General features: G+C 47.5%; 70 protein-coding genes, 2 rRNA genes and 2 other annotated features. Of the genes, 1 reads left to right on the plus strand and 71 read right to left on the minus strand.

What is annotated here, in order from left to right; all coding sequences use genetic code 11:
• The 4 genes from KNQ04_RS14465 to KNQ04_RS14480 all read right to left on the minus strand — a co-directional run.
• Positions 1 to 109 (minus strand): 16S ribosomal RNA (locus KNQ04_RS14465); the annotation flags it as partial.
• Between the two features lie 341 nt (positions 110 to 450).
• Positions 451 to 1,056 carry a KinB-signaling pathway activation protein gene (locus tag KNQ04_RS14470; RefSeq protein ID WP_214851630.1) on the minus strand — a complete coding sequence of 202 codons (606 nt, stop codon included), beginning with the start codon at positions 1,054 to 1,056 and terminating at the stop codon, positions 451 to 453.
• Between the two features lie 3 nt (positions 1,057 to 1,059).
• Positions 1,060 to 2,091: an Mrp/NBP35 family ATP-binding protein gene (locus KNQ04_RS14475; protein ID WP_214851632.1), complete on the minus strand. Its 1,032-nt coding sequence runs from the start codon at positions 2,089 to 2,091 to the stop codon at positions 1,060 to 1,062.
• Between the two features lie 192 nt (positions 2,092 to 2,283).
• A complete protein-coding gene (locus tag KNQ04_RS14480; protein ID WP_214851633.1) occupies positions 2,284 to 2,916 on the minus strand; it encodes a M15 family metallopeptidase in 633 nt (210 codons plus the stop codon).
• A gap of 106 nt (positions 2,917 to 3,022) precedes the next feature.
• On the opposite strand from KNQ04_RS14480, the gene KNQ04_RS14485 reads away from it, so the two are divergent.
• Positions 3,023 to 3,310, plus strand: a complete 288-nt coding sequence (locus tag KNQ04_RS14485) for a hypothetical protein (protein ID WP_214851634.1) — start codon at positions 3,023 to 3,025, stop codon at positions 3,308 to 3,310.
• A gap of 129 nt (positions 3,311 to 3,439) precedes the next feature.
• On the opposite strand, the gene rpsI is transcribed toward KNQ04_RS14485, so the two are convergent.
• The 67 genes from rpsI to rrf form a co-directional block, all read right to left on the minus strand.
• The gene (gene rpsI, locus KNQ04_RS14490; protein ID WP_029332278.1) at positions 3,440 to 3,832 is read right to left on the minus strand and encodes a 30S ribosomal protein S9; all 393 of its coding nucleotides are present in this window, start codon (positions 3,830 to 3,832) and stop codon (positions 3,440 to 3,442) included.
• Positions 3,833 to 3,856: 24 nt separating this feature from the next.
• On the minus strand, positions 3,857 to 4,294 hold the full coding sequence (rplM, locus tag KNQ04_RS14495; protein ID WP_012369041.1) for a 50S ribosomal protein L13: 438 nt from the start codon (positions 4,292 to 4,294) through the stop codon (positions 3,857 to 3,859).
• A gap of 155 nt (positions 4,295 to 4,449) precedes the next feature.
• On the minus strand, positions 4,450 to 5,199 hold the full coding sequence (gene truA / locus KNQ04_RS14500) for a tRNA pseudouridine(38-40) synthase TruA (protein ID WP_214851635.1): 750 nt from the start codon (positions 5,197 to 5,199) through the stop codon (positions 4,450 to 4,452).
• On the minus strand, positions 5,199 to 5,990 hold the full coding sequence (locus KNQ04_RS14505; protein WP_214851636.1) for an energy-coupling factor transporter transmembrane component T family protein: 792 nt from the start codon (positions 5,988 to 5,990) through the stop codon (positions 5,199 to 5,201). Before KNQ04_RS14505 ends, truA begins: the two co-directional genes overlap by 1 nt.
• Positions 5,987 to 6,844 (minus strand): energy-coupling factor transporter ATPase, encoded by an 858-nt coding sequence (locus KNQ04_RS14510; protein ID WP_214851637.1) that lies wholly within the window; start codon positions 6,842 to 6,844, stop codon positions 5,987 to 5,989. Before KNQ04_RS14510 ends, KNQ04_RS14505 begins: the two co-directional genes overlap by 4 nt.
• Positions 6,832 to 7,662, minus strand: coding sequence for an energy-coupling factor ABC transporter ATP-binding protein (locus KNQ04_RS14515; protein ID WP_214851639.1), 831 nt, complete (start codon positions 7,660 to 7,662; stop codon positions 6,832 to 6,834). The genes KNQ04_RS14510 and KNQ04_RS14515 overlap by 13 nt, the downstream gene beginning before the upstream one ends.
• 95 nt (positions 7,663 to 7,757) lie before the next feature.
• On the minus strand, positions 7,758 to 8,129 hold the full coding sequence (rplQ, locus tag KNQ04_RS14520) for a 50S ribosomal protein L17 (protein WP_214851641.1): 372 nt from the start codon (positions 8,127 to 8,129) through the stop codon (positions 7,758 to 7,760).
• A 33-nt stretch (positions 8,130 to 8,162) separates the two neighbouring features.
• Entirely contained in the window at positions 8,163 to 9,107 is a 945-nt protein-coding gene (locus KNQ04_RS14525) for a DNA-directed RNA polymerase subunit alpha (RefSeq protein ID WP_029332273.1), read from the minus strand.
• Positions 9,108 to 9,244: 137 nt separating this feature from the next.
• Positions 9,245 to 9,640: a 30S ribosomal protein S11 gene (rpsK, locus tag KNQ04_RS14530; RefSeq protein WP_029332272.1), complete on the minus strand. Its 396-nt coding sequence runs from the start codon at positions 9,638 to 9,640 to the stop codon at positions 9,245 to 9,247.
• Between the two features lie 16 nt (positions 9,641 to 9,656).
• Positions 9,657 to 10,022 (minus strand): 30S ribosomal protein S13, encoded by a 366-nt coding sequence (gene rpsM, locus KNQ04_RS14535; protein WP_012369033.1) that lies wholly within the window; start codon positions 10,020 to 10,022, stop codon positions 9,657 to 9,659.
• Between the two features lie 20 nt (positions 10,023 to 10,042).
• Positions 10,043 to 10,156: a 50S ribosomal protein L36 gene (gene rpmJ, locus KNQ04_RS14540; RefSeq protein ID WP_003156543.1), complete on the minus strand. Its 114-nt coding sequence runs from the start codon at positions 10,154 to 10,156 to the stop codon at positions 10,043 to 10,045.
• Positions 10,157 to 10,189: 33 nt separating this feature from the next.
• A complete protein-coding gene (infA, locus tag KNQ04_RS14545; protein ID WP_012369032.1) occupies positions 10,190 to 10,408 on the minus strand; it encodes a translation initiation factor IF-1 in 219 nt (72 codons plus the stop codon).
• A 149-nt stretch (positions 10,409 to 10,557) separates the two neighbouring features.
• Positions 10,558 to 11,310 carry a type I methionyl aminopeptidase gene (map, locus tag KNQ04_RS14550; protein ID WP_029332271.1) on the minus strand — a complete coding sequence of 251 codons (753 nt, stop codon included), beginning with the start codon at positions 11,308 to 11,310 and terminating at the stop codon, positions 10,558 to 10,560.
• On the minus strand, positions 11,310 to 11,957 hold the full coding sequence (locus KNQ04_RS14555; protein ID WP_026834297.1) for an adenylate kinase: 648 nt from the start codon (positions 11,955 to 11,957) through the stop codon (positions 11,310 to 11,312). The genes map and KNQ04_RS14555 overlap by 1 nt, the downstream gene beginning before the upstream one ends.
• Positions 11,958 to 12,029: 72 nt before the next feature.
• Positions 12,030 to 13,319 (minus strand): preprotein translocase subunit SecY, encoded by a 1,290-nt coding sequence (gene secY / locus KNQ04_RS14560; RefSeq protein WP_214851643.1) that lies wholly within the window; start codon positions 13,317 to 13,319, stop codon positions 12,030 to 12,032.
• Positions 13,319 to 13,759, minus strand: a complete 441-nt coding sequence (gene rplO, locus KNQ04_RS14565) for a 50S ribosomal protein L15 (RefSeq protein ID WP_029332269.1) — start codon at positions 13,757 to 13,759, stop codon at positions 13,319 to 13,321. The genes secY and rplO overlap by 1 nt, the downstream gene beginning before the upstream one ends.
• Before the next feature lie 35 nt (positions 13,760 to 13,794).
• Entirely contained in the window at positions 13,795 to 13,980 is a 186-nt protein-coding gene (gene rpmD / locus KNQ04_RS14570) for a 50S ribosomal protein L30 (RefSeq protein ID WP_012369027.1), read from the minus strand.
• Between the two features lie 18 nt (positions 13,981 to 13,998).
• Positions 13,999 to 14,499 (minus strand): 30S ribosomal protein S5, encoded by a 501-nt coding sequence (gene rpsE / locus KNQ04_RS14575; protein WP_012369026.1) that lies wholly within the window; start codon positions 14,497 to 14,499, stop codon positions 13,999 to 14,001.
• A 22-nt stretch (positions 14,500 to 14,521) separates the two neighbouring features.
• Positions 14,522 to 14,872 carry a 50S ribosomal protein L18 gene (gene rplR, locus KNQ04_RS14580; RefSeq protein WP_029332268.1) on the minus strand — a complete coding sequence of 117 codons (351 nt, stop codon included), beginning with the start codon at positions 14,870 to 14,872 and terminating at the stop codon, positions 14,522 to 14,524.
• Positions 14,873 to 14,909: 37 nt separating this feature from the next.
• Positions 14,910 to 15,446, minus strand: coding sequence for a 50S ribosomal protein L6 (gene rplF / locus KNQ04_RS14585; RefSeq protein ID WP_029332267.1), 537 nt, complete (start codon positions 15,444 to 15,446; stop codon positions 14,910 to 14,912).
• A 31-nt stretch (positions 15,447 to 15,477) separates the two neighbouring features.
• Entirely contained in the window at positions 15,478 to 15,876 is a 399-nt protein-coding gene (gene rpsH / locus KNQ04_RS14590; protein ID WP_012369023.1) for a 30S ribosomal protein S8, read from the minus strand.
• 31 nt (positions 15,877 to 15,907) lie between these two features.
• Positions 15,908 to 16,177, minus strand: a complete 270-nt coding sequence (rpsN, locus tag KNQ04_RS14595; protein ID WP_012369022.1) for a 30S ribosomal protein S14 — start codon at positions 16,175 to 16,177, stop codon at positions 15,908 to 15,910.
• A gap of 14 nt (positions 16,178 to 16,191) precedes the next feature.
• On the minus strand, positions 16,192 to 16,731 hold the full coding sequence (gene rplE / locus KNQ04_RS14600) for a 50S ribosomal protein L5 (RefSeq protein ID WP_029332266.1): 540 nt from the start codon (positions 16,729 to 16,731) through the stop codon (positions 16,192 to 16,194).
• A 31-nt stretch (positions 16,732 to 16,762) separates the two neighbouring features.
• A complete protein-coding gene (rplX, locus tag KNQ04_RS14605; protein ID WP_029332265.1) occupies positions 16,763 to 17,074 on the minus strand; it encodes a 50S ribosomal protein L24 in 312 nt (103 codons plus the stop codon).
• A gap of 34 nt (positions 17,075 to 17,108) precedes the next feature.
• Positions 17,109 to 17,477, minus strand: coding sequence for a 50S ribosomal protein L14 (gene rplN / locus KNQ04_RS14610; protein WP_012369019.1), 369 nt, complete (start codon positions 17,475 to 17,477; stop codon positions 17,109 to 17,111).
• Between the two features lie 48 nt (positions 17,478 to 17,525).
• Positions 17,526 to 17,789: a 30S ribosomal protein S17 gene (rpsQ, locus tag KNQ04_RS14615; RefSeq protein ID WP_014969155.1), complete on the minus strand. Its 264-nt coding sequence runs from the start codon at positions 17,787 to 17,789 to the stop codon at positions 17,526 to 17,528.
• Positions 17,790 to 17,820: 31 nt separating this feature from the next.
• Positions 17,821 to 18,024 (minus strand): 50S ribosomal protein L29, encoded by a 204-nt coding sequence (gene rpmC, locus KNQ04_RS14620; protein WP_012369017.1) that lies wholly within the window; start codon positions 18,022 to 18,024, stop codon positions 17,821 to 17,823.
• Entirely contained in the window at positions 18,011 to 18,448 is a 438-nt protein-coding gene (rplP, locus tag KNQ04_RS14625) for a 50S ribosomal protein L16 (RefSeq protein ID WP_012369016.1), read from the minus strand. The genes rpmC and rplP overlap by 14 nt, the downstream gene beginning before the upstream one ends.
• A gap of 33 nt (positions 18,449 to 18,481) precedes the next feature.
• Complete coding sequence (rpsC, locus tag KNQ04_RS14630; RefSeq protein WP_026834299.1) at positions 18,482 to 19,138, minus strand: 30S ribosomal protein S3; 657 nt, start codon at positions 19,136 to 19,138, stop codon at positions 18,482 to 18,484.
• 12 nt (positions 19,139 to 19,150) lie between these two features.
• Positions 19,151 to 19,483 carry a 50S ribosomal protein L22 gene (gene rplV, locus KNQ04_RS14635; protein ID WP_029332264.1) on the minus strand — a complete coding sequence of 111 codons (333 nt, stop codon included), beginning with the start codon at positions 19,481 to 19,483 and terminating at the stop codon, positions 19,151 to 19,153.
• Between the two features lie 20 nt (positions 19,484 to 19,503).
• Positions 19,504 to 19,782, minus strand: a complete 279-nt coding sequence (gene rpsS / locus KNQ04_RS14640; protein WP_012369013.1) for a 30S ribosomal protein S19 — start codon at positions 19,780 to 19,782, stop codon at positions 19,504 to 19,506.
• Between the two features lie 63 nt (positions 19,783 to 19,845).
• Positions 19,846 to 20,676, minus strand: coding sequence for a 50S ribosomal protein L2 (rplB, locus tag KNQ04_RS14645; protein WP_214851645.1), 831 nt, complete (start codon positions 20,674 to 20,676; stop codon positions 19,846 to 19,848).
• Positions 20,677 to 20,708: 32 nt separating this feature from the next.
• Entirely contained in the window at positions 20,709 to 20,993 is a 285-nt protein-coding gene (gene rplW, locus KNQ04_RS14650; RefSeq protein WP_029332261.1) for a 50S ribosomal protein L23, read from the minus strand.
• Positions 20,993 to 21,616: a 50S ribosomal protein L4 gene (gene rplD, locus KNQ04_RS14655; RefSeq protein ID WP_012369010.1), complete on the minus strand. Its 624-nt coding sequence runs from the start codon at positions 21,614 to 21,616 to the stop codon at positions 20,993 to 20,995. The genes rplW and rplD overlap by 1 nt, the downstream gene beginning before the upstream one ends.
• A 29-nt stretch (positions 21,617 to 21,645) precedes the next feature.
• A complete protein-coding gene (gene rplC, locus KNQ04_RS14660) occupies positions 21,646 to 22,272 on the minus strand; it encodes a 50S ribosomal protein L3 (RefSeq protein WP_029332259.1) in 627 nt (208 codons plus the stop codon).
• 68 nt (positions 22,273 to 22,340) lie between these two features.
• Positions 22,341 to 22,649 (minus strand): 30S ribosomal protein S10, encoded by a 309-nt coding sequence (gene rpsJ, locus KNQ04_RS14665; protein WP_029332258.1) that lies wholly within the window; start codon positions 22,647 to 22,649, stop codon positions 22,341 to 22,343.
• A gap of 317 nt (positions 22,650 to 22,966) precedes the next feature.
• Complete coding sequence (gene tuf, locus KNQ04_RS14670) at positions 22,967 to 24,154, minus strand: elongation factor Tu (RefSeq protein ID WP_088836007.1); 1,188 nt, start codon at positions 24,152 to 24,154, stop codon at positions 22,967 to 22,969.
• Between the two features lie 117 nt (positions 24,155 to 24,271).
• Entirely contained in the window at positions 24,272 to 26,350 is a 2,079-nt protein-coding gene (gene fusA / locus KNQ04_RS14675; protein ID WP_214851647.1) for an elongation factor G, read from the minus strand.
• 124 nt (positions 26,351 to 26,474) lie between these two features.
• Positions 26,475 to 26,945, minus strand: a complete 471-nt coding sequence (gene rpsG, locus KNQ04_RS14680) for a 30S ribosomal protein S7 (RefSeq protein WP_214851648.1) — start codon at positions 26,943 to 26,945, stop codon at positions 26,475 to 26,477.
• A gap of 49 nt (positions 26,946 to 26,994) precedes the next feature.
• Complete coding sequence (gene rpsL / locus KNQ04_RS14685; protein ID WP_012369004.1) at positions 26,995 to 27,417, minus strand: 30S ribosomal protein S12; 423 nt, start codon at positions 27,415 to 27,417, stop codon at positions 26,995 to 26,997.
• A 125-nt stretch (positions 27,418 to 27,542) separates the two neighbouring features.
• Entirely contained in the window at positions 27,543 to 27,794 is a 252-nt protein-coding gene (locus KNQ04_RS14690) for a ribosomal L7Ae/L30e/S12e/Gadd45 family protein (RefSeq protein WP_012369003.1), read from the minus strand.
• An 80-nt stretch (positions 27,795 to 27,874) separates the two neighbouring features.
• Positions 27,875 to 31,474 carry a DNA-directed RNA polymerase subunit beta' gene (gene rpoC, locus KNQ04_RS14695; RefSeq protein ID WP_285801196.1) on the minus strand — a complete coding sequence of 1,200 codons (3,600 nt, stop codon included), beginning with the start codon at positions 31,472 to 31,474 and terminating at the stop codon, positions 27,875 to 27,877.
• A 20-nt stretch (positions 31,475 to 31,494) separates the two neighbouring features.
• On the minus strand, positions 31,495 to 35,052 hold the full coding sequence (rpoB, locus tag KNQ04_RS14700; RefSeq protein ID WP_214851672.1) for a DNA-directed RNA polymerase subunit beta: 3,558 nt from the start codon (positions 35,050 to 35,052) through the stop codon (positions 31,495 to 31,497).
• Positions 35,053 to 35,283: 231 nt separating this feature from the next.
• Entirely contained in the window at positions 35,284 to 35,880 is a 597-nt protein-coding gene (locus KNQ04_RS14705) for a class I SAM-dependent methyltransferase (protein WP_214851649.1), read from the minus strand.
• 81 nt (positions 35,881 to 35,961) lie between these two features.
• The gene (rplL, locus tag KNQ04_RS14710; protein WP_012368999.1) at positions 35,962 to 36,327 is read right to left on the minus strand and encodes a 50S ribosomal protein L7/L12; all 366 of its coding nucleotides are present in this window, start codon (positions 36,325 to 36,327) and stop codon (positions 35,962 to 35,964) included.
• Between the two features lie 76 nt (positions 36,328 to 36,403).
• Positions 36,404 to 36,910 carry a 50S ribosomal protein L10 gene (gene rplJ / locus KNQ04_RS14715; RefSeq protein ID WP_214851650.1) on the minus strand — a complete coding sequence of 169 codons (507 nt, stop codon included), beginning with the start codon at positions 36,908 to 36,910 and terminating at the stop codon, positions 36,404 to 36,406.
• 50 nt (positions 36,911 to 36,960) lie between these two features.
• Positions 36,961 to 37,115: a sequence feature (ribosomal protein L10 leader region), on the minus strand.
• Between the two features lie 54 nt (positions 37,116 to 37,169).
• Positions 37,170 to 37,856, minus strand: coding sequence for a 50S ribosomal protein L1 (gene rplA, locus KNQ04_RS14720; RefSeq protein WP_029332250.1), 687 nt, complete (start codon positions 37,854 to 37,856; stop codon positions 37,170 to 37,172).
• Positions 37,857 to 37,973: 117 nt separating this feature from the next.
• A complete protein-coding gene (gene rplK / locus KNQ04_RS14725; protein ID WP_012368996.1) occupies positions 37,974 to 38,399 on the minus strand; it encodes a 50S ribosomal protein L11 in 426 nt (141 codons plus the stop codon).
• A gap of 149 nt (positions 38,400 to 38,548) precedes the next feature.
• Positions 38,549 to 39,100 carry a transcription termination/antitermination protein NusG gene (nusG, locus tag KNQ04_RS14730; RefSeq protein WP_214851651.1) on the minus strand — a complete coding sequence of 184 codons (552 nt, stop codon included), beginning with the start codon at positions 39,098 to 39,100 and terminating at the stop codon, positions 38,549 to 38,551.
• A gap of 19 nt (positions 39,101 to 39,119) precedes the next feature.
• Positions 39,120 to 39,290, minus strand: coding sequence for a preprotein translocase subunit SecE (gene secE / locus KNQ04_RS14735; protein ID WP_029332248.1), 171 nt, complete (start codon positions 39,288 to 39,290; stop codon positions 39,120 to 39,122).
• A 44-nt stretch (positions 39,291 to 39,334) separates the two neighbouring features.
• The gene (rpmG, locus tag KNQ04_RS14740) at positions 39,335 to 39,481 is read right to left on the minus strand and encodes a 50S ribosomal protein L33 (RefSeq protein WP_029332247.1); all 147 of its coding nucleotides are present in this window, start codon (positions 39,479 to 39,481) and stop codon (positions 39,335 to 39,337) included.
• A gap of 153 nt (positions 39,482 to 39,634) precedes the next feature.
• A complete protein-coding gene (gene sigH / locus KNQ04_RS14745; protein ID WP_029332246.1) occupies positions 39,635 to 40,279 on the minus strand; it encodes an RNA polymerase sporulation sigma factor SigH in 645 nt (214 codons plus the stop codon).
• A 178-nt stretch (positions 40,280 to 40,457) separates the two neighbouring features.
• Positions 40,458 to 40,988 (minus strand): NYN domain-containing protein, encoded by a 531-nt coding sequence (locus KNQ04_RS14750; RefSeq protein ID WP_088836001.1) that lies wholly within the window; start codon positions 40,986 to 40,988, stop codon positions 40,458 to 40,460.
• Complete coding sequence (gene rlmB / locus KNQ04_RS14755; RefSeq protein ID WP_029332244.1) at positions 40,985 to 41,752, minus strand: 23S rRNA (guanosine(2251)-2'-O)-methyltransferase RlmB; 768 nt, start codon at positions 41,750 to 41,752, stop codon at positions 40,985 to 40,987. Before rlmB ends, KNQ04_RS14750 begins: the two co-directional genes overlap by 4 nt.
• 73 nt (positions 41,753 to 41,825) lie before the next feature.
• A complete protein-coding gene (locus KNQ04_RS14760) occupies positions 41,826 to 42,230 on the minus strand; it encodes a Mini-ribonuclease 3 (protein WP_214851652.1) in 405 nt (134 codons plus the stop codon).
• Positions 42,227 to 43,624 carry a cysteine--tRNA ligase gene (cysS, locus tag KNQ04_RS14765; RefSeq protein ID WP_214851654.1) on the minus strand — a complete coding sequence of 466 codons (1,398 nt, stop codon included), beginning with the start codon at positions 43,622 to 43,624 and terminating at the stop codon, positions 42,227 to 42,229. Before cysS ends, KNQ04_RS14760 begins: the two co-directional genes overlap by 4 nt.
• Positions 43,578 to 44,261, minus strand: a complete 684-nt coding sequence (gene cysE, locus KNQ04_RS14770) for a serine O-acetyltransferase (RefSeq protein WP_214851656.1) — start codon at positions 44,259 to 44,261, stop codon at positions 43,578 to 43,580. Before cysE ends, cysS begins: the two co-directional genes overlap by 47 nt.
• Before the next feature lie 45 nt (positions 44,262 to 44,306).
• Positions 44,307 to 44,524, minus strand: a binding site (T-box leader).
• Positions 44,524 to 45,969, minus strand: a complete 1,446-nt coding sequence (gltX, locus tag KNQ04_RS14775) for a glutamate--tRNA ligase (protein ID WP_214851658.1) — start codon at positions 45,967 to 45,969, stop codon at positions 44,524 to 44,526. (Overlaps the previous feature by 1 nt.)
• Positions 45,970 to 46,013: 44 nt before the next feature.
• A complete protein-coding gene (gene ispF, locus KNQ04_RS14780) occupies positions 46,014 to 46,496 on the minus strand; it encodes a 2-C-methyl-D-erythritol 2,4-cyclodiphosphate synthase (RefSeq protein WP_214851660.1) in 483 nt (160 codons plus the stop codon).
• A gap of 2 nt (positions 46,497 to 46,498) precedes the next feature.
• Complete coding sequence (ispD, locus tag KNQ04_RS14785; protein WP_214851661.1) at positions 46,499 to 47,182, minus strand: 2-C-methyl-D-erythritol 4-phosphate cytidylyltransferase; 684 nt, start codon at positions 47,180 to 47,182, stop codon at positions 46,499 to 46,501.
• Positions 47,183 to 47,587: 405 nt separating this feature from the next.
• Positions 47,588 to 48,679 (minus strand): PIN/TRAM domain-containing protein, encoded by a 1,092-nt coding sequence (locus KNQ04_RS14790; RefSeq protein ID WP_214851662.1) that lies wholly within the window; start codon positions 48,677 to 48,679, stop codon positions 47,588 to 47,590.
• A 130-nt stretch (positions 48,680 to 48,809) separates the two neighbouring features.
• On the minus strand, positions 48,810 to 50,186 hold the full coding sequence (gene radA, locus KNQ04_RS14795; RefSeq protein WP_353049734.1) for a DNA repair protein RadA: 1,377 nt from the start codon (positions 50,184 to 50,186) through the stop codon (positions 48,810 to 48,812).
• 77 nt (positions 50,187 to 50,263) lie between these two features.
• Entirely contained in the window at positions 50,264 to 52,711 is a 2,448-nt protein-coding gene (gene clpC, locus KNQ04_RS14800) for an ATP-dependent protease ATP-binding subunit ClpC (RefSeq protein WP_214851664.1), read from the minus strand.
• Positions 52,711 to 53,784, minus strand: a complete 1,074-nt coding sequence (locus KNQ04_RS14805) for a protein arginine kinase (RefSeq protein WP_214851665.1) — start codon at positions 53,782 to 53,784, stop codon at positions 52,711 to 52,713. Before KNQ04_RS14805 ends, clpC begins: the two co-directional genes overlap by 1 nt.
• Positions 53,777 to 54,205, minus strand: coding sequence for a hypothetical protein (locus KNQ04_RS14810; protein ID WP_214851666.1), 429 nt, complete (start codon positions 54,203 to 54,205; stop codon positions 53,777 to 53,779). The genes KNQ04_RS14805 and KNQ04_RS14810 overlap by 8 nt, the downstream gene beginning before the upstream one ends.
• A gap of 17 nt (positions 54,206 to 54,222) precedes the next feature.
• The gene (locus KNQ04_RS14815; RefSeq protein ID WP_214851668.1) at positions 54,223 to 54,678 is read right to left on the minus strand and encodes a CtsR family transcriptional regulator; all 456 of its coding nucleotides are present in this window, start codon (positions 54,676 to 54,678) and stop codon (positions 54,223 to 54,225) included.
• A 142-nt stretch (positions 54,679 to 54,820) separates the two neighbouring features.
• Positions 54,821 to 54,936: ribosomal RNA gene (gene rrf / locus KNQ04_RS14820) — 5S ribosomal RNA — on the minus strand.
• Positions 54,937 to 54,943 lie beyond the last annotated feature (7 nt).

Below are 54,943 nucleotides of genomic sequence, written 5' to 3' on the forward strand. Positions count from 1 at the left end.
ATTCCACTCGCTTCCCTCCGAAGAGTTCCGCGAGCTTCCTGCGCTCGACTTGCATGTATTAGGCACGCCGCCAGCGTTCGTCCTGAGCCAGGATCAAACTCTCCATAAAGTGTTTGACTTGCTCGTTGTTGTGACTAAAAGTCACGTTGACGAAGCTTGCGCTTCATTCATTGTTTGTATCCGAAGATACGTTTTTGCCTCATCGTTCAGTTTTCAAAGTCCGATATGTCATTTGACGACTTTTAAATCTTACAGTAAAGTATTAACTGATGTCAATTCTTTTTTTATAAGTTTTTTTCGTTGTATGACGCTCGCTTTCGGCGTGTGCCTCAGCGACATGTATTAATATATCAACTCTTGTTTTTTACGTCAACTGTTTTTCTAAAAAAACTTTTAAAAAAGATGGACCCGATGGAATTGGTCATAACAACCATTCCCCGAGTCCTTTTCTTATGCCTGTTTTTGCGACTGTACTTTCGCTGGCGCAGGCTTTTCTTGCAGACGGTGTAACATCAAGATTTGATACGCATTACAAATCAATAGTGTTGCCAGTGCGGCCCACAGCATCCGTTTATCTTGCGTCGCCTGAAGAGCCGGCACCCATTCAATCAACGTGATGACTGTCATTAAGAACAACGTTGGAACAAACGCCGTAAAGTTCGTCTCGCGTGCTTTTGTCCGTGCGACGAGAAACGCAACGATTAGCAAGACGACCATCTCGCCAATATAGAGCGTCGTCTTCTCGAATCCGAACGCAAGGCCACGCAAGTAAACACCGTCAAACAAGGCGAAGGCGATCAAAACGACCTGAACACGATTCCATAGTTTTGCGCCGCGGAATAGATCAAGTCCAACCCGGTGCAAAATCAAATAGGAGAAAAAGCCCATCAGGCTGATCGCCGTCCATGTACTGCTGTATGCCAGGGCCGTGATGTATCCGCTAATCGATTGATTGCGGATATAGCCCGGTTCAGCGACAAGGTTGAACACGAAGCCGGCTAGCGTTCCAATCAGGAGCGTCATCCAGAACAGCTTCAAAAATCCTTTAATCTTCATGTATTATCCCTCTACTTTTTCGATGACACGCGCTGCGAGTTCATTATAGTGTGTTTCAAATGGATGATCATCGCGGTAAATCGATGGTGCAAAGTCCGATTCATTCGCATATGGTTGTCCAAGTGGAATCTTAGCTAGAATATCTGTTTTTAGCGCTTCTGACAACTTCTCTCCGCCACCTGATCCGAAGACATACTCTTTTTCACCTGTTACTTTACTTTCGAAGTAGGCCATGTTTTCGATGATTCCGAGTAAACGGTGGTTCGTCTTGATCGCCATCGCACCTGCACGAGCCGCAACGAATGCTGCTGTCGCATGTGGTGTCGTGACAATCAACTCTTGGCAGCTTGGGAGCATCGAGTGGATATCAAGTGCGACGTCACCCGTCCCTGGTGGTAAATCAAGTAAGAGGTAATCGAGATCGCCCCATTCAACATCCGAGAAGAAGTTATTGAGCATCTTCCCGAGCATCGGTCCACGCCAGATGACGGGTGCATTATCTTCAACGAAGAAGCCCATCGAGATGACTTTTACGCCAAATCGTTCAGGTGGAATGATCCGGTCATTGACGACGGTCGGGCGTGTTTCAATCCCCATCATATCCGGCACACTAAAACCGTAGATATCCGCGTCAATCAATCCCACTTTTTTCCCCGCGCGTGCGAGAGCAACTGCGAGGTTGACGGAAACCGTCGATTTTCCGACGCCACCTTTACCGGAAGCAATCGCGATGAACGTCGTACCTGACTCCGGTTTAAGAATCGACGGTGTCGTCGCTGCTTGAATGCCGTGGTCACCGAGTGCTTCGAAGCGGAGACCGACCGTTTTAAATCCTTTTTCCTTTAACTCTTTGACGATTTGCTGTTGCAACGTCAACTGTTCACCCGAACCCGCTTGTGCAAGCGCGATTTTCAGACTGACGTAATCCCCCTTGATGCGGACATCTCGAATCCCATTCGTATCTGCAAGCGAGCGTTCAATCGTCGGATCGATTAACTGTCCGACTACCTCGCGAATTTCTTGTTCATTCAACATAGTGCCTTCCCCCTGAGAACGTTCGATTTATTCCATTTCAGTATAACAAAAATAAGATAGCGCTTGCACATTTCGGCTCGGAAAGGGGAATATTTCCTGAAGTTTTATTACTTGCCGGCTACCGAATCCTGTTTCCATCGAAAATGACTACTCTTCTTTGCCTTACCCGTACAAAGAACGGTAGCCATTCGCTTAAAACATCCGATTCCAGGTCGCCGGTCCGACGACACCGTCGACCGCAAGCCCTTGCCGTACTTGATAGGCCCTGACTTGCCGCGCCGTCGTCTCGTCGAATACTTTCGTCACGGGTGCCTTCACTGCCCGCTGGATTCGCTCGATGTCACGTTCATTCATTCCGATTGCCCCACGGTACAGTGGACGACCCGGATACGGGACGAGGACGTCCGTTGTCGTCTTCAATAGTTCAAAGTGAGGGTAATCTTGAAACGTCACCCAATCACCGCCCCATGAAAAGCCTTGTTCTTTCATTGCCGCGACAATCTGTTTGAACGGTTCATCCCTTTCAAAGATTGCCTGTGTCCCGTCATCTGTATAACGAAAAAGATCGACGGCAATCCCGCGGTTATGATTCGATTGTCCGCCACGTGCGTTCGTCACGATGGCGCCAGGGGTCGTCCGTCCTTGTGCATATAATGCCTCTTGCTCCCGATAAGAACGAAAACCTTGCGCTACGCCAACGTAAATCCCTTTCCCGTGGAGTTCCCGGATGACATGGCGTGTCTTGCGCGCGACTTCCGGCGAGAGTCCGGCGACGCTCAGTTTTCGGTTCGCTCGTTCGAGTAGCCATTCGATCGTCAATGCCACTTCACATCACACTCCTTCTTCGTTCTTTTCCCAGATTCCCCTTCGTGTATACTTGGGAAAGGTCATGTTTTCGATTACCTTATTCAAAAGGAGGTTTCTTTAGTTCATGAAAAAAGTGCTTTTCCTGTCGATGATACTGACGCTTTTCCTACATATCGGCTACCTTGCCTACTTCTATTTCTTCACAGTACAGCCGGCAACTACCTATCAACCGATACTTGAAGAAGGTGCTGTCCTATTAGAGCAGAGCACGGTGTTCGTCAGTCACGGATCGGATGATAGCGTACGTGCTTTCTTAACAGCACAGTTCATCCGTTCCATTCCCGTGACGTTTTTGATTCTCTTCGGTGCTCTGACTCTAGTCCGTAGGTTCCGTCTGCGACGTACGGTTTAAACTAAGAGGGACTCGACCGTTGCTAAATTTCAAAAGTAAAAGCGTGAGATCATTTCCCTGTTGCGGAGATGATCTTTTTTAGATGGCACAAAAAAACCTCCCACCCGTAAGGATGAGAGGTAAAAACGATTAACGTTTTGAGAACTGAGGCGCACGACGTGCTGCTTTAAGACCGTATTTTTTACGTTCTTTCATACGAGCATCGCGTGTTAAGAAGCCTTTAGCTTTAAGTGTTCCACGGAAATCTGGATCCGCTTGAAGAAGTGCACGTGAGATACCGTGACGGATAGCGCCTGCTTGACCAGTGAAGCCGCCGCCTTTGACCGTTACCATGATATCGTATTTACCTTCTGTTTCTGTGATTACGAGTGGTTCTTTTGCAGTCATGATTAAAGTTTCATAACCGAAGTATTCGCTGATATCGCGCCCGTTAACTGTGACTTTACCGTCTCCAGCAACGAGGAAAACGCGAGCTGCCGCGTGTTTACGGCGACCAGTGCCGTAGTAACGTACATCTGCCATCGTGTAGTTCCTCCTAAATTCGTATTAACCGCGAAGTTCGTAAACTTCTGGTTGTTGTGCTTCTTGCTTATGAGTATCTCCAGCGTAAACGTGGAGTTTGTTGAACATTTGACGACCGAGGCTACCTTTTGGAAGCATCCCTTTGATCGCGAGTTCAAGCATACGCTCAGGTTTGTTAGCGAGTAAGTCGCGTGCGACAGTCTGCTTCAAGCCGCCTGGATGACCAGAGTGACGGTAGTAGACTTTTTTGTCGAGTTTGTTACCAGTTAATACGATTTTCTCAACGTTGATGAGGATAACGTGATCCCCACAGTCAACGTGTGGTGTGAACGTAGGTTTGTGCTTACCGCGGAGAAGTGAAGCCACTTCGCTCGAAAGACGACCGAGTGTTTTGCCTTCTGCGTCGATAAGGAGCCATTTGCGTTCTACATCAGTAGCTTTCGCCATGAAAGTTGTGCGCATGTAAAATACCTCCTAAGGAATTTAAAAGTTTCTTTTTTGATTTTTCATTTATTCACTGTGTGAATCTATCAGAATCTTAGGTGTACGGGGCTAAGATTGTGGTTTCATAATAAATGAAATGCCAATAAACATTGTATGTTTTTTAGCGGCTAATGTCAAATGCCTTTTTTAGACTCTGGGTAGAAAACTTCCCAAAGGTACAACCCGTGCGGTGGTGCCGTCACACCAGCGACGTTTCGATCCTTCGCGGCAAGCATCTTCTTGATGTCCGTAGCGGAAAAACGTCCGCGCCCGACATCAAACAAAGTCCCGACCATGATGCGAATTTGATTATAGAGAAAACCGCTTCCTTTAAAGCGAAAGATCAACTCTTCCCCGTACTCAATCAACTCCGCTTCATAAATCGTCCGGATCCGATTATCCGTTTCCGTCTTCGCGACACAAAACGAACTGAAATCATGGGTGCCGACTAAATCCGTCATCGCTTGACGCATCACGTCGAGATCAAGCGCGTACGGAATCAATACCGATTGATGACGTCGAAACGCATCTTCGGTCCGGCGCACGAAGTACCGGTACTCTTTCCCCACTACATCATACCTTGCTTCGAAGTCAGAAGCGACCTCTTTACAGTCCCGGACACGAATATCGTCCGGTAACAACGTATTTAAGGCCTTGACCATACTGTCCGGAGCAATCGCAAGTTCCGTATCAAAATGGATGACTTGCCCCTGTGCGTGCACACGGGCGTCCGTACGCCCTGACCCGATGACCTTGACCGGGTGCTTGTGCATGCGCGCAAGCGTCTTCTCGACGACCTCCTGGATCGTTACACCATTCGGTTGGACTTGGTAACCGGAGTAACCTGTCCCGTCATATTGAATCGTACATTTAAAACGTCGCATCAGAAACCTCCCCGTAAGTAAACAAGAAGGAGTGCGACGACGACGAGCAGACCCATCAAACCGGTATCACGTGCCGTCCATTTCGATTCCCGGAGACGTGTCCGTCCTTCTCCCCCACGATAGCCGCGTGCTTCCATCGCCGTCGCGAGGTCCTCTGCCCGCTTAAAGGCAGAGATGAACAACGGAATCAAAAGCGGGATGATTGCTCGCAGACGCTCTTTGATCGGTCCTGCCGCTAAATCAACACCACGCGCCTGCTGTGCTTTCATGATCTTCTCCGTCTCTTCCGCCAGTGTCGGCAGGAACCGCAGCGAAATCGAGAGCATCAAGGCAATCTCATGCGTCGGAACGCGGACGATCTTGAATGGCTTCAAAAGCAATTCGATTGCATCTGTCAGCTCAATCGGTGACGTCGTCAAGGTGACGAGTGTCGTAATCGAGACCAGATAGAAGAAGCGGAGTGAGACAATGATCGCGAGACGCAGACCTTCCGAATAAATTTTCAACCATCCGAGTTCAAACAGGACGGTCCCTTCTCGCGTAAAGAACAGTTGCACGATAAACGTAAACAGGATCAAGAACAGAATCGGCCGTAATCCTTTTAAGACATAGCGGAGCGGCAATTTACTACTCGCTAACGCCAAAAACGTAAAAATGAGTAAAAAAATGTTCGTCGCCGCATTGTTCGCGAGGAACACGAGCGGGATGAAACAAAACGCAAAAATAATTTTGGCAAGCGCAGAAGAACGATGAAGATAGGACGTACCCGGAATATGTTGTCCGACGATCATATACGTCCCCCCTGTACCTGTAAAATCCAATCCACGACTTCCGGTTCCGTTCGTAAGTTTGGACGCGAAAGTCCGAGCCGGTCCGCCACCGGCCAAGCGAGTGCTAAGACATGTGGCAAATCAAGATGGAACTGCGTTAGCAATTCAGCCTGTTGGAACAATCCAATCGGCTCGCCGTCATATGCGACGTGTCCATGTTCCATGACGACGACACGATTCGTATACTCGAGCACTTGATCCATATCATGCGTAATCAAAAGTAATGTCAAACCCGTTTCCGCGTGAAGCCGGGCGAAAAGACTCAGCATTTGCTTACGTCCTTGCGGATCGAGTCCAGCGGTCGGTTCGTCGACGATCAACACGTCTGGTTGACTAGCGAGTACGCCTGCGATCGCAACACGCCTCATTTGCCCACCAGACAGGTCAAACGGCGATCGGGACCAGAAGACTTCGTCTAGCCCTACTGTGCGTAATGCCTCTTTTGCGAGCCGTTCTGCCTCTTCCTGCTCATGGCCAAAATTCATCGGACCGAACATGACATCTTTTAAGACCGTTTCTTCAAACAGTTGATACTCCGGATACTGAAAGACGAGACCGACACGTTTTCGTAGTGCCTTTAAATCTTGTTTTCGTTTTGGTTCAATGATGATGTCATCGACTTGGACTTTCCCTCTCGTCGGTTTCAGCAATCCGTTGATGTGCTGGACGAGCGTCGACTTCCCAGACCCAGTGTGTCCTACAAACGCAACAAGCGCCCCTGACGGAATCTCAAGATTCACATCACGCAGCGCGACTCGTTCGAACGGACTATTAAGTTGGTACGTATAGTTCAATTCCTGGATTAGGATTGGCATAAGCGGTTCACCAATTCACTTTCATCTAGTATCGTGTCCCCATACGAGAGACCTCGCGCCCGCAATTGCTCCTGAACTCGAACGATGAAAGGAACATCGAGACCGATTTCTTGGAGAAACGCCGATTTCGCAAAGACTTCTTGAGGTGTACCTTCTAATACGATTTTCCCGGCATCCATCACGATGACACGACTGGCCTGTAAGACCTCGTCTAATTCATGTGTAATGGCGACTACCGCCATCGGATGTCGTTCATATAATTCTTGAACGGTCGACATAACCTCTTCACGTGCAAGTGGATCAAGCATCGATGTAGCTTCATCAAGCACGAGAACATCAGGGCGCATCGCAAGTGCCGAAGCAATTGCGACACGCTGCTTCTGTCCGCCGGATAGTTGATGGGGTTCCCGGTCAACAAAATCCGTAAGGCCAACGCGCGCTAGACTGTCGTCGATACGACGAACCATTTCCTCGCGTGGCACACCCCAATTTTCAAGGGCGAATGCCACGTCGTCGCGCACGGTCGTGCCAACAAATTGATTATCTGGATTTTGAAAGACGATGCCGATTGCCCGGCGCATCTCCCACAGTTGCTCCGGATTCGTACTCGAGAACGTCTCGCCTACGGTCACCGTTCCTGATTCAGGAAGCAACAAGCCATTAAACAATTTAGTCAGCGTTGATTTTCCAGAGCCGTTGTGTCCAACGATGGCGACCCATTCACCAGAATGAATCGTCAGAGAGACATCTTGTAACGCCGCTTGTTCCTGTTCCGGATACCGATACGTAACGTGATCCAGTTCAATTAGCTTCGTCATGTCTACTCCTCCTTCATCAAATCAATTAATTCCATTTGTAACAAAAGGGCAGAAGCGAGTTACGCACTGCCCTTTTATAACGAATCATTTAAAAATTAAACGAGTTCGATGATGACCATTTCTGCGCCGTCACCACGACGTGGTCCCATTTTCATGATGCGTGTGTAACCACCTTGACGCTCAGCAAAACGTGGAGCAACATCAGAGAACAATTTTTGGATTGCATCTTGTGTTTTACCAGCTTCGTTTTGACCAGCAGCTTCGCGACGAACGAACGATGCAACTTGACGACGAGCGTGGAGATCACCGCGTTTACCTAAAGTGATGAGTTTCTCAACGACTGGACGAAGTTCCTTCGCTTTTTGTTCTGTAGTTTGGATACGCTCATTGATGATGAGATCAGTCGCAAGGTCACGCAAAAGTGCCTTACGTTGTGAGCTTGTACGGCCTAATTTCGAGTATGCCATGGATGGATTCCCTCCTTCGTGCAATTAATAGTTTTAGTCTTCTTTACGCAAACCAAGTCCGAGTTCGTCGAGCTTCGCTTGAACTTCTTCGAGTGACTTACGTCCGAGGTTACGAACTTTCATCATCTCGTCTTCGCTCTTATTCGCGAGTTCTTGAACCGTATTGATACCAGCGCGTTTCAAACAGTTGTACGAACGAACTGAAAGATCGAGTTCTTCGATCGTCATTTCGAGTACTTTTTCTTTTTGATCTTCTTCCTTTTCGACCATGATTTCAGCATGGAGCGCTTCGTCCGTAAGACCAACAAAGATGTTTAAGTGTTCTGTCATGATTTTTGCACCGAGTGACACTGCTTCTTCAGGGCGGATTGAACCGTCCGTCCAAACATCAAGCGTCAATTTATCGAAGCTCGCATCTTGACCGACACGTGTTTTTTCAACTTGATAGTTTACACGTTGAATTGGCGTGTAAATCGAATCAATTGGGATTACACCGATTGGCATATCGTCCCGTTTGTTATCTTCAGCCTGAACATACCCACGGCCACGACGAGCTGTCAGACGCATATGAAGTGATGCACCTTCTGCAAGTGTTGCAATGTGAAGTTCTGGGTTGAGGATTTCGACGTCGCTGTCATGCGTAATGTTCGCAGCAGTAACAACGCCAGCGCCTTGAATATCGATCTCAAGTGTTTTCTCTTCTTCCGAGTACACTTTGAGGGCGAGTTTCTTAAGGTTCAAGATGATTTGGGTAACGTCTTCTACAACGCCATCAATCGTCGAGAACTCATGAAGAACGCCATCGATTTGGACTGCAGTGACTGCAGCACCCGGAAGTGAAGATAATAGGATACGACGCAGAGAGTTACCAAGCGTTGTACCGAATCCACGCTCAAGCGGTTCTACTACGAATTTACCAAACGTAGCGTTTTCGCTTAATTCGACCGTTTCAATCTTCGGTTTTTCGATTTCGATCATCTGAACCCCTCCTTGAATATCGTCTTGTTGGCCATCGCGTTCAATCGCCAACCGTCTCGTGTACGTGTCTACTGCTTGGTTTGGTCAAACGATCAACAAAAGTCTACTCGATTTCCCGCTTTGCAGTACAAGACGGGTTACACGCGACGACGTTTTGGAGGGCGGCAACCGTTGTGTGGAACTGGAGTTACGTCACGGATCGCTGTAACTTCGAGACCGATTGCTTGAAGCGCACGGATAGCAGCTTCACGACCTGCACCAGGACCTTTAACGTTGACTTCTACAGTACGCATACCGTTGTCCATTGCAGTTTTTGCAGCTGTTTCAGAAGCAAGTTGTGCTGCGAATGGAGTCGATTTACGTGAGCCTTTGAAGCCCATGTTACCTGCAGTTGCCCAAGAGATTGCATTCCCTTGCACATCAGTGATCGTAACGATTGTGTTGTTGAATGTTGAACGGATATGCACGATACCAGACTCAATATTCTTTTTGACTTTACGTTTACTACGAACGTTCTGTTTACGTTTTGCCATATTAGTTTACCCTCCCTTACTTCTTCTTGTTCGCTACTGTACGGCGTGGGCCTTTACGAGTACGCGAGTTGTTTTTAGTGTTTTGACCACGAACTGGAAGACCACGACGGTGACGAACACCACGGTAGCAACCGATTTCGATCAAACGTTTGATGTTGAGTGAGATTTCACGACGAAGATCACCCTCAACTTTTACTTTATCTAAACCATCACGAAGTTGGTTGAGTTGTTCTTCAGTCAATTCACGAGTACGAGTATCTTCAGAGATACCAGCTTCTTTCAAGACTTTCTGAGCAGTCGTTTTACCAACACCATAGATGTAAGTGAGTGAGATAACGATGCGTTTCTCACGTGGAATATCTACACCAGCAATACGTGCCATGTGTGCACCTCCTTGTTTAATTACCCTTGTTTTTGTTTATGCTTAGGGTTTTCGCAAATAACCATTACTTTGCCTTTACGGCGGATAACTTTACACTTTTCACAGATCGGTTTAACCGAAGGTCTTACTTTCATTGTGAATACCTCCTCCTGAAAAAATCGGAGTTTTTATTTGAAACGGTATGTGATCCGTCCGCGAGTTAAGTCGTATGGTGACAACTCAACTGTTACTTTATCTCCTGGTAAGATCCGAATGAAGTGCATCCGAATTTTTCCTGAGACGTGCGCGAGGACCGTGTGGCCGTTTTCTAACTCCACCTTAAACATCGCATTTGGAAGTGGTTCGATAACCGTACCTTCCACTTCGATTACATCTTGTTTCGCCATCAATTATACCCCTTTCTCTATAAAGTTGATTGGGAGCCCAGACGATTTGTAGCGCTTAGGGGCTTTCTACAGTAGCCGTTGAGAGATCATCGGTCACAAACACGAGTGGATAGCGGCTATAGAAAGGTGACACCAATAACGCGCACAGCTCACTCTGCATCGACCGTTAAGATCTCGTAGCCGTCGTCTGTGATGGCGATGGTGTGCTCAAAGTGGGCGCACATGCTACCGTCCACTGTCACTACCGTCCAATTGTCGGATAGTGTGCGAACATAGCGTTTCCCGACGTTGACCATTGGCTCAATCGCCAGTGTCATGCCGGTTTTCAGGCGCGGCCCTTTCCCCGGTGGTCCATAATGTGGGATTTGCGGATCTTCATGCAAATTTTGTCCCACGCCGTGGCCCACATATTCGCGGACTACAGAAAAATTCGCTGCTTCGACATGTGACTGAATCGCATGCGAAATATCTGTCAGGTGCACACCAGCTTTGGCGCGCTCCAATCCTTTATACAGAGATTCTTCAGTTACGTCAAGTAACTGCTTCGTCTCTTCAGAGATTGTACCGACCGGATATGTCCAGGCTGAATCTCCGTGATATCCATTATACTCCGCCCCGATATCAATCGAGATGATGTCTCCATCGTGGAGTACGCGGTCACCCGGAATACCATGGACAAGTTCTTCATTTACTGATGCGCAGATGCTACCAGTAAACCCATTATAACCTTTAAACGATGGTGTTGCCCCTTGACTTCGAATATAACGTTCAGCGATCGCGTCGAGTTGCCCCGTCGTGATGCCTGGACGAATGTGAGCTTTAAGCTCTTTATGCGTCCGAGCGACGATTTGTCCTGCTTTACGCATGATATCGATTTCACGCGGCGCTTTCGTAATGATCATTACTGACCACCAAGAAGTGCTTGAACATCGGAGTAAACTTCATTAATCGGACGATCACCGTCCAAATTACGAAGATACCCTTTTTCAGCGTAAAAGTCAATCAAAGGTTGCGCTTGCGCGACGTTGACTTCAAGACGACGGCGAACCGTTTCTTCTTGATCATCTTCACGTTGAACAAGTGCTGATCCGTCGATATCACAAACACCTTCCACTTTTGGTGGGTTATAGATGACGTGATACGTTGCTCCACATGTCGGGCAAATCCGGCGGCCTGTCAAACGAGGGACAAGTTTCTCTGGATTCACACCAATGTGAATGACGTGATCGATTTGTTTGTTAAGATCCGCAAGTAATGCTTCAAGAGCATCTGCTTGTTTCACTGTGCGTGGGAAACCGTCAAGAAGAAAACCATTTGCACAGTCTTCTTTGGCGAGACGTTCACGTACGATGCCGATTGTGACTTCATCCGGAACGAGTTCCCCTTTATCCATGTACGATTTCGCTTCCTGCCCGAGCGGTGTTTGATCTTTGATCGCCGCGCGGAACATGTCGCCTGTCGAGATGTGTGGAATGGCGTAGTCTTCGATAATTTTCGCAGCCTGCGTCCCTTTTCCAGCACCCGGCAAGCCCATCAATACAAGATTCATGTCGGTAGCCTCCACTTCTATAGACTCTATAGACACAACAGAAAGGAAAGGGATGGTCCCCTTCCTCCCGCCTTATCGGATAAAGCCTTTGTAGTGTCGTTTAACCAGTTGACTTTCAATCTGTTTCATCGTCTCAAGACCTACACCGATGACAATCAACAAGCTTGTCCCACCAATTTGCACCGAGTTCGGTAAACCAGCGAACTTAATAAAGAACGTTGGCGTTACCGCGATGACAGCAAGGAAGAGCGAACCGAAGAATGTCAGACGGTACAAGATCTTCGTGATGTATTGTTCCGTTTGCTTACCAGGACGAATACCAGGAATGTATCCGCCTTGTTTTTGAAGGTTCTCTGCCATTTGTTCCGGGTTAACCTGAACGAATGTGTAGAAGTACGAGAAGGCGATGATCAACGCAACATAAATCGACATTCCGATTGGACTCGTATAGTCGAAGATGTCACGAATTTTCGTCGCTGTTTCCGGACTCGCAAAGAAACTTGCAACCGTTGGTGGAGTCACCATGAACGACACCGCGAAGATAACTGGGATAACACCAGCAGCATTCAGCTTAATCGGCAAGTGAGTCGATTGGCCGCCTACTGGCGCACGATTCACCGTACGCTTAGCGTACTGAATCGGAATCTTACGTGCAGCTTGCTGCACATAGATGACACCGACGATGACCGCGATGATGATTAAAAGCAACAGTACGATATAAAGCACGTTGACGAACAAAGCATCCCCTGCATTTTGGAGCTTTGTTTCGTAGATCTGGCGGAACGCGTTCGGGAAGCCTGCGACAATCCCAGCGAAGATGATCATTGATATCCCGTTACCAATGCCCTTCTCCGTGATGAGTTCACCGAGGAACATCAAGAATGCTGTACCAGCCGTCAAAACAAGTGCAATCATAACGTACGTCCAGGTGCCGAATTGCTCATCGACAAGACCTGGATAGATACGGTTAAATCCAAGCGCGATTCCAAACGCTTGGACTAAGCCGAGTACGATCGTTCCATAGCGCGTTACCGTTGCTAACTTCTTACGGCCCGCCTCTCCTTGTTTTGCCCATTCGGCAAACTTTGGAACAACGTCCATCTGTAAGAGTTGGACAACGATTGAAGCCGTGATATACGGCATGATTCCCATCGCAAAGAGTGAGAAATTCTTCAAAGCATTCCCACCGAAGGAATTCAAGAAGCCGAGAACACCGTTGTCGTCAATCTTGAATACTTCAGTGTTTACCATCGGCACTGGGATATGCGCTCCGATCCGGAACACGATAATCAATGCGAGAGTAAACAGAATGCGCCGACGAATGTCGGCTACGCGCCACATATTGGAGATCGCTTGAAACATTAGATCACCTCAACCGTACCGCCGGCAGCTTCGATCGCTTGCTTCGCAGCTTCGGAGAACTTGTGAGCTTTTACAGTCAATTTCTTTTCAATCTTGCCGTTTGAAAGGATCTTAACGCCGTCTTTCATACCTTTGACTGCGCGAGTCTCGATAAGAAGTTCAGGAGTTACTTCAGTTCCTTCTTCAAAACGGTTAAGTGTGTCAAGGTTGATAACCGCGAACTCTTTACGAGTCGGGTTGTTGAAGCCGCGTTTTGGTAAACGACGGAAAAGTGGGTTTTGTCCACCTTCGAAACCTGGACGAACACCACCGCCTGAACGAGCTTTTTGACCTTTGTGACCACGGCCAGAAGTCTTACCGTTACCAGAAGACATACCGCGACCTACACGGTTGCGTTCTGAACGTGAACCAGCAGCTGGTTTCAATTCATGGAGTTTCATAGTGGGGCACCTCCTCATAAAATTATATCGTTCTATTACTCTTGAATTTCTTTAACTGTCAATAAGTGTGACACGTGGTTAATCATCCCACGCATAGCAGCGTTGTCAGGTACGACAACAGTTTGGTGCATCTTACGGAGACCAAGCGTACGAGTAGTAACGCGTTGGTTCTCCGGACGACCGATCATGCTGCGTGTGAGGGTAACTGCGAGTTTCGCCATCTGTATTCCCTCCCTTTCTTAACCGCGAAGTTCTTCGACGGTTTTACCGCGGAGTTTCGCAACGTCTTCAGCACGTTTAAGTGAAGTGAGACCTTTAACAGTCGCACGAACCATGTTGATTGGAGTGCTTGATCCAAGTGATTTCGAAAGAATGTCGTTGATTCCCGCTAATTCGAGAACCGCACGAACTGGGCCACCAGCGATGACTCCAGTACCTTCAGAAGCAGGTTTCAAGAAGACGTGACCTGCACCGAAAATTCCGTTGATTTCGTGTGGAATTGTAGTGTTAACGATTGGAACGTTAACCATGTTTTTCTTTGCATCTTCGATTGCTTTACGGATCGCTTCAGGCACTTCCTGAGCTTTACCCGTACCGAAACCTACGTGACCATTCTTGTCACCTACGACGACGAGTGCAGCAAAACGGAAGCGACGGCCACCTTTTACTACTTTCGCGACGCGGTTTACAGTAACAACGCGTTCTTCGAGTTGATCCATGTTAATTTCTAACTGGCGCATGTAGAGGTTCCCTCCTTTTCTATTAGAATTTGAGACCAGCTTCACGAGCTGCTTCAGCTACAGCTTTGATACGTCCATGATAGAGATATCCTCCACGGTCGAAAACGACTGTTTCAATACCTTTTTCAAGAGCGCGTTCAGCTGCGAGCTTACCGACTGCTGTTGCAGCGTCAGCTGTGTTGCCTTTTTCAAGATCGAGTGATGATGCAGATGCGAGTGTTGCATGTGTTGCATCGTCAATGACTTGTACGTAAATGTTCTTGTTCGAACGGAATACGTTCATACGTGGACGTGTTGCAGTCCCGATGATTGTACGACGTACACGACCATGACGCTTTTTACGCGTAGCGTTTTTGTCTGCCTTTGAGATCATTTATGCCACTCCTTTCCGGTCAATTCGTATCAACGAATTACTTACCTGTTTTACCTTCTTTACGACGAACGACTTCATCACTGTAACGAATTCCTTTACCTTTGTACGGCTCAGGTTGACGGTACGAACGAATCAATGCAGCAACGTGTCCAACACGCTCTTTGTTGATACCGCGGATGATGATTTGCGTATTCGTAGGAACTTCGACTTCAATGCCTTGTTCCGGAGTGTACTCGATTGGGTGTGAGTAACCGAGGTTGAGTACGATTTTGTTACCTTGCTTTTGAGCACGGTAACCAACACCTTGGATATCAAGTGTCTTAGCAAAACCGTTGTTTACACCTTCGACCATGTTCGCGATAAGCGCACGAGTCGTTCCGTGAATTGTACGGTTAGCCTTTTCGTCGTTTGGACGAACGACAGTCAATTCATTACCTTCTACGTTGATAGCCATAGTCGGGTTGAACTCACGTGTGAGTTCACCTTTAGGACCTTTTACTGTAACTGTGCTGTTTTCAACTGTTACTGTAACGCCTGCTGGGATAACGACCGGCTTTTTACCAATACGTGACATTTAAGACACCTCCGTTCTTTTTATGCGTGAATTACCAGATGTATGCGATCACTTCGCCGCCGACTTTTTGTTGGCGAGCTTCTTTGTCTGTCATAACACCTTTAGATGTTGAAACGATAGCGATTCCGAGACCACCGAGTACTTTCGGGATTTCATCAGCTTTCGCGTAAACGCGAAGACCTGGTTTCGAGATACGTTTGAGTCCAGTGATGACGCGTTCGTTGCTTGCGCCGTACTTAAGGAATACGCGGAGCGTACCTTGTTTGCTGTCCTCGAGATATTCAACATCGCGGATGAAACCTTCACGTTTGAGGATTTCAGCGACTTCACGTTTGATTGTAGAAGCTGGCATTTCCAACTTCTCATGGCGAACCATGTTTGCATTACGAATGCGTGTAAGCATATCTGCAATCGGATCTGTCATAACCATGCGATGTACCTCCTTTCACAACTTTAATGAATTACCAGCTTGCTTTTTTAACACCAGGGATTTGACCTTTATGAGCAAGATCACGGAACTTAATACGGCTGATACCGAATTTACCAATGTAACCGTGTGGACGGCCAGTGATACTGCAACGGTTGTGTAAACGAACCGCTGAAGAGTTACGTGGGAGTTTGCTCAAGCCGATGTAGTCGCCTTGTGCTTTCAATTCTGCGCGTTGTTCAGCGTAGCGCTCTACGAGTGCTTGGCGTTTTACTTCACGTGCGATCATTGATTTCTTAGCCATGTGTGCGGCCTCCCTTATTTTTGGAATGGCATGCCGAGTGCTGTGAGAAGCTCACGAGACTCTTCATCCGTATTAGCAGTAGTTACGATAACGATGTCCATACCACGGACTTTAGATACGCGATCGTAGTCGATTTCTGGGAAGATCAATTGTTCCTTCACGCCTAGCGTGTAGTTACCACGGCCATCGAATGATTTCTTCGATACACCACGGAAGTCACGTACACGTGGAAGTGACACGTTGATCAACTTGTCGAGGAATTCGAACATGCGCTCTCCGCGAAGTGTAACCTTCGCACCGATTGGCATACCTTCACGAAGTTTGAAACCAGCGATTGATTTCTTAGCTTTCGTGATGAGTGGCTTCTGACCAGTGAGGAGCTGAAGCTCTTCTACTGCCATGTCAAGTGCTTTCGTATTCGTAACAGCGTCACCAACACCCATGTTGATTACGATCTTATCGACTTTCGGCGCTTGCATTACAGAAGTATAGTTGAATTTCTCCATCATTACTTTGACGATTTCGTCTTGGTATTTAGCTTTTAAACGGTTCATCAGAAAGTGGACCTCCTTTCTTTAAATCTTCTTATTTATCTAAAGCTTCGCCCGATTTTTTAGCGATACGTACTTTCTTGCCGTCAACCACAGTGAAACCAACGCGTGTTGGAGTTCCTGTCTTAGGGTCGATGAGCATAACGTTCGATACGTGAATCGGTGCTTCTTTCTCGACAATTCCGCCTTGCGGGTTAAGTTGAGAAGGTTTTGTGTGTTTTTTGATCATGTTAACGCCTTCGACGATAACGCGATCTTTTTTCGGCATAGCAGTAAGAATAACGCCTTGTTTGCCTTTATCTTTACCAGTCATAACCTGAACTTTATCACCTTTTTTGACATGCATCGTTAGAGCACCTCCTTGTAGGAATTCTTTGGAATTAAAGTACTTCCGGTGCCAACGAGACGATCTTCATGAAGTCTTTTTCACGAAGTTCGCGTGCGACTGGTCCGAAGATACGTGTGCCACGTGGGCTTTTATCATCTTTGATGATGACTGCTGCATTTTCGTCAAAACGGATGTACGAACCGTCTTTACGACGAACGCCACGTTTAGTACGAACGACTACTGCGCGTACAACTTCACCTTTTTTGACAACGCCACCTGGTGTTGCTTGTTTAACTGTACAAACAATTACATCACCGATGTTAGCAGTTTTGCGACCAGATCCTCCGAGGACTTTGATCGTCAAGACTTCACGAGCTCCTGAGTTGTCTGCTACTTTCAAGCGAGATTCTTGTTGAATCATACGATTGTACCTCCCTCCGGATGTTTATTCATCCGAACTAATTAGAGTTTAGATGATTACTGCTTTTTCGACGACTTCTACGAGACGGAAACGTTTGTCTTTAGAAAGTGGACGTGTTTCTTGAATGCGTACGACGTCACCGATTTTAGCTGTGTTGCTTTCATCATGCGTTTTATACTTCTTAGAGTAGTTTACGCGTTTGCCGTAGAGCTTATGCTTTACTTTAGTCTCAACTGAAACAACGATCGTTTTATCCATTTTGTCAGATACGACGCGTCCAGTTAACACTTTGCGGTTGTTAGTGCGTTCCATTGAGTGTTCCTCCTCTCAGAATCCGAGTGAATTATGCGTTGTTGATGCCGAGTTCGCGTTCACGAAGAACGGTTTTCGCGCGTGCAATCGACTTGCGCACTTCACGGATACGAGCAGGGTTCTCAAGCTGACCAGTCGCGAGTTGGAAACGAAGGTTGAACAACTCTTCTTTCCACGAACCGACTTTACCGTTGAGCTCTTCTGTAGTTTGCTGACGGAGATCAGTTGCTTTCATTCGTATCACCACCATTTTCTTCACGTTTTACGAACTTACATTTTACTGGAAGTTTGTGTGATGCAAGACGGAGAGCTTCGCGTGCGATCTCTTCCGATACTCCTGCGATTTCGAACATTACTTTCCCCGGTTTAACGACTGCAACCCAGCCCTCCGGAGCACCTTTACCTGAACCCATTCGGACTTCAAGAGGTTTTTTAGTGTATGGTTTGTGTGGGAAAATTTTGATCCACACTTTACCACCACGTTTCATATAACGAGTCATCGCGATACGCGCTGATTCGATTTGACGGCTAGTGATCCAGCTAGCTTCTTGAGCTTGGATACCGAACTCGCCGAAGTGTACTGTAGTACCACGTTTCGCTTTACCACGCATGTTGCCGCGGTGAACACGACGATATTTTACACGTTTTGGTAACAACATGTTGTGTTGCCTCCTTCCCTAGACGGATGTGGATTATTGTTCGTTAGATGCTGCTTTTTTCGTAGGAAGCACTTCACCGTGGTGGAGCCATACTTTTACGCCAATTTTGCCGTAAGTTGTATCAGCTTCAGCAGTACCGTAATCGATGTCTGCACGGAGTGTATGAAGTGGGACTGTTCCTTCTGAATACTTCTCTGAACGAGCGATATCAGCGCCGCCAAGACGACCAGAAACTTCAGTCTTGATTCCTTTGATACCTGAACGCATAGAGCGTTGGATTGATTGCTTCATTGCACGACGGAAAGATACGCGGCCTTCAAGTTGGCGAGCGATGTTTTCAGCGACAAGTTTAGCAACTGCATCCGGGTTTTTCACTTCAACGACGTTAACGTGAACGCGTTTGCCTTTTGCAAGGTTAGTGATGTCTGTACGAAGTGTTTCGATTTCAGAACCGCCTTTACCGATAACCATACCAGGTTTAGCAGTGTGAAGTGAAATGTTCAAGCGGTTTGCAGCGCGCTCGATTTCAATTTTAGAAACACTAGCGTCTTTAAGACGTTTTTCGATATATTCACGAACTACGTAGTCTTCATGAAGGAGATCAGCATAGTCTTTATCTGCGAACCAACGTGATTCCCAGTCTTTGATGATACCTACGCGAAGACCAGTTGGGTTAATCTTCTGACCCACGGTAATCCCTCCTTATTTTTCAGATACCACGATGTGAACGTGGCTCGTACGTTTGTTGATACGGCTTGCGCGACCCATTGCACGTGGGCGGAAACGTTTGAGCGTTGGACCTTCGTTGACGTAAGCCTCTGTTACTACGAGGTTTTCGATGTTCATGTCGAAGTTGTGCTCAGCGTTCGCGATTGCCGATTTCAATGCTTTTTCAACGATTGGCGTTGCTGCCTTGTTCGTGTAAGCAAGAATCGAAAGTGCTTCGCCGATTTGCTTCCCGCGGATTAAGTCTACTACGAGACGTGCCTTACGAGGAGCAATGCGAACCATATTAGCCGATGCTTTTGATTGCATAATGAGTACCTCCCCTCAGATTAACGTTTCGTCTTCTTATCGTTCCCAGCATGTCCTTTGTAAGAACGTGTAGGCGCGAATTCACCAAGTTTGTGACCGACCATATCTTCTGTCACGTAAACCGGTACGTGTTTACGACCATCGTAGACAGCGATCGTGTGACCGATGAACTCTGGGAAGATTGTCGAGCGGCGTGACCAAGTTTTGATAACATGCTTGTCACCAGCTTCGTTGGCTTTGTCAACCTTAGCGAGCAAATGGTGATCTGCAAATGGACCTTTTTTCAAGCTGCGACCCATAGTTGTACCTCCCTTTGGCATGATTCAGGAACGGTTCCTGCGAACCGTTCAGAAATCACGTAATTATTTTTTAGAACGACGGACGATATATTTATCGCTCGCTTTGTTTTTCTTACGAGTTTTGTATCCGAGTGCCGGTTTACCCCAAGGAGTAAGTGGGCCCGAACGACCGATTGGAGCACGTCCTTCACCACCACCGTGTGGGTGATCAACTGGGTTCATGACAGAACCACGAACTGTAGGACGTTTTCCGAGCCAGCGTGAACGACCAGCTTTACCGATATTGACGAGCTCGTGCTCTTCATTACCGACAGCGCCGACTGTTGCACGGCAAGTAGCAAGGATCATACGTGTTTCGCCTGATTGAAGACGAACAATCGCGTATTTACCATCTTTACCGAGAAGCTGAGCAGAAGTACCAGCTGAACGAACGAGCTGACCACCTTTACCTGGCTTAAGTTCGATGTTGTGGATCAATGTACCAACTGGGATGTTTGAAAGAGGAAGAGCGTTACCGACTTTAATGTCAGCGTCGACTCCTGACATGACTTGCATGTCAACTTTCAATCCTTTAGGTGCGAGGATGTAGCGTTTTTCACCATCGATGTAGTGTACAAGCGCGATGTTTGCAGAGCGGTTCGGATCGTACTCGATTGTAGCGATACGGCCAGCGATGCCATCCTTGTTACGTTTGAAGTCGATGATACGGTATTTACGTTTGTGTCCGCCACCTTGGTGACGTACTGTCAAGCGACCTTGGTTGTTACGTCCGCCCTTTTTCGAAAGCTTTTCAGTTAACGATTTTTCAGGACGTGAAGCCGTAATTTCAGCAAAGTCGAGTGCAGTCATGTTACGACGACCGTTAGTGGTCGGTTTAAACTTTTTAATTCCCATCGAGAGTTCCCTCCTTTTCTACAGAGTACCGATTAACCGAGGTAATCGAGTTCTTTGCTATCTGCAGTAAGCGTGACGACCGCTTTTTTGCGGCGTGCTGTGTAACCAGCGTGACGACCTACGCGTTTTGCTTTTGGTTTTGAGATAAGTGTGTTGATTTTTTCAACTTTAACGCCGAAGATCGCTTCAACAGCATCTTTGATTTGAGTCTTAGATGCCTTCACGTCTACTTCGAACGTGTACTTTTTCTCAGCCATTTGGTTCACTGAGCGTTCAGTAATTACAGGACGTTTGATAATGTCGTGTGTATGTGCCATTATGCAAGCACCTCCTCTACTCTCGCAACTGCATCCTTCGTGAAGATGACTTTGTCGTGTGCGACAAGATCAAGGACGTTTACTCCAGCAGCGTCAACGACTGTGACACCAGGAATGTTGCGTGTTGAAAGAACGACTGTCTCGTTGTAATCAGCAGTAACGACAAGAACTTTACGTTCGATTGAAAGAGCAGCGAAGACCGAAATCATATCTTTTGTTTTCGGAGCATCGATTGTCAATCCTTCAAGAACGATGAACTCGTTGTTAGCGACTTTCGAAGAAAGTGCTGAACGTAATGCGAGACGACGAACCTTTTTAGGAAGTTTATAAGCGTACGAACGTGGTGTTGGACCGAAGACTGTTCCACCGCCAACCCATTGTGGCGAACGGATCGAACCTTGGCGTGCACGACCAGTACCTTTTTGTTTCCATGGTTTACGGCCGCCACCGCGAACTTCCGAGCGACCTTTTGTATCATGTGTACCTTGGCGACGTGAAGCTTGTTGCATGACGATTGCATCGTATACGACTGCTTCGTTTGGCTCGATTCCGAAAACGGCATCTGCGAGCTCAATATCTCCAACTTGTGTACCTGTTTGGTTAAGCAAAGCTACTTTAGGCATTCGTTATTCCTCCTTTCCTTGCAAACGGATTAGTTGCCTTTAACCGCAGTTTTGACGACAACTTGGCTCTTACGTGCGCCTGGGATAGCACCCTTGACGAGGAGTAAGCCACGTTCTACATCAACTTTTACGATTTCAAGGTTTTGAACAGTGATTTGTTCTCCACCCATGCGTCCTGGGAGCAATTTCCCTTTGAATACACGGTTTGGAGCGACAGGACCCATTGAACCTGGGCGACGGTGGTAACGCGAACCGTGAGCCATTGGACCACGTGATTGGTTGTGACGCTTGATTGCTCCAGCGAAACCTTTACCTTTCGACGTACCTGTTACATCAACCATTTCGCCTGCAGCGAAAGTATCTGCTTTAATCTCTTGACCGATTTCGAAATCTGTTACAGATGTACGGATTTCTTTAATGAAGCGCTTAGGTGTCGCACTTGCTTTCGCAGCGTGACCTTTTTGCGGTTTGTTTTGACGACCTTCTTTGATATCACCAAAGCCGAGTTGGACTGCTTCGTAACCGTCCACTTCCATTGTCTTCAATTGAAGAACAACGTTACCTTCTACTGAAACGACAGTAACTGGTACTACTTCACCTGACTCGTTGAAGATTTGTGTCATACCGAGTTTAGTTCCTAAGATTCCTTTAGCCATGAGATACACCTCCTAATATTGAATGATTTTGATCTTCTGGCTAGTATCAACTATTTATAGAAGAAAAATTAAAGTTTGATTTCGATGTCAACGCCCGATGGAAGTTCAAGACGCATAAGCGCATCAACTGTTTTCGGTGTTGGGTTAACGATGTCGATCAAACGTTTGTGTGTACGCATTTCGAACTGCTCACGAGCATCTTTGTACTTGTGAACGGCACGAAGTACTGTGTAGATCGCTTTCTCCGTTGGGAGTGGGATCGGTCCAGATACAGTAGCACCAGAACGTTTTGCTGTGTCGACAATTTTCTCAGCCGATTGATCAAGCACGCGGTGATCGTATGCTTTCAAACGGATCCGAATTTTTTCATTTGCCATGTTGTTTCCCTCCTTTTCGCCTATTTCGTAAATAGACATTCTCCGCGGAAATTTCCACACTAGCCATGGCAATGCCGCCTGGTGTGTCATAACCTCCCGCTTCATCGCGTTGTGTTTGTGACCAACATATTCTAGTTTACTTAATTCCAAGCAAGAATGCAAGCAAAATAAATTAGAACTTGTTTTCAAGTCTCTCACCACTCGCACAAACACTTTCCTCAGTATATAAGATGTCTGACCATGTTGCAAGACTGTTTTGAAAGAAACAAGAAAAGGTCTTCCGTCACGGGAGACGGAAGACCTTTTTGTCTTAAAAATTACTCAACGATTTCTGTAACTGATCCAGCGCCTACTGTACGGCCACCTTCACGGATTGAGAAACGAGTTTCTTTTTCAAGAGCGATTGGCGCGATGAGTTCAACAGTCAATTCGATGTTGTCCCCAGGCATTACCATTTCAGTACCTTCAGGAAGTTGGCACATACCAGTTACGTCAGTTGTACGGAAGTAGAACTGTGGACGGTAGTTACCGAAGAATGGCGTGTGACGGCCACCCTCTTCTTTTGAAAGGATATAAACTTGCGCTTTGAAAGTTTTGTGCGGTGTGATTGTGTTTGGTTTCGCGAGAACTTGTCCACGCTCGATGTCGTCACGTGATACACCACGGAGAAGAGCTCCGATGTTGTCGCCAGCTTCAGCATAGTCAAGAAGCTTACGGAACATCTCTACACCAGTACATACTGATTTTTTAGTTTCTTCGTGAAGACCAACGATTTCGATCTCGTCGTTGACTTTAAGAACTCCACGCTCAACGCGGCCAGTAGCTACTGTACCACGACCAGTGATTGAGAATACATCCTCAACTGGCATCATGAAGTCTTTTTCAGTGTCGCGAGTTGGCTCAGGGATGTACTCATCAACAGCTGTCATGAGTTCCATGATTTTTTCTTCCCATTTAGCTTCGCCGTTAAGCGCGCCGAGAGCAGATCCTTGGATGACTGGGAGGTCATCGCCTGGGAAGTCGTACTCAGAAAGAAGTTCGCGGATTTCCATTTCAACGAGTTCAAGAAGCTCTTCGTCGTCAACCATGTCGACTTTGTTCATGAATACTACGATGAAAGGAACACCTACTTGACGTGAAAGCAAGATGTGCTCACGTGTTTGTGGCATTGGACCATCAGTTGCAGAAACAACGAGGATCGCGCCGTCCATTTGTGCAGCACCAGTGATCATGTTTTTAACATAGTCAGCGTGACCTGGGCAGTCAACGTGCGCATAGTGGCGTTTTTCTGTTTCGTACTCGATGTGAGCTGTTGCGATAGTGATACCGCGCTCGCGCTCTTCTGGAGCACCATCGATTTGGTCAAACTTAGTTGCAGCTTTACCTTGTGATTTTGCAAGTACAGCTGAGATAGCTGCTGTCAAAGTTGTTTTACCGTGGTCGACGTGGCCAATTGTACCAACGTTAACGTGCGGTTTAGAACGGTCGAATTTTTCTTTACCCATTCTGAATTCCTCCTCTATGTGTCTAATAATATTTTATAACTAGGAAGGTGAATCGTCGAATAACGTACACCTTCCTTAGCTTACACTAATCAAATAATCGTGACAACCTGTGAAGGATTAGCCGTTTGATTTTTTGATGATTTCTTCAGCAACTGATTTCGGTACTTCTTCGTAGTGATCGAAGTGCATTGAGTACGTACCGCGACCTTGTGTGCGCGAACGAAGCCCTGTTGCATATCCGAACATTTCCGAAAGTGGAATCATCGAGCGAACGACTTGTGCGTTCCCACGAGCTTCCATACCTTCAACGCGTCCACGGCGTGATGTAACATCACCCATGATGTCTCCCATGTATTCGTCTGGGATGACGATTTCAACTTTCATCATTGGCTCAAGGATAACAGCGCCGCTCTTATCTTTAAGTTGTTTGACGGCCATTGAAGCCGCGATTTTAAATGCCATCTCGTTTGAGTCGACATCGTGGTATGAACCGAAAACGAGTGCTGCTTTAACGTCAACTACTGGATAACCAGCAAGGATACCGTTTTGAAGAGCTTCTTCGATTCCGTTTTCAACCGCTGGGATGTATTCACGTGGAACAACACCACCGACGATTTTGTTGTTGAACTCGAAGCCAGCACCTTCTTCGTTTGGCTCGAATTCAACGACGACGTGACCATACTGACCACGACCACCTGATTGACGAGCGAACTTAGAATCGATTTTCGCCGCTTGGCGAATCGTTTCACGGTAAGCTACTTGTGGAGCACCAACGTTTGCTTCGACTTTGAACTCGCGACGCATACGGTCAACGATGATGTCGAGGTGAAGCTCACCCATACCTGAGATGATCGTTTGACCAGTCTCTGGGTTTGTTTCAGTGCGGAACGTTGGATCCTCTTCAGCAAGCTTAGCGAGTGCTTGACCCATTTTATCTTGGTCAGCTTTCGTTTTTGGTTCGATCGCGACCGAGATAACTGGTTCTGGGAATGTCATTGATTCGAGAACGACGTTGTCTTTCTCAGAACAAAGCGTATCACCAGTAGTCGTATCTTTCAAACCTACAGCTGCAGCGATGTCACCAGCGAAGACCATTGGGATCTCCTCACGGCTGTTCGCGTGCATTTGAAGGATACGTCCAAGACGCTCACGTTTACCTTTTGTTGAGTTCTTGACGTAAGATCCTGCCGAAGCTGTACCAGAGTACACACGGAAGAATGTCAATTTACCAACATACGGGTCAGTCATAACTTTGAATGCAAGTGCAGAGAATGGCGCTTCGTCAGTAGACTCACGAACGATCTCTTCATCTGTATCCATGTTAATTCCTGTGATTGCTTTTACGTCGACTGGTGATGGGAGGTAGTCAAGGACTGCGTCAAGCATAAGCTGAACACCTTTGTTCTTGAATGCCGAACCAACGAGTACAGGGTAGAAATCAACTGTAAGAGTCGCTTTACGGATACCCGCTTTTAACTCTTCGATTGAAATTTCCTCGCCCTCGAGGTATTTCATCATCATGTCTTCTTCGTAATCAGCAACTGCTTCGATTAATGATGCACGAAGTTCTTCAGCTTCCTCTTCGAACTCAGCAGGGAAACCATCTGTTACTTCGATATCAGTACCGAGGTCATTACCGTACATGTATGTTTTCTTTTCAACGAGGTCGATGATTCCTTTGAATTCATCTTCCGCGCCGATTGGAATTTGGATTGCGTGTGCGTTCGCTTGAAGGCGATCGCGGAGCGTTCCGACCGAGTACAGGAAGTCTGCACCGATTTTATCCATTTTGTTTACGAAAACGATACGTGGTACGCCGTAAGTTGTTGCTTGGCGCCATACTGTCTCAGTTTGTGGCTCAACACCAGACTGAGCATCAAGTACTGCTACCGCACCATCAAGTACACGGAGTGAACGTTCAACTTCAACAGTGAAGTCTACGTGTCCAGGAGTATCGATGATGTTTACGCGGTTACCTTTCCATTGTGCAGTTGTTGCTGCCGATGTAATCGTGATTCCGCGCTCTTGCTCTTGCTCCATCCAGTCCATTTGTGAAGCACCTTCGTGCGTTTCACCAATTTTGTGGATACGACCCGTGTAATAGAGGATACGCTCAGTCGTTGTTGTTTTACCAGCATCGATGTGGGCCATGATCCCGATATTACGGGTGTTCTTAAGGGAGAATTCTCTTGCCATCTTTAAACATTCTCCTTTCGCATTTTAATTTAGTGTACGTGTGTTGCCACACGTCATGACTATACCCGAAAGCCACCTCATATTTCCATAAAAAATGGCATAGATGAGGTGGTTAATTTCGGAATTACCAGCGGTAGTGAGCAAACGCTTTGTTCGCTTCCGCCATTTTGTGCATATCTTCGCGCTTCTTAACAGAAGCACCAGTGTTGTTTGCAGCGTCCATGATTTCATTAGCAAGACGAGCATCCATTGTTTTTTCGTTACGGAGACGTGAGTAGTTCACGAGGTAACGAAGTGCGAGTGTCGTACGGCGCTCAGGGCGGACTTCGACAGGAACTTGATAGTTAGCTCCACCTACACGGCGTGCTTTTACTTCAAGAACTGGCATGATGTTGTTCATCGCCTCTTCAAAAACTTCCATTGCATCGCGACCTGAACGTTCAGCGATAGCTTCGAAAGCTTTGTATAAGATTTGTTGAGCAGTACCTTTTTTACCATCTAACATAAGACGGTTGATAAGGCGGGTAACGAGTTTAGAGTTGTAGATCGGATCAGCCATTACATCACGACGTTCTGCTTGACCTTTACGTGGCATTCCGAGTCCCTCCTTTCATATAGTGAGGTGATATCTTCAGATATCTAGATTATTTTTTTGCTGCTTTTGGACGTTTAGTACCATATTTCGAGCGACCTTGCATACGGCCGTCAACTCCAGCTGTATCAAGTGCACCACGAACGATGTGGTAACGTACCCCTGGTAAGTCTTTTACGCGGCCTCCGCGAATAAGAACAACACTGTGCTCTTGCAAGTTGTGGCCGATACCTGGGATGTAAGCTGTTACTTCCATTGTGTTCGTCAAACGTACACGTGCGTATTTACGAAGAGCCGAGTTCGGTTTCTTCGGAGTCATTGTACCTACACGAGTACAAACACCACGTTTTTGTGGTGAGCTGATGTCAGTACGAGCTTTAATGAAGCTGTTGTACCCTTTGTTCAGCGCTGGCGAATCTGATTTCACAACTTTTGATTGACGTCCTTTACGGACCAATTGATTGATAGTAGGCATCTTTGAGATCCTCCCTTCCTGAATTCATGACAAGTTTCAAAACCACCGAGCCGGGTGGTTCATCGAAAGTCATAATGAAACGTTTTGCGTGGCTCAGGCATTCCATCGCCACACAAAACGTATTATCAAACTTTCTTAATGGCAACAGCAGTTGCAGCAACGTCGATTCCACAAGCCTTACCAAGCTCAAGCTTAGAAGGAACGTTCACAACTGGAACGTTAGCTTGTTTCGCCGCGTCGAGCAATGCTTGTTTTACGTGTTCATCTGCGTCATCCGCGATGATCACTTCCGACGCCTTGCCAGATCGCAATGCTTTGAGCGTTTGCTTTTGACCGACAAACTTCAAATCTGCGCCGACTACTTTTTTGTAAGACATGAAGATATCCTCCAAAATAACACAGCCGGTTGGCAACACTATATCATAGTAGCACCGCCATACCGGCGTGTCAAGGCGTTTTATTCTACAGGAGAATCTGCTTCTACAGGTGCTTCACCAGCTACTTCGAGTCCGATTTGACGGTAACGTGTCATTCCTGTACCAGCTGGAACTAGTTTACCGATAATAACGTTCTCTTTCAAGCCGCGAAGGTAGTCGCTCTTCCCTTTGATTGCTGCATCCGTAAGGACACGAGTCGTTTCCTGGAACGAAGCCGCTGATAGGAATGAATCTGTCTCAAGCGATGCTTTTGTGATACCAAGGAGAACTGGTTTAGCAGAAGCGAGTGCTTTACCGGCACGGAGCGCTTCTTTACATGCTTCTTTAAAGGTACTGATATCAACGAGTGAACCAGGTAGGAGCGTTGTCTCACCTGACTCGATGACGCGGACGCGACGGATCATCTGACGAACCATGACCTCGACGTGCTTGTCACCGATTTCAACCCCTTGCATCCGGTATACTTTTTGAACTTCCTGAAGAAGGTAGTTCTGAACACCAGATACACCTTTAACGTTCAAGAGTTCTTTCGGATCGATCGATCCTTCTGTGAACACTTGACCGGCAATGACTTCTTCGCCGAGTTGGACACGGAGACGTGATCCGAATGGGATCGTGTACGTACGTGTTTCGCTCAGACCTTGAATCGTCAATTCACGTTTGTCACGCGACTCCGTAAAGTCGATGACTTGTCCGTCGATTTCCGAGATGACCGCTTGACCTTTCGGGTTACGGGCCTCGAACAACTCTTGGATACGTGGAAGACCTTGTGTGATATCATCTCCGGCAACCCCACCTGTGTGGAAGGTACGCATTGTAAGCTGCGTTCCTGGCTCACCGATTGATTGTGCCGCAATGATTCCGACTGCTTCGCCGACTTCAACATCGTTACCCGTCGCAAGGTTACGTCCGTAACATTTCTTACAGACACCATGGCTCGTGTTACATGTGAAGGCTGTACGAATCTCAACGTTGTCGATTCCGGCGTCCGTAATCGTCCGCGCGATATCTTCATCGATGAGTTCGTTGACAGAAACGAGGACTTCTCCTGTTTCCGGGTGAACGACTTTTTCGAATGCCGTACGTCCGACGAGTCGGTCGTAAAGACTTTCGATTTCTTCCGTTCCTTCGCGAAGTGCTTTGACACGGATACCACGATCCGTTCCACAGTCATCTTCACGAATGATGACATCTTGCGCTACATCAACGAGACGACGAGTCAGGTAACCTGAATCGGCAGTCTTCAAGGCTGTATCGGCAAGACCTTTACGCGCACCGTGCGTCGAGATGAAGTATTCCTGAACCGTCAGACCCTCACGGAACGAAGATTTGATCGGGAGCTCGATGATCCGTCCACTCGGAGCGGCCATGAGTCCACGCATCCCTGCAAGCTGCGTAAAGTTTGATGCGTTACCACGGGCACCAGAGTCACTCATCATGAAGATCGGGTTCAGACGGTTGAGGGATTTCATCAGACGAGACTGAATTTCATCCTTCGCGTCGTTCCACGATTTGACGACACGCTCATAGCGCTCGTCTTCCGTGATGAGACCACGGCGGTACGATTTCATAACGCGATCGACGTTATCTTGTGCCTCGACCAGGATTTCCTGTTTGTCCGGAAGTACGATGATATCAGAGATACCAACCGTGATACCGGCACGTGTCGAGTGTTTGAAACCAAGGTTTTTCATGCGGTCGAGCATACGGCTCGTCTCAGTCGTTTCGAAACGCTTGAAGACTTCCGCGATGACATTTCCGAGGAATCCTTTTTTGAATGGCTCGATGATTGGACGGTTTTTCAGCTCAGCTGCGACATCCGTTCCGTTTTCAAGGAAGTACTTCTCAGGCGTTGCTTCCTGTAAGTTACTCATTGTCGGCTCATTCAAGTATGGGAAAGTCGTTGGGAGGATCTCGTTGAAGATCAACTTACCGACAGTCGTAACCAATAATTTCTCGTTTTGTGATTCTGTAAATGTCGGGTTCTTCAGAACGCCGGCTGGAATCGCAACACGTGAATGGAAGTGAACATACCCATTTTGGTAGGCGATGAGTGCTTCATTCACAGTCGAGAAGATTTTACCTTCACCGATCGCGTTTTCACGCTCGAGTGTGAGGTAGTAGTTACCGAGGACCATATCCTGCGATGGTGTAACAACAGGCTTACCGTCTTTCGGGTTCAAGATGTTTTGTGCAGCGAGCATGAGAAGACGTGCTTCTGCTTGTGCTTCTGCAGAAAGTGGTACGTGGACCGCCATTTGGTCACCATCGAAATCGGCGTTGTAAGCCGTACATACGAGTGGGTGAAGGCGAATCGCGCGACCCTCGACAAGTGTTGGTTCGAACGCCTGAATACCGAGACGGTGAAGTGTCGGTGCACGGTTCAAGAGAACCGGATGCTCGCGGATGACTTCTTCAAGTACATCCCAGATTTCAGGTTGAACGCGTTCGATTTTACGTTTCGCACTCTTAATGTTTGGTGCGATACCACGTGAGACGAGTTCTTTCATGACAAACGGTTTGAAGAGTTCAAGCGCCATTTCTTTTGGAAGACCACATTGATACATCTTCAGGTTCGGACCAACGACGATAACCGAACGACCAGAATAGTCGACACGTTTACCGAGTAAGTTTTGACGGAAACGTCCTTGTTTCCCTTTCAACATATGTGAAAGTGATTTTAATGGACGGTTACCTGGTCCAGTGACCGGACGGCCACGACGACCGTTATCAATCAAGGCATCAACTGCTTCTTGTAACATCCGTTTTTCATTCTGAACGATGATGTTCGGAGCGCCAAGGTCAAGAAGACGCTTGAGACGGTTGTTACGGTTGATGACACGACGATATAAATCGTTTAAATCTGATGTCGCGAAACGTCCACCATCAAGTTGGACCATCGGACGAAGTTCTGGTGGGATGACTGGTAATACTTCGAGAACCATCCATTCCGGGTTATTGCCTGAGTTACGGAAAGCATCTAAGACTTCAAGACGTTTAATCGCACGCGTACGACGTTGTCCTTGAATCATACGAAGATCTTCACGTAAACCAGCTACTTCTTTTTCGAGTTCAACGTCACGGAGCAATTTACGAACGGCTTCCGCACCCATCTCAGCTGTGAATGAGCTACCGAATTTCTCACGGTATGCACGGTATTCTTTTTCTGACAGGAGTTGTTTCTTCTCGAGTGTAGACTCGCCTGGATCTGTAACGACGTACGATGCGAAGTAAATGATCTCTTCGAGCGCACGTGGTGACATATCTAAAACGAGACCCATACGGCTTGGGATACCTTTGAAGTACCAGATGTGCGAAACCGGTGCTGCGAGCTCGATGTGACCCATGCGCTCACGACGGACTTTCGACTTCGTGACTTCAACGCCACAGCGGTCACAAATGATTCCTTTATAACGGATTCGTTTGTATTTACCACAGTAACATTCCCAGTCTTTCGTAGGACCAAAAATCCGTTCACAGAACAAACCGTCTTTCTCTGGTTTGAGCGTACGATAGTTGATCGTCTCCGGCTTCTTCACTTCCCCGAAAGACCACGAACGGATCTTTTCAGGGGAAGCGAGGCCGATTTTCATATATTCAAATCTATTAACATCTACCAAGGGGTGGACCTCCCTTTCGCTTATTCCTCTTCAGTAACAACTGGTGCGACAGGCGCTTGAACTTCTTCGAGTGCTGGAGTCGCGTTCGGGATGTTGTCCTCGTCGTCGTCCTTCATTTCGATCTCTTCGTCCTCAGCAGACATCATCTTAACGTCCATACCAAGTGATTGAAGCTCTTTAATGAGAACTCGGAACGATTCCGGTACGCCCGGTTGCGGTACATTTTCACCTTTAACGATCGCTTCATACGCTTTAACACGACCGATCGTATCATCCGATTTGATCGTTAAGATCTCTTGGAGTGTATACGCGGCACCATATGCTTCAAGTGCCCATACTTCCATCTCCCCGAAACGCTGTCCACCGAACTGGGCTTTACCACCGAGCGGCTGTTGCGTAACGAGTGAGTAAGGACCCGTCGAACGTGCGTGAAGTTTATCATCGACCATGTGGGCGAGTTTGATCATATACATGACACCAACTGAGATGCGGTTATCGAATGCTTCACCTGAACGACCATCATAAAGGATAGTCTTCGCGTCGCGATCCATACCAGCTTCTTCAATCGTTGCCCAAACATCTTCCTCACGCGCACCATCGAATACTGGTGATGCGACTTTGATTCCGAGTTGGCGTGCAGCCATACCAAGGTGAAGCTCGAGCAACTGCCCGATGTTCATCCGCGATGGTACACCAAGTGGGTTCAACATGATGTCGATTGGTGTGCCGTCTGGCATGTACGGCATGTCTTCTTCTGGCAAGATACGTGAGATAACACCTTTGTTACCGTGACGACCCGCCATTTTATCTCCTTCGTGAATCTTACGCTTCTGAACGATGTACGCACGGATCAACTGGTTGACACCAGGTGAGAGCTCGTCGCCGTTATCACGATCAAAGATTTTGACGTCAAGGATGATACCGTCGCCGCCGTGTGGTACACGGAGTGATGTATCACGGACTTCACGTGCTTTTTCACCGAAGATTGCATGAAGCAGGCGTTCTTCAGCTGTCAATTCCGTTACGCCCTTAGGTGTAACTTTACCGACTAAGATATCCCCGTCTTTAACTTCAGCACCGACACGGATGATACCGCGGTCGTCGAGGTTTTTCAGGGCGTCGTCACCGACGTTTGGAATATCACGAGTGATTTCTTCCGGTCCGAGTTTTGTATCGCGTGATTCACATTCGTATTCCTCAATGTGGATCGACGTGTAGACGTCATCTTTCACAAGACGTTCGCTCATGATGACGGCATCCTCGTAGTTGTAACCATCCCATGTCATGAAACCGACGAGTACGTTACGACCGAGCGCAAGTTCCCCACCGTCCATTGATGGACCATCAGCAAGAATCTCGCCTTTATCGACAGGATCGCCTACTTTGATGATTGGTTTTTGGTTATAGCACGTTCCTTGGTTAGAACGAATGAATTTCTGGATTTTGTAACGGTCAAGTTCACCCTGTACGATGTTGCCATCGACTTCCGTCGTACGACGGACAAGGATTTCACGCGCCGTTACACGCTCAGCGATACCAGCGTGTTTTGCAACAACGGCAGCTCCTGAGTCTTTCGCAGACACGTACTCCATCCCAGTTCCGACAATCGGAGATTCCGGGTCGAGAAGTGGTACGGCCTGACGTTGCATGTTTGCTCCCATGAGGGCACGGTTCGAGTCATCGTTCTCAAGGAACGGAATACACGCTGTCGCTGCCGAAACAACCTGCTTCGGAGAAACGTCCATGTAGTCGACACGAGCTGGTTCAACAGACAAGTTTTGTCCACGGAAACGTGTTAAGACGTGTGTATCTTGGAACGTCTTCTCTTCCGTCAACAACATGTTTGCCTGCGCAACGACGTAGAGGTCTTCTTCGTCTGCCGTCATGTAGTGAATTTCATCCGTGACAACACCCGTTTCCGGATTGACACGGCGGTATGGCGCTTCAATGAAACCATACTCATTGACTTTCGCGAACGAAGACAGTGAGTTGATCAAACCGATGTTTGGTCCCTCTGGCGTTTCGATTGGACACATACGGGAATAATGCGAGTAGTGAACATCTCGAACTTCAAAGCCAGCACGCTCACGTGTCAAACCACCAGGTCCAAGAGCAGAGAGACGACGTTTGTGCGTCAACTCAGCAAGCGGGTTCGTTTGGTCCATGAACTGCGATAACTGTGAACTACCGAAGAACTCTTTAATTGATGCGATTACGGGACGAATGTTAATCAATGCCTGTGGCGTGATCGCATTTTGATCCTGAATCGACATCCGTTCTTTAACAACACGTTCCATCCGTGAAAGACCGATCCGGAACTGGTTTTGGAGCAATTCACCGACAGAACGGAGACGACGGTTACCGAGGTGGTCGATATCGTCTGTTGTCCCTACTTCATGCAACAAGTTGAAGAAGTAGTTGATAGCAGCAATCATGTCAGCAGGCGTAATGTGCTTGATGTCACGATCGATGTTACCGTTACCGATGATATTGATGATGCGTTCACCTTCAGCATCGTCCGGTGCGAACACCTTGATCGACTGCAAGTTGAAGGCTTCGCCTTGCGTTACACCGCCTGTTGGCGTCGCTTCGATGTAACCGACAGAACCTTCGAGGAATGGTAAGACTTTGTCGAGCATACGACGGTCAAGAACCGTTCCTTCTTCTGCGATTACTTCGCCTGTTTCCGGGTCAACAAGCGTTTCCGCAAGTTTTTGTCCGAAAAGACGGTTTTTTAAATGAAGCTTTTTGTTGATTTTATAGCGACCAACGTTTGCCAAATCGTAACGTTTTGGGTCGAAGAACCGTGACACGAGAAGTGCTTTCGCATTTTCAACTGTCGGTGGCTCACCCGGACGTAGACGCTCATAAATTTCAATGAGGGCTTTTTCCGTTGTTTCTGTATTATCTTTTTCAAGCGAATTCCGGAGGTACTCATCATCTCCAAGGAGATCGATGATTTCCTGATCCGTACCGAAACCAAGAGCACGTAAAAGAACCGTTACAGGAATCTTACGTGTGCGGTCGATTCGGACATATACGATATCTTTCGCATCTGTCTCAAGTTCGAGCCATGCTCCACGGTTCGGGATGACCGTTGCCGAGAATCCACGTTTACCGTTCTTATCTAACTTATTGTTGTAATACACACTTGGCGAACGAACAAGCTGAGAAACGATGACTCGTTCCGCACCATTAATAATGAATGTTCCCGACTCCGTCATAAGCGGGAAGTCACCCATGAAGACTTCTTGTTCCTTCAATTCACCCGTCTCTTTGTTTTGAAGACGGACTTTTACGCGCAGTGGTGCCGAATAGGTCACGTCGCGTTCTTTCGATTCATCAATCGAATACTTCGGCTCACCGAGCGAGTAATCGATGAATTCTAATACGAGATTTCCTGTGAAGTCGGAAATCGGCGAAATGTCATGAAACATCTCACGAAGACCTTCCCGTAGGAACCATTCGTATGAATTCGTTTGAATCTCAATTAGATTTGGAAGTTCTAATACTTCGCTGATACGTGCATAGCTTCTTCTCTGACGGTGACGACCGTACTGAACAAGTTGACCAGTCAACTGATTCACCTCTCAGACCCACTTCTTCTTCTAGAGAAGGACGGGTGTAATATCGAACATTGAAGCCATTTTTTGACCGATAAGCGCAAAAAAGCGACGTCTTGTCTACTCAATCATCTGTAGTCGAGAACGCCAGCTACTTTCAACCTGCTTATCCAAAAATCACTCCAATGGCATTTTATAATACTATCATAGACACAACACGAGGTCAACGACAAATCACTCGATTTGTCAAGACCGAATTGATTTAAATATCGAGTACCCTTTATCTTTGGTGACCGTCTCGCAAGAGCCGAAGACTTCTTCCATCAGTTTCTTCGCTGATGGTCCACCTTGTTTTTTCTGAATGACGACCCAGAGGGCGCCCCCTACTACGAGATGATCATACGCTTCGCGCAAAATCCGATGGACGACGGCTTTCCCAGCCCGAATCGGTGGATTCGTCACGATCGCTGCAAACGTCTCATCGCCTACTCCAACATACCCGTCACTTACACCGGTCGTCACGGAAACACCATTCGCCTGGGCATTTTCAGCCGCTAATTCAAGTGCCCGTTCATTTACATCAACGAGTGTTGCGTCACGTCCGGTCGTTTTCGCCAGTGAAATCCCCATCGGTCCATATCCGCAACCGACATCTAAAATCGCACCCGGTACATCCGGTTCAACGAATGACTCAATCAATAGACGCGAACCGAAGTCGACGCCACCTTTTGAGAACACACCATGATCCGACGTAAAACGGAACGTTTCACCACGAAGAACGAACTCCCATGATTTTGGATCTCGTTTCGAGGAGGGATCATTCGTATAATAATGGTCTGCCATGTTTCCTTCCCCTCTCTTGATTAAAGATGAAAACAAAAGAAGCCCGCAAAGCGAGCTTCTTTTGTCTGCGGAAGAAGAAAATTACTTAACTTCTACGCTTGCGCCAGCTTCTTCAAGCTTAGCTTTGATTGCGTCAGCATCTTCTTTCGAAACGCCTTCTTTAACTGGAGCCGGAGTTCCGTCAACGAGTGCTTTCGCTTCTTTAAGACCGAGGCCTGTCAATTCGCGAACTGCTTTGATGACGTTGATTTTACCAGATCCTGCGCTAGTAAGGATTACGTCGAATTCAGTTTGCTCTTCAGCTGCTGCTGCGCCTGCACCTGCTGCTGCTACTGGAGCTGCTGCTGATACGCCGAATTCTTCTTCGATTGTTTTTACGAGTTCGTTAAGTTCAAGAACAGTCATGCCCTTGAGGTCTTCGATAAATTGCTCTTTGTTGAAAGCCATTATGGTTTTCCTCCTTTGATTTAGCCCACGTTGGGGTTTGAAAAATTGTGTGTTTGCCTATCCCGCTAAGCGGACATTAAGCAGATTGTTCTTCTTTTTGCTCTGCGATTGCGTTCGTTGCCACCGCGAGACCGCGGATTGGCGCTTGAAGCACGCTGAGGAGCATTGAAAGGAGACCTTCGCGTGATGGAAGTTCTGCAAGGGCTTTGACATCTTCTACTGAAGTGACTTTGCCTTCGATGATACCACCTTTAAGTTCGAGAGCCTTGTGTTCTTTAGCGAAGTTGTTCAAGATCTTAGCTGGCGCGATAACGTCTTCATTGCTGAATGCGATCGCACTAGGACCTGTGAATACTTCATCAAGACCTTCAAGGTTGCTTTGAACTGCTGCGCGGCGGAGGAGACCGTTTTTGTAAACTTTGAATTCAACACCCGCTTCGCGGAGTTGTTTACGAAGTTCAGTGACTTCGTCTACTGTGAGACCACGGTAGTCGACGACGATTGTTCCAGCGCTCGCTTGCATTTTCTCAGCGATCTCAGATACGAGATCCGCTTTGACAGCGATAACTTTTTCGTTTGCCATTTCTGTTGCACCTCCTGGTAAATAAATTGTACCGGCGCGAGGGGCTGCTCGATTTCAAATAAAAAGCCTCCGTCTGCAGGGCAGAGGAGGCGTAATCGTCAAAAAGGATACCTGAACAAACAGGCTCTCTGAGCAAGAACACCTCGGAAGGGTTTAAGCTCAATCGATGAGCACCTTCTGTCTACGGTATGTCGAATATATCAACGTTTTATACTGTAACAGCGTTCTTAGAACGTTGTCAAGTTCGTTTTAGACGAAATTATTTCGCGAAGTCAGCTGAAGATACTTTTACACCAGGACCCATTGTAGAAGCGATCGCGATGTTTTTAAGGTAAACACCTTTAGCAGTAGCAGGCTTAACTTTTACGAGTGTTTCCATAACGGTAGTGATGTTTTCAACCAACTTCTCGTTATCGAAAGATTTTTTACCGACAGGAACGTGGATGTTACCTGATTTGTCGACACGGTACTCAACTTTACCAGCTTTGATATCGTTGATTGCTTTTGTGACGTCAAATGTAACAGTTCCTGTTTTCGGGTTAGGCATGAGGCCTTTAGGTCCGAGAACACGACCGAGTTTACCAACTTCACCCATCATGTCAGGTGTCGCAACGATAACATCGAAGTCGAACCATCCTTTTTGGATTTTAGCGATATACTCAGAATCACCAGCGTAATCTGCTCCAGCAGCTTCCGCTTCTTTTAATTTCTCACCTTTTGCGAAGACGAGAACGCGTTGTGTTTTACCAGTACCGTGTGGCAATACGACTGCTCCACGGATTTGTTGATCTGCTTTCTTCGGATCGACTCCGAGACGAACAGCAAGTTCGATTGTTTCATCGAATTTCGCAGTTGCAGACTTTTTAGTCAAGTCTACCGCTTCAGCGAGTTCGTATGAAACCGTACGATCGATAAGTTTAGCAGCTTCTTTATACTTCTTACCCATTTTAGGTTCCTCCTTTGTGGTTGTGCGGAAAATCCTCCCACATAATGAAAGGGTAGCAAGGCTTCAAGTAACTATCCGCCTGCGACCCTCATCGTTGTTCATTGTAATCCGAAAGACTTAGTCTTCGATTACGATACCCATAGAACGTGCAGTACCTTCAACCATCAACATCGCTGTTTCAACAGATGCTGCGTTGAGGTCTGGCATTTTCGTTTCAGCGATTTCGCGAACTTTGTCACGTTTGACTGTCGCTACTTTCTTACGGTTAGGCTCGCCTGAACCGCTCTCGATTCCAGCTGCTTTCTTCAAGAGAACTGCTGCTGGTGGAGTTTTAGTAATAAACGTAAATGAACGATCTTCAAAAACCGTGATGACTACAGGGATAATCAAGCCGGCTTGGTCTTGTGTACGAGCGTTGAACTCTTTACAGAAGCCCATGATGTTCACACCTGCTTGACCGAGTGCCGGTCCAACTGGTGGAGCTGGGTTTGCTTTGCCCGCAGGAATTTGAAGTTTAACTAGTTTCATAACCTTCTTCGCCACGAGACACACCTCCTTAATTCTTTAATGTGGTTTAATTGGACGTTGCGCGTCCTCCCACTCATTCTATTCGACGAGTTATTTATCGAAATAAGCACAACATCAAACAGGAAAAATTGTACCATTAAAACAAAACATTCGCAATAGGAAACTTAATCGATTTTTTCAACTTGTGAAAAATCGAGTTCAACTTTCGTTTCGCGACCGAACATATCAACAGAAACTTTCATTTTTTCAGCATCTGTATCGAGCTCTTCAACCGTTCCTTCGAAGTTCTCGAAGGCACCGACTTTAATCCGAACAATCTGACCGAGTGCGTAGTCATAACGGCTCTTCATATCGACAAGTCCCATCGAACCAAGGATGTTTTCAGCTTCTTCAGGAAGAAGCGGCGTCGGCTTAGAACCGCCACCCACAGAACCAAGGAATCCGGTTACGTTCGGTGTGTTACGAACAACATACCAAGAATCATCCGTCATGACCATTTCGACGAGGACATACCCCGGGAAGATCTTGATTTCACGTTCTTTGATTTTTGTTTCACCTTTTTTATTCGTTACTTCTTCCTGTACCGTTTCGATCGGAACGAGTACACGGAAGATTTTCTCGTCCATGTTCATAGACTCGATCCGACGTTCAAGGTTAGCCTTGACGTTGTTTTCGAATCCAGAGTACGTTTGGACGACAAACCACTGTTTATCCATGGTACGCCACCTCTTCTTTTTACTTAATCAACCAACTCATGAGTGCGCTGAGACCAGAATCGATACCAAAGATGAAGACGCCCATGAAGATAACCATACCGATTACCGTCAATGTGTACTTCGTCAATTCTTTTCGTTTTGGCCAGCTCGTCTTTTTCAGTTCATTCCATACGTCACGCAAAAATTTCATCGTACTTTCCCTCCAGGATGTAATAAATCGGGACAGATGAAGCCTTATTTCGCTTCTTTATGAATCGTATGCGCGTTACAACGCCGACAGAATTTTTTCAATTCCAAGCGGACTGTGACGTCCTCTTTTTTCATCGTCGTATAATCGCGGGCACCGCAAATATCACAAGCAAGGCCTACTTTCTTCGCCATCTCAAAAGACCTCCTTCTTTGCCACTCTCTCTCAAGCGGAGCATTTCCTCCAAAAAAGAGCGTAAAAAAAAACGCCTATGAGCGGCGTCTCGCTAGTAAGGCGCTATTTATACAGTAGCATATCGCAACTGAATCGGTCAATCCACCTCACGGTCAGACGATCAATTCCCGCGCCTCTAGGTAACGTTCGAGTTTGCGTTTGACACGTTGCAACGCATTATCAATCGATTTGACGTGCCGGTCGAGATCGTCAGAAATTTCTTGATAGGTCCGCCCATCGAGATAGAGCGCCAATACTTTTCGTTCTAAATCACTGAGTATTTCATCCATCTTTGTTTCGATGTCTGCATACTCTTCACGGTTAACAATCAAAATTTGTGGATCCGAAGGTACCGTCGATGTGATGATATCGAGGAGCGTCCGTTCAGAAGATTCATCATCATAAATCGGTTTGTCGAGCGAGATGTACGAATTGAGTGGAATATGTTTTTGACGGGTCGCCGTCTTAATCGCCGTAATCATTTGTCGTGTGATGCAGAGTTCGGCAAATCCTTTGAACGAGGCTAATTTGTCAGTCCGGTAGTCGCGGACTGCTTTGTATAATCCAATCATGCCTTCTTGAATGATATCTTCACGGTCAGCCCCAATTAAAAAATAAGAGCGGGCTTTCGCACGTACGAAGTTACGATAGCGCTCGATCAGAAATTCAAGGGCATCGCTATTATCGAATACCTTCGCTTGTTCTACAAGCGCTTCATCAGACATGCACTCAAACTGGTCGAACGAAACCAAACTCATCCTTCATCCCTCCAAGCTTCTATGACGAACTAATCAATTGCCTACAATTATACAATAATTTCCTATCCCGCGACAATGAAAATTGGCATGACCTCTTTTTATCTGTGTTTTCGCCTCAAAAAACCGTTCCCTTGATATATCGATCAAGAGAACGGTTCATTTTTAAGCGGCGAGCCGCTCATTGGTCTGAATTTTTTCTTCTTCGGATTTGTTCGAGTCGTTCGATGACATCTGCTGGCAAATCGATTGTCGAGCGTGGTTTCTTGCTCGTCTTCGACATCGTCGTCTGTCCTTGAATAACGGCGACTGCTGCTTTCCAGTCCCGCCTCAACTCCTGTGCCGAGATGCGGAGTGCGCCAAGCGTAAAGATGACCCATTGTTCCGTAAAATCATTCGTCGCGACGGTCAGCTTGACACGAATGTCTTGTAGCCACTCCGCTGCTGTTTTCTCAATCCATTCGTCAGCTGTTTCATTTTCGCGTGTATAAATGACCTCGAGCCCACTTTTTTTCAAGCGTGACTCGCGCCCTGGCTGAAGATAGGCATCAAAGACGATCGTGACGCTAATTCCCGTCACTGCCTGATATTCCGCCATTGCATCGACCAATCGTTCCCGTGCTAATTCAAAATCTTGCTCCCGCAATGTCCGGAATTCCGGCCATGCGCCAATGATATTGTAGCCATCAACGATCAGACGGTCATATTTCATCGCGCGTACGGCTTTCTCGTCCGGTACACTTCATACAATAAAAGGGATGCGGCAACGGAAGCGTTGAGTGACGTGACATGACCCGCCATCGGAAGGTGGACGAGGAAATCACATTTCTCTCGGACGAGCCGACTCATCCCTTTGCCTTCACTACCGATGACGATACCAAGTGGCATCGTTCCGTCGAGCGTGCGGTAATCATCACTTTCACGTGCATCCGTCCCGACGAACCAAAGCCCTTTTTTCTTGAGGTCTTCCATCGTCCGCGTCAAATTCGTCACCCGAACGACCGGAATGTGTTCAATCGCACCCGTCGATGCCTTCGCGACGACTTGTGTCAATCCGACCGAACGGCGTTTCGGAATGATGACCCCGTGCGCTCCGACTGCGTCCGCCGTCCGAAGAATCGAACCGAGGTTATGCGGGTCTTCCAGCTCGTCAAGCAAGACGATGAGTGGTGTCTCGTCCTTTTTCTCTGCCAAGGCAAAGATATCGTCGAGTTCCGCGTATTCATAGGCAGCAACCGCCGCGACGACACCTTGGTGGTTGTCACTCCCTGTCAAACCATGGAGTTTTGAACGGGGCACGATTTGGATTTGGACATTCGCTTCTTGCGCCATCGCGTGGATGACGGCGAGCGGTCCCTTTTGTTGCCCTTCCTGGATAAAGAGCTTATTCATTTCGCGTCCACTTCGTAACGCTTCGAGAACGGGATTTCGTCCGTAAAGGAAATCTTGACCTTCTGCGAGTGGTTCGATGACGATCGGGTCCTCCTGTTTCTTTTCAACACGTTTTCGTTTTTCGCCAGTCTTAGGGCGTTGTGCTTGATCGACTGGGTTATTTTCCGTCTGTCGTTTCGGCTTCGAGTAATTCGAACGCTTGCCCGATGAGTTCTTCAAGACGATCCCCTCCTTCTGAAAGATAAATGTAGCCTAACAATGCTTCGAACGCTGTCGCGTAGCGGTACGTGTGGACATCCGTACTTTTTGGTACAGAACCCGACTTCGCATTTTTTCCGCGCCGGACGACCGCTTGTTCCTCTTCTGTCAGTGTTCCCTGATTGAGCCAATGTGTAACGACGGTCGCCTGCGCTTGCGCCCGGACGTATTGAACCGCTGCTTGATGCAACTCACCGGGTTTGACGAATCCACGGTCAAGCAGTCGCTCACGGACACGCATCTCATAAACGACGTCTCCCATATAGGCGAGCGCGAGTGCATTCAATTGTTTATAGTTCTTCATCCGCGCTTCCACCGCATCCCTTGTGCTGTATCTTCAAGTAAGATGCCTTGGTCGCGGAGCTGATCGCGGATTTCATCTGCCCGTCCGAAATCACGATTTTTCCGTGCCTCGTTCCGTTCTGTAATCAATTGCTCGACTTCTTCGTCTAATAGTCCACGGTCGACAGTCAGCGTTACCCCTAACACACCTGACAATTCGTTGAAGACGGTCAGGAAACGGTCGAGGACTTCTTTTGAGACTTGTGCTTCTGCAAGATACAGGTTCGCTTCTTTCGATAGGTCAAATAAATCCGTCACGGCATTCGCTGTGTTGAAGTCATCATCCATCGACGTGATGAAGTGTTGCTTGATGTCTTCAATTCGTTTCAACCATTTTTCATTTGCTGTTCCGAGATCTGCCGTCATCGCGAGACGGTGCTCGACGTTTGCGACCGACTCCCGAATCCGTGCCAGACCGTTGACGGCTTGATCAATCAGTTCGCGGCTGTAGTTGATCGGGTGACGGTACTGGACGGACAACATGAAGAAGCGTAAGACCATCGGATCAATGACTTGAATCGCTTCATGGACCGTCAAAAAGTTTCCGAGTGATTTTGACATCTTTTCGTTTTCGATGTTGACGAATCCATTATGCATCCAGTAATTTGCGAATTTTTGTGAATTGCATGCTTCCGACTGGGCGATTTCGTTTTCATGGTGCGGGAACTTCAAGTCTTGTCCGCCGGCATGGATATCAATCGTATCTCCCAAGTATTTTTTCGCCATCGCCGAGCACTCGATGTGCCAGCCGGGGCGTCCTTCACCCCATGGACTTGTCCAAGACGGTTCACCCGGCTTAACGGCTTTCCACAGGACGAAATCGAGTGGATCTTCTTTTTTCTCACCGACTTCAATCCGCGCGCCTGACCGGAGTTCATCAATCGATTGCTGACTTAACTGGCCATAGGTCTCGAAGCTCCGTGTCCGGAAGTAGACATCTCCGCCTGAAGCATAGGCATTTCCTTTTTCGACGAGGACTTTGATGAAGTCGATGATATCATCCATCGTCTCTGTGACGAGCGGATGGACGTCCGCTTGTTGCACGTTCAAGGCACCTGTATCTGCGTGGTATGCCGCGATGAAACGTTTCGTCAAATCATGGTAGTCTTCACCGAGCTCATTCGCCGTCCGAATGATTTTATCATCGACGTCCGTAAAGTTCGAGACGTACTGGACTTCATAACCGCGGTACGTCAAGTAACGGCGGACCGTATCAAACACGATGGCCGGACGAGCATTTCCGATATGAATATAGTTGTAGACAGTTGGTCCACAGACATACATCTTGACCTTACCTTCTTCTAACGGTTTAAATGGTTCCTTTTTTCCGGTCATGCTGTTGTAAAGTTGTATCATTTCGAAGTCCTCCTTTAATTCGCTCAATTTCACGTTTTAATTCATCAATTTCAATTTCAATCCGCTCCTGACACTCACTGACCGGATCCGGTAGACGGTGATCAAGTGGGGCCTCGACTTTCATCCCGTCCTGGACGACGACACGCCCCGGGATTCCGACGACCGTCGCGTTAGCAGGGACGTCTTTTAGGACGACTGAGCTTGCCCCGATTTTTGATGCATCGCCGACCGAAATATCACCGAGTACACGTGCTCCCGCTGAAACGAGCACCCCGTTCCCGAGCGTCGGATGGCGTTTGCCTGTCTCTTTGCCCGTCCCGCCGAGCGTCACGCCTTGGAAAATCGTCACATCGTCTCCGATGATTGCCGTTTCCCCAATGACGACACCCATGCCATGATCGATAAAGAAACGGCGTCCGATCGTCGCACCTGGGTGAATTTCGATTCCTGTCATAAAGCGGCTGAACTGGGCAATGCTTCGTCCAAGTAATTTCAAATTCATCTTCCATAACCGATGGGCTACACGGTGCATCCAAATCGCATGCAGTCCAGGGTACGTCAAGATGACTTCAATGCGACTGCGTGCAGACGGATCTTGGTTGAATACATTGCGAATGTCTTCTCGTATGCGTGTCATGTTCAATCTCCTCTCCATAAGAAAAAGCGCCCCCGTGCATCGCTGCACAGAGACGCTAATCAGCGCGGTCCCACTCTGTTTGGACGAGTCACTCGTCCCTCTCCGTGTCCGTTAACGCCGGAGATACGTCTACGCCTACTCTCACTGATTTCGGGTAGCACTCAGAGGGGCATTTCATGACAATTTTCTTCAAGCTCTCGCACCACACAAGCTTGTCTCTGGAGAAGAAACATTGACACTACTTTCCTCATCTACGCTTTATTTATACGTCTAGTCGCGCAAGTACGCGGTCTTTTCCTAATAGTTGAATCGTATTCGGAAGTTCTGGACCATGTGTTTGCCCCGTCGTTGCGACGCGGATTGGCATGAACAGATTTTTTCCTTTTTGACCGGTTGCTTTTTGTGTTGCCTTAATCGATGCTTTGATCGCTTCCGGCGTCCACTCTTCAAGTGTCCGCAATTGATTTGCGAATTCAGCTAAGACGGTCGGAACCGTTTCGCCACTCAAGACAGTATTTGCTTCTTCATCATACACCACTTCATCTTCAAAAAACATCTCTGAAAGCTCAACGACTTCTGCTCCGTGTGTCATCTGCTCACGGTAAAGTCCGACGAGGTTTTTCGCCCAGTCGAGTTCTTCCGCTGACGGCTCGTTTGAGACACGTCCTGCTGCTTGAAGGAATGGAAGACTCGCTTCGAATACTTCTTCGAACGATTGGTGTTTCATGTACTGCCCGTTAATCCAAGCTAGCTTTTGTTGATCGAACACAGCTGGACTCTTCGACAGGCGGGACGCATCAAAGATCTCGATGAATTCTTCTTTCGTGAAGATTTCTTGTTCCCCGACCGGCGACCAACCAAGCAACGTCACAAAGTTGAGTAACGCTTCCGGGAGATAACCGAGGTCTTTATACTGCTCGATGTACTGAATGATCGATTGATCACGTTTCGACAGTTTTTTATGCTCTTCGTTGACGATGAGCGTCATGTGACCAAATGTTGGATACTCCCAACCGAACGCATCATAAATCATCATCTGTTTCGGCGTGTTCGAGATGTGGTCGTCTCCACGTAAGACATGGCTGATTGCCATCAAGTGATCGTCGACGACAACGGCGAAGTTATACGTCGGAATCCCGTCTTTTTTGACGATGACCCAGTCTCCGAAGTCTTTTGATTCAAACGATACGTCTTCTTTGACGATATCGTTCCATGTATACGTCACGCTTTCCGGTACACGAATCCGAATCGATGGTGTCCGTCCTTCCGCGACGAATGCGTCTTCTTGTTCTTGCGTCAGGTTGCGGTGTGCACCTGAATAACGTGGTGCTTCACCACGTGCGATTTGTGCTTCACGCTCTGCCTCAAGTTCTTCCGATGTCATGTAGCAACGGTAAGCGAGTCCTTTTTCAAGTAACTCGTCCGTGTATTTTTGATAGAGGTCAAGTCGCTCCATTTGGAAATAAGGACCGTAGTCGCCACCGCGGCCTGGACCTTCATCCCAATCGATTCCGAGCCACTCGAGGTACTTCATCTGACTTTCAACGCCACCATCAATGTTTCGTTTTTGGTCCGTATCCTCAATCCGTAAAATCATTTTCCCGCCCGCATGACGTGCGAACAAATAGTTGAATAAAGCCGTCCGTGCATTCCCAATATGAAGGTGCCCGGTCGGACTTGGTGCATAACGTACACGTACTTCTGCCATTTCCGATCACTCCTTTAGTCTAAAATTCGCTTAATCAGTATACCTTATTCTTCGATTCGTTTCAGCAGAATCACAGCTTGGCACGCAATTCCTTCTTCACGCCCTGTAAACCCGAGCCATTCCGTCGTCGTCGCTTTGACGTTGATTTGCTCGATGTCCGCTTCAAGCAGTTCCGCGATCCGCGCACGCATCGTATCGATGTACGGACGTAATTTAGGCGCTTGCGCAATGACGGTCGCGTCTAAGTTAATCAGTTCATATCCTTTACGCTTGACGAGTGCATAGACATGTTCGAGCAGTTTAGCGGAGTCTGCATCTTTGAATTCAGGATCTGTATCCGGAAAATGTTTCCCGATATCCCCTTCCGCAATCGCTCCGAGTGCCGCGTCCGCAATCGTATGCAGCAAGACGTCCGCATCTGAGTGACCGAGTAATCCTTTCGTATGGGGGATTTCAATCCCGCCTAAGATGAGTTTCCGATCTTCTGCGAATGCATGTACATCAAAACCTTGTCCAATTCGAATCATCGTTATTTCCCTCGTTTCATTAGGATCGCTTCACCAAACCATAGGTCGTCCGGTGTCGTCACTTTAATATTTTCATATTGACCGGTGACGAGCGTCACCTTTCCTCCGTCCCATTCTATCAAACTTGCATCATCTGTACCTAAATAGTGTTCTGCCGCCTTTTGATGAACCGTCCGAATCGTTTGAAGATCGAATGCTTGTGGCGTCTGTGCCGCCATCAATTCGTCCCGCGGGACCGTTTCGACGATCGTCGCACCCGTTATCCGCTTGACGGTATCTTTGACCGGGACGGCGAGAATCGCTGCTTTGTGCTCGACTGCCGCTGCGACGACGGCATGAATGGCTGCCTGTTCGACGAACGGCCGGGCACCGTCATGAATCAACACGATGCCGGGTGTCGCGATGACTTCGAGTCCACGCAAGACACTTTCTTGTCGTTCCCGTCCCCCGGCAACAAGCCGGACTGGCGTCGCGTAACGTTCCGTCACTTGCTCAAACCAGATTTGTTCCGCCGGATTGATGGCAAGAATAATTTCTTCACAGAGGGGATCGGCTTCAAAGACATCGAGTGTCCACTCAATGATTGAACGGTCCCGTAACATCAGCATCAGTTTATTGCGATCTGCGCCCATCCGTTTTCCGGCACCAGCTGCCGGGATGACGACGCGGTATGTCTGTTCTATCATGGCATTCCCTCTTTTCTCATAAGTAAAGACTGCCACATCTGTGGCAGTCCTAGCGTGTAGACAAACGCTTATGAAGCGTGAACATGCGATATCGAGAGGCAATCCGTTCTCGCTTCCCTGTCTCACCTCGTCTTCAAAGCGATTCGGGACGGGTGGCGCTCTAAAGTGTCTGCATGTCCGGCTTTCCGTCATGGTATTCCCTAAAAAGCGTCACGTTTCGTTGACTCTTACGGGAAAAAGTGCGTTTTCAACGCACTTTCAGAGGCAGGCAAGACCCTGCTCGTTGTCCGTGAGGATCAAGGAGCAACGGCTTGCGCCTCGCCCGAGGAAAGCAACGAAAACAGACGCTTGATCTCTCGGTCGCACGTTGTCTACAATCTGAGACTGCACATCTGTGGCAGTCTCTTATTTTTCTTGTGGTTTCGCAAAAATCATCCGACCGGCAGAGGTCTGTAAGACACTCGTCACGACAACACCAATCGTTTTCGAAATCAAGTGTTTTCCGCCTTCAACGACGACCATCGTGCCATCTTCGAGGTACGCGATTCCTTGTTTCTGTTCTTTTCCTTCTTTGATCACAAGCACCGTCATCTCTTCACCGGGAATGACGACTTGTTTGACGGCGTTCGCCAAATCATTGATGTTCAAGACCGGAACGTTCCGAACTTCACAGACCTTGTTCAAGTTGTAGTCGTTCGTGACGACGATCCCCTTCATCAACTCCGCTAACTTAATCAGCTTGATGTCGACTTCCGGTACATCTTCAAAATCACCATCATAAATTTCCACTTCCATCCCTGGAATCGATTGCAATTCCTTGAGGACATCCAGACCGCGGCGACCACGGTTTCGTTTCAGCGTATCTGACGAATCCGCGATGTACTGTAACTCACCGATGACGAATTGTGGAACGATTAATTTTCCTTCGACGAATCCGGTTTTCGCGATATCCGTAATCCGACCATCGATGATGACGCTCGTATCGAGCACTTTACTGTTCGATTTTGCCGCGACAACTGCTTCAGGTGCTGTTTTCTTGTCCGTATTGTTCGTATTCGTCCGTAAGAAGATTTTCGTCAACTCATGACGTTTGCGGTATCCGACCGTAAAACCGAGATATCCGAATAAAGCCGTTACAAAAATCGTTAAGACGTTACTGAGTAATGGAATCCCAACGAGTTCGATCAGCATGCTGACGAGAAATGCCATCACGAGACCAAGCAGGAGACCAAACGTCCCGAAGAACAAGTCGGCTACGGGCGCTTTCACTAATTTTTCCTCTAAGAACCGGAGAAGTCGAATAACCGAATCCGTAATGAATAATCCAATTAATAAAAATATGAGTGCACCAATCGTTCCGGTTACGTATGTCGTCATCAACCATTCCGGGAAAGTCATCCCTGTCGCCGCTTCAATTAATTGAAATAACTGGGGCAGTAACAAGACACCGAGCGCGAGACCGAGTAACGCAAAAAAGATTCGAATGATGATTTTCAATCTTCCCACCTCCTTCTATTATTTTAAGTTCATTGTAACATGTATTTATTTGAATCACCTACGCCTTAAGGTGGGGAAACTGTTTACATATCCATTACAGCTTCCCCATCTTTTCCTACATTTCAGGCGTTTAAAACGGGATCGTTTCGCGTAACGCTTCGTCAACACTTTCGACACCGATGACCGTGATACCGTCCGGATAGGTCCAGCCTCCGAGATTGTTTTTCGGAATGATCGCTCGGGTGAACCCAAGCTTCGCAGCTTCTGCGACGCGTTGCTCAATCCGTGAGACGCGACGGACTTCTCCCGTCAATCCGACTTCGCCGATGACGACGTCTGTCGGACGGGTCGGTTTATCACGGAAGCTTGAGGCAATCGCGACACAAACGGCGAGATCAATCGCCGGTTCATCGAGCTTGACGCCACCTGCTGCCTTTAAATATGCGTCCTGGGTTTGCAGTAACAGACCGGACCGTTTCTCGAGCACTGCCATCAGCAAGGCCACCTTGTTTTGATCAATCCCTGTCGCCATACGCCGTGGATTTCCGAATGAAGTCGGTGAAATCAAGGCTTGTAGCTCAACTAAGACCGTCCGTGTCCCTTCCATCGAAGCGACAATCGTTGAACCGGATACGCCGGATGTCCGCTCCTCAAGGAAGATTTCCGAAGGGTTCAAAACTTCTTCTAAACCAGACTCACGCATTTCAAAGATCCCGATTTCATTCGTTGAACCAAACCGGTTTTTGACGGCACGGAGAATTCGGAACGTATGATGACGCTCCCCTTCAAAATACAAGACGGCATCGACCATATGCTCGAGTAAACGGGGCCCTGCAATCGAGCCTTGTTTCGTGACGTGACCGACGATAAAGATGGCAATACCGCGACTCTTCGCAATTTTCATCAGCATCGCCGTACATTCCCGAACTTGCGTGACGCTACCCGGGGCAGACTGAATCTCATCGATATAGACCGTTTGAATCGAGTCAATGATCAAGAATCCCGGTTTTTCTTCGTCGACGACCCGCTCAATCATATTCATGTCTGTTTCACTGAGCACGAATAAGTCTTGTGTCGGTAAACCGAGTCGTTCAGCGCGGAGTTTCGTCTGTTTGAGCGATTCCTCACCTGAGATGTAGAGAACTTTTTCTCCACGTTGTGCAAGGCGGGCACTTGTCTGTAACAGAATCGTTGATTTCCCAATCCCTGGGTCACCTCCGACAAGGACCATCGACCCGGGCACAATCCCCCCACCGAGCACACGGTCAAATTCACTACTTCCTGTAAAGACACGACTTTCTTCTTGCGACACGATATTTGCGAGACGTTCCGGTTTCAATTGTTTCGTCGTCGTGTGGACGAAGGCGGAACCGCGTCGTGCTTTCTTCTCTTCGACGACTTCTTCGACCATCGTATTCCATTCCCCACAGCCGGAGCACCGCCCCATCCATTTGGGCGATTCGGTTCCACAGCTTTGACAAACGAACTTCGTCTTCAGTTTAGCCACTCTGTTCATCCTTTCCTAATTCAAGAAAAAGTCCAGCTTTCGCCTCGTACTTGCGAAAGCTGGACCCTGTTGATCACTTATTCAGTCGTTGCCGATTCCACTTGGTGGCGGCGGACGATGAATTCATCGTTTTCTACATCAAGTGCGACACGTTCACCCTTTTGGATGTCTCCCGCAAGCAATGCTTCCGACAAACGATCCTCTGCTTCTCGTTGAAGCGCACGACGGATTGGACGAGCACCGTATTCTGGGTCGTATCCGATATCGGCAATCTTCGAGAGTGCGGCAGGTGTCAATTCGAAATGAACCTGTTGTTCCGCAAGGCGTTTTTCAAGAGTCTTCGCCATGAGTTTGACGATTTCCTCGATGTGTTTTTTCTCAAGTGAGTGGAAGACGATTGTTTCGTCAATCCGGTTCAAGAACTCTGGACGGAATGCTTTTTTCAGTTCGTCCATGACTTTCCCCTTCATGTCTTTGTATTCACGATCCGTATCGTCCGACACTGCGAACCCAACGTACTTGTTTCGTTTGAGGGCACTTGCACCGACGTTCGACGTCATGACGATGATCGTATTACGGAAATCAACCGTCCGTCCTTTTGAGTCGGTTAGGCGTCCATCGTCGAGTACTTGAAGCAAGATGTTGAAGACTTCAGGGTGAGCTTTTTCAATTTCATCAAGCAAGATGACGGAGTATGGTTTACGGCGTACTTTTTCAGTTAACTGACCGCCTTCTTCATACCCGACATACCCTGGAGGTGAACCAACGAGTCGGCTTGTCGCATGTTTCTCCATGTATTCTGACATGTCGATCCGAATGATGGCATCTTCGTCACCAAACATCGATTCTGCGACAGCACGGGCAAGCTCCGTCTTCCCGACACCTGTCGGACCGAGGAAGATGAACGAACCAATCGGACGTTTTGGATCTTTGAGTCCGGCACGTGCACGACGAATCGCTTTTGAAATCGATTTAACCGCTTCATTTTGACCGATGACCCGACTGTGAAGTATTTCTTCGAGGCGGAGTAAACGATCTGTCTCTTCTTCAGCAATTTTCGTTACCGGTACACCCGTCCAGCTCGCGACGACCTGTGCGATATCATCTTTTGTGACTTCAAGCTTCTCATTTCCTTGCTTATTCTGCCATTCTTCTTTCAAACGCTCGAGCTCATCACGAAGTTTTTGTTCCGTATCACGAAGACTTGCCGCTTTTTCAAACTCTTGACTTTGTACGGCTTCATCCTTATCTTTACGGATGCCTTCGAGTTTTGCTTCGACCTCTTTTAGATTCGGCGGTGCTGTATACGAACGGAGACGCACTTTTGAAGCCGCTTCGTCAATCAAGTCGATCGCTTTATCCGGTAGGAAACGGTCCGAGATATAGCGGTCCGAGAGCGTTACCGCTTCTTGAATCGCTTCATCTGTGATGGTGACACGGTGATGCGCTTCATAACGGTCGCGAAGACCAAACAAGATTTGTGTTGCTTCGTTTGCTGTTGGTTCAGCGACTTGGATCGGTTGGAAACGACGCTCAAGCGCTGCATCTTTTTCGATATACTTACGGTATTCGTCAAGTGTCGTCGCACCGATACATTGGAGTTCACCGCGCGCAAGCGATGGTTTTAGAATATTCGACGCATCGATTGCTCCTTCTGCTCCACCTGCACCAATCAATGTGTGCAATTCATCGATGAAGAGAATGATGTTCCCCGCTTGACGAATCTCATCCATGACCTTTTTCAAACGGTCTTCGAACTCACCACGGTATTTCGTCCCAGCGACGAGCGTCCCCATGTCGAGCACCATGACGCGTTTATTCCGTAACGTCTCTGGCACTTCATTGTTGATGATTTGTTGTGCGAGTCCTTCGACGACGGCCGTTTTACCAACACCCGGCTCTCCGATCAAGACCGGGTTGTTTTTCGTCCGGCGGCTCAAGACTTCGATGACACGTTGAATTTCTTTTGCTCGTCCGATGACTGGGTCGAGACGTGTCTCACGAGCTTGTTGCGTCAAGTCGCGAGCCAAACCATCAAGCGTTGGTGTCGCGACGCCTGAGCCAGCTTGTGACGCGTTAGCCGTCGTTTCGCTGTTCCCAAGTAGTTGCAACACTTGCTGACGTGCTTTAGAGAGACTGATTCCAAGGTTGTTCAAGACACGTGCCGCGACACCTTCTCCTTCACGGATTAGACCGAGTAAGAGGTGTTCTGTACCGACGTACGAATGTCCGAGTTTACGTGCTTCATCCATCGACAGTTCGATGACTTTTTTCGCACGTGGTGTATAGTGAATCGTCGTCGCACCATCTTGGCCACGACCGATCAATGCTTCGACTTCCATTTGAATTTTATCTGAACTAAGACCAAGTGCTGTTAAGGCTTTCGCAGCAATCCCGTCTCCTTCACGTACAAGTCCGAGTAAAATATGTTCTGTCCCGATATTATGGTGTCCGAGTCGTACCGCCTCTTCTTGTGCAAGTGCGAGTACGCGTTGGGCACGTTCTGTGAATCGTCCAAACATCATTACGCAAAACCTCCTTGTGTGTGATCCCTGTTTTTCTGTTCGGTTAACATCTGGCGAATCACGTGAGCTCGCTCGATGTCCCGTTCTCTTGATGTTAATTGATTCCCGAAATGCTTTTGTAGAAAACCTGTTTGTAAAGATACAAGTAAATGATGGAACACATTAGGCGCGAGATTCACATCAAGCCCTAACCCATCTGCTAGGCGAACATCCGATAGTCGTTCTGTCGCTTCGCGTGCCGTAATCAACCGGGCAGATGTCAAGATTCCATACGACCGATACAATCGGTCTTCTAGTTCTTCTTGATACATCTCCAATAATCCTTTTCTTGCGGCCTGTTCTGCTTCAATTAATGCTTCGACTGCGAATTGATAATCCGTGATTAGCATATCTTCGCTCGCCCCAAGTGTCCGTTGGTTCGATAGTTGAAACATCCGTCCTGACGCGTCGCTACCTTCTCCATACCGTCCACGAATCGCGAAACCAAGCTGTCTCAAGTGTTTGACATACCCTTGAATTTGATTCGTCAGGACGAGTCCTGGGAGGTGCAACATGACAGAAGCTCGCAACCCTGTCCCGACATTGCTCGGACAAGTCGTCAAATAACCGAGTGTATCATCAAAAGCAATTTTAAACCGCTCACTGATGAGTTGATCGACTTGTTTTGCAACCCGAAAGGCTTCTTCGAGTTGCAAGCCGGGAAACAGCGTTTGAATTCGAAAGTGATCTTCTTCGTTGACCATGACGCTGATTTGTTCATCGTCACTGACGAACAAACCGGTCCTTGGATGTGAAGCAAGTGCCGGACTAATTAAATGCTTTTCTACTAAAGCAGTCCGTGTCAATACGTCAGCCTGGTCGACCCGTCCGAATCGAAAACCTTTCAGACCATTCAACTGCCGTTCTGTTTCATCAATCAACTCCGTTGCCTCTGCTTCCGACATTGTCGTCGAGAACGGATATTGGATTGCATTTCGTGCTAAACGAATCCGTGTCGACACAACAATATCATCATAAGGAGCTTGTTGATTCATCTTTTCGCTCAAGGGATGCGTCAATAATTCTTCAAACATGGCGCAAATCCTCCTCAACGCTAACAATCTGCTGCTTAATTAACTCAGCCTCTTCATAATCTTCTGATAACACTTTCCGATTTAACTGTTCTTTTAATCGGCTCAGTTGTTGTTTCAAACGTTTTTCGACCGATTCTTCGTCAGGTCGTGAACCATAATGTTTGGAGTGACCGTGTTGGAACTGACGAACCATTCCGTCGACTTCCGCTTTGAACACGGTATAACAAGTCGCACAACCGACTTTTCTCAAATGTAACAACTGTTGTCGTGTCATGCCACAAGATGGGCATGTCGTCCCTTGATATTCACGGGCGAGTTCCCGGACACATTCAGAACATAAGACACGTTCTGAGTCTTCCGTTTCTTGTGGAAGTTTGACGCGTACGATTGCTTCTCGTTCTAAGCATCGTTGACATCGCATAGAGCATTCCTCCCATGCTACAATCGCTTGATGGTTTGTAGAAGTGTCTGCATCAAATGCGCTCGCATCCGGTGCTGATCCTCGACATCCATCGGTAAACTTTCTTTTCGTAATAACGACTGAATTAAAATCGCTTCGCGTCGCGTTAGTAATTGTTCATTCATCAATCGGATTAGATAATCTTCAGCCGCCTGTTCGGTTAATTGATCACCGACCCAAGCACTCATCTCATCTAAGAGATCATGGCTATCCAATAAAACGATTTTTTGAATGCGGATATACCCACCACCACCACGCTTACTTTCAACAAAATATCCCTTTTCAACAGTAAAACGGGTGTTGATGACATAATTAATTTGTGAAGGCACACAGTCAAAACGCTGGGCAATTTCTTGACGCTTGATTTCAACTTTTGTTTCATCATTTAAGATTTGTTTTAAATAGGCTTCGATGATATCTGTGATGTTTTGCATGGGCACCACCTCTCTGACCATCTTTGACTATTGTTTGATTTAATAGTAATCATCTTAAAAGTGAATTGCAAATAATTTAACTCTAAATGAACAGACACAAAAAAGGACCGACCTGCGTTATGCAGATCGGTCCTCTTCAATTGCCTGGCAACGTCCTATCCTCACAGGGGGAAGCCCCCAACTACTTTCGGCGTTCAAGTGCTTAACTTCCGTGTTCGGCATGGGAACGGGTGTGACCACTTGGCTATCGTCACCAGACGACGGG

Source organism: Exiguobacterium sp. s193, from assembly GCF_018618755.1.
GTDB lineage: Bacteria > Bacillota > Bacilli > Exiguobacteriales > Exiguobacteriaceae > Exiguobacterium_A.

Coding starts and splice junctions, on each gene's coding strand:
- map (WP_029332271.1), bottom strand. CDS start 11,310: ATGATCATTACGAAAGCGCCGCGTGAAATCGATATCATGCGTAAAGCA.
- rplQ (WP_214851641.1), bottom strand. CDS start 8,129: ATGGCATACTCGAAATTAGGCCGTACAAGCTCACAACGTAAGGCACTT.
- rplC (WP_029332259.1), bottom strand. CDS start 22,272: ATGGCTAAAGGAATCTTAGGAACTAAACTCGGTATGACACAAATCTTC.
- KNQ04_RS14485 (WP_214851634.1), top strand. CDS start 3,023: ATGAAAAAAGTGCTTTTCCTGTCGATGATACTGACGCTTTTCCTACAT.
- sigH (WP_029332246.1), bottom strand. CDS start 40,279: ATGAGTTTGGTTTCGTTCGACCAGTTTGAGTGCATGTCTGATGAAGCG.
- KNQ04_RS14760 (WP_214851652.1), bottom strand. CDS start 42,230: ATGAAGAACTATAAACAATTGAATGCACTCGCGCTCGCCTATATGGGA.
- KNQ04_RS14510 (WP_214851637.1), bottom strand. CDS start 6,844: ATGCCAATCCTAATCCAGGAATTGAACTATACGTACCAACTTAATAGT.
- cysE (WP_214851656.1), bottom strand. CDS start 44,261: ATGACACGCATACGAGAAGACATTCGCAATGTATTCAACCAAGATCCG.
- KNQ04_RS14475 (WP_214851632.1), bottom strand. CDS start 2,091: ATGTTGAATGAACAAGAAATTCGCGAGGTAGTCGGACAGTTAATCGAT.
- KNQ04_RS14750 (WP_088836001.1), bottom strand. CDS start 40,988: ATGAAATATGACCGTCTGATCGTTGATGGCTACAATATCATTGGCGCA.
- rpmJ (WP_003156543.1), bottom strand. CDS start 10,156: ATGAAAGTAAGACCTTCGGTTAAACCGATCTGTGAAAAGTGTAAAGTT.
- rplA (WP_029332250.1), bottom strand. CDS start 37,856: ATGGGTAAGAAGTATAAAGAAGCTGCTAAACTTATCGATCGTACGGTT.
- KNQ04_RS14515 (WP_214851639.1), bottom strand. CDS start 7,662: ATGACGAAGCTAATTGAACTGGATCACGTTACGTATCGGTATCCGGAA.
- rpsK (WP_029332272.1), bottom strand. CDS start 9,640: ATGGCAAAACGTAAACAGAACGTTCGTAGTAAACGTAAAGTCAAAAAG.
- rplX (WP_029332265.1), bottom strand. CDS start 17,074: ATGCATGTCAAAAAAGGTGATAAAGTTCAGGTTATGACTGGTAAAGAT.
- rpmG (WP_029332247.1), bottom strand. CDS start 39,481: ATGGCGAAGAAAGTAGGCCTTGCTTGTGATATTTGCGGTGCCCGCGAT.
- KNQ04_RS14705 (WP_214851649.1), bottom strand. CDS start 35,880: ATGGCAGACCATTATTATACGAATGATCCCTCCTCGAAACGAGATCCA.
- rpsJ (WP_029332258.1), bottom strand. CDS start 22,649: ATGGCAAATGAAAAAATTCGGATCCGTTTGAAAGCATACGATCACCGC.
- infA (WP_012369032.1), bottom strand. CDS start 10,408: ATGGCGAAACAAGATGTAATCGAAGTGGAAGGTACGGTTATCGAACCA.
- rpmC (WP_012369017.1), bottom strand. CDS start 18,024: ATGAAAGCAACTGATCTCCGTCAGCAAACTACAGAAGAGCTCAACGGT.
- rpmD (WP_012369027.1), bottom strand. CDS start 13,980: ATGGCGAAACTCGCAGTTACCCTCACACGCAGCATGATCGGTCGTCCG.
- rpsN (WP_012369022.1), bottom strand. CDS start 16,177: ATGGCTAAGAAATCAATGATCGCACGTGAAGTAAAACGCCAAGCACTC.
- secE (WP_029332248.1), bottom strand. CDS start 39,290: ATGAAATTTTTGCGTGACGTATGGAATGAACTGAAAAAGACGAGCTGG.
- gltX (WP_214851658.1), bottom strand. CDS start 45,969: ATGGCAGAAGTACGTGTACGTTATGCACCAAGTCCGACCGGGCACCTT.
- rpsS (WP_012369013.1), bottom strand. CDS start 19,782: ATGGGTCGCAGCTTGAAAAAAGGTCCATTTGCAGATCACCATTTGCTC.
- rplP (WP_012369016.1), bottom strand. CDS start 18,448: ATGTTGTTACCAAAACGTGTAAAATATCGTCGTGTTCACCGCGGCAAC.
- rplE (WP_029332266.1), bottom strand. CDS start 16,731: ATGAACCGTTTAAAAGCTAAATACCAAGACGAAATCGTCAAAGTAATG.
- ispD (WP_214851661.1), bottom strand. CDS start 47,182: ATGATAGAACAGACATACCGCGTCGTCATCCCGGCAGCTGGTGCCGGA.
- rplV (WP_029332264.1), bottom strand. CDS start 19,483: ATGCAATCAAAAGCATCGGCTAATATGGTTCGCATTGCTCCTCGTAAG.
- truA (WP_214851635.1), bottom strand. CDS start 5,199: ATGCGACGTTTTAAATGTACGATTCAATATGACGGGACAGGTTACTCC.
- ispF (WP_214851660.1), bottom strand. CDS start 46,496: ATGATTCGAATTGGACAAGGTTTTGATGTACATGCATTCGCAGAAGAT.
- rplJ (WP_214851650.1), bottom strand. CDS start 36,910: ATGGCAAACGAAAAAGTTATCGCTGTCAAAGCGGATCTCGTATCTGAG.
- rplN (WP_012369019.1), bottom strand. CDS start 17,477: ATGATTCAACAAGAATCTCGCTTGAAAGTAGCAGACAACTCAGGAGCT.
- rpsI (WP_029332278.1), bottom strand. CDS start 3,832: ATGGCAGATGTACGTTACTACGGCACTGGTCGCCGTAAACACGCGGCA.
- rplL (WP_012368999.1), bottom strand. CDS start 36,327: ATGGCTTTCAACAAAGAGCAATTTATCGAAGACCTCAAGGGCATGACT.
- rplM (WP_012369041.1), bottom strand. CDS start 4,294: ATGCGCACAACTTTCATGGCGAAAGCTACTGATGTAGAACGCAAATGG.
- rplD (WP_012369010.1), bottom strand. CDS start 21,616: ATGCCTAAAGTAGCTTTGCTTAACCAAACAGGTACACAAGTTGGAGAT.
- tuf (WP_088836007.1), bottom strand. CDS start 24,154: ATGGGTAAAGAAAAATTCGACCGTTCTAAACCGCACGTTAACGTTGGT.
- rpsM (WP_012369033.1), bottom strand. CDS start 10,022: ATGGCACGTATTGCTGGTGTAGATATTCCACGTGAGAAACGCATCGTT.
- rpsH (WP_012369023.1), bottom strand. CDS start 15,876: ATGGTTATGACAGATCCGATTGCAGATATGCTTACACGCATTCGTAAT.
- KNQ04_RS14525 (WP_029332273.1), bottom strand. CDS start 9,107: ATGATCGAAATCGAAAAACCGAAGATTGAAACGGTCGAATTAAGCGAA.
- rpsQ (WP_014969155.1), bottom strand. CDS start 17,789: ATGGAACGCACTAACAACCGCAAAGTGTTAACTGGACGCGTCGTATCT.
- rplF (WP_029332267.1), bottom strand. CDS start 15,446: ATGTCACGTATTGGTAAAAAGCCGGTCGTTATCCCAGCAGGCGTTACA.
- KNQ04_RS14815 (WP_214851668.1), bottom strand. CDS start 54,678: ATGCAAAACATCACAGATATCATCGAAGCCTATTTAAAACAAATCTTA.
- KNQ04_RS14690 (WP_012369003.1), bottom strand. CDS start 27,794: ATGTCTTACAAAAAAGTAGTCGGCGCAGATTTGAAGTTTGTCGGTCAA.
- rpsL (WP_012369004.1), bottom strand. CDS start 27,417: ATGCCTACTATCAATCAATTGGTCCGTAAAGGACGTCAATCAAAAGTT.
- secY (WP_214851643.1), bottom strand. CDS start 13,319: ATGTTTCAAGCGATCTCCAATATGTGGCGCGTAGCCGACATTCGTCGG.
- KNQ04_RS14505 (WP_214851636.1), bottom strand. CDS start 5,990: ATGATCGTCGGACAACATATTCCGGGTACGTCCTATCTTCATCGTTCT.
- rplW (WP_029332261.1), bottom strand. CDS start 20,993: ATGGCACATACACACGACATTATCAAACGTCCTGTAATTACTGAACGC.
- rpsG (WP_214851648.1), bottom strand. CDS start 26,945: ATGCCACGTAAAGGTCAAGCAGAACGTCGTGATGTAATGGCTGATCCG.
- KNQ04_RS14810 (WP_214851666.1), bottom strand. CDS start 54,205: ATGCGATGTCAACGATGCTTAGAACGAGAAGCAATCGTACGCGTCAAA.
- rplO (WP_029332269.1), bottom strand. CDS start 13,759: ATGAAACTCCATGAATTGAAACCAGCTGCTGGTTCACGTTCAGAACGC.
- rpsE (WP_012369026.1), bottom strand. CDS start 14,499: ATGCGCCAGTTAGAAATTAACATGGATCAACTCGAAGAACGCGTTGTT.
- KNQ04_RS14555 (WP_026834297.1), bottom strand. CDS start 11,957: ATGAATCTTGTATTGATGGGCTTGCCGGGTGCTGGAAAAGGGACGCAG.
- fusA (WP_214851647.1), bottom strand. CDS start 26,350: ATGGCAAGAGAATTCTCCCTTAAGAACACCCGTAATATCGGGATCATG.
- clpC (WP_214851664.1), bottom strand. CDS start 52,711: ATGATGTTTGGACGATTCACAGAACGTGCCCAACGCGTACTCGCACTT.
- KNQ04_RS14470 (WP_214851630.1), bottom strand. CDS start 1,056: ATGAAGATTAAAGGATTTTTGAAGCTGTTCTGGATGACGCTCCTGATT.
- KNQ04_RS14805 (WP_214851665.1), bottom strand. CDS start 53,784: ATGTTTGAAGAATTATTGACGCATCCCTTGAGCGAAAAGATGAATCAA.
- nusG (WP_214851651.1), bottom strand. CDS start 39,100: ATGGATAAACAGTGGTTTGTCGTCCAAACGTACTCTGGATTCGAAAAC.
- rplR (WP_029332268.1), bottom strand. CDS start 14,872: ATGATCTCAAAGGCAGACAAAAACGCTACGCGTAAAAAGCGTCATGGT.
- rplB (WP_214851645.1), bottom strand. CDS start 20,676: ATGGGAATTAAAAAGTTTAAACCGACCACTAACGGTCGTCGTAACATG.
- cysS (WP_214851654.1), bottom strand. CDS start 43,624: ATGATACAACTTTACAACAGCATGACCGGAAAAAAGGAACCATTTAAA.